We start from the raw sequence: 56,411 nt of genomic DNA, 5'->3' as shown, positions 1-56,411 counted from the left end.
GAAAAAGACAGCTGAAACGCCGGCCGCGATCCCGTTCTATCAGGGCTCATTACTGTCCCATTTGGGGAATCCCCTACGAGCCAACGTGCGGCTGACTTATTGTGCCGAATCTGCATATTGAGGTGGCCAAACCACCTTGAATCGTTCGAAGACGATCTCGTCGGTTTCTGCCCATTGACGCCCTTGGGCTGCTGATACGCGAGTCCAGTAGCGGCGGTGCTCACGCTGCCAACTGTCTAGGCTCAAATCGTCCTCGCCTTCGTCGCGGGCGAAAGCAGCATCAGCACTTTTGAAAGAACGAATGCGCCGTTCAATAGTGCGAATGATGATGCTCGGAGTGCCGTTCCCGTCACAGGCAATCCAGTGTGACCCCGATCCGGGGCACCTGGTCACCTCGCGCTATGAAGTCCGCAACGGGCTCCGCCGTCGCGCGTTTGTTTCCGCTGAGGACATGAGCGAGAAGTTCATCAGCTAACCGCTGCGTATCACCGAAGTGTTCAATTGTGTATTCCGGGGCCGCAGCTAGGATCTGGGTTCAGGCGAGTTTGGTTACCTGGTAAGTGTGGCCGGCCGCACGGAGTCGCTGCATGAGCACGTTGCCGAGTGCAGTGGCCGGTGTTAGCGACCCTTTCGCAGTCGGCAGCCGGTCACCGTCGAGGGCAAGAGCGAGTGCAGTCTCCCCTGCCATCACGGCCGTGGCGGCATAGCCGGGATCGCCGGGGCCAGCGGCAATCGCCTGGTATCGGTGCCCGTTCTCGGTGCGGGCGGTTACCTGGGAGTGGAACCAGCCCGCGCGCTGCGTGCGGGTGCTCGGACCCGAACCTGGTGCCGGAAGACAGCGGTCGAGCACTCCCCGGGTCGGCGGAAACGCCATCGCGCCCGTGAATGCCCGGAGCCCGAGTGCCATTGCCCTGACGATGACCGCTCCTGCCGGTCCGCGGGCTACCCCCATCACCTCGCCGTACTGAAGGGAGCGGCCGTAGGCCCAACCCTGCAATGCGTTGCTGCGGCGCACTATCCGAGTGTTGACCGCGGCCATGATGAAAGGCGCGGTCCAGGTGCCGTCATCGGAACGGCGAACAGGACCGGCGTCAGGAGGCTGTTGTGTCGTCGGCTCCCCTGTGCGGTCGGGGCTCAGAGCGTAGGGGTCCGCGGCTAATGACCGCAGGGCGGTGCTCGATCGCATCGTGTCGAGCTGCCCGCGCATCGACTCGAGCGTGCCTCCGCTGATGCCACCCTTGGCCGTAGCGACGAGTTGAACCTCGACCAAACCGCCAGCGCCATCGGCTTCTGCTGCCTGATGAAGCAGCAATACAGCGAGGTCGGACGGCACGGAGTCGTAGCCGCAGGAGTGCACGATCCGGGCCCCGCTCGTCATGGCCAGAGCGTCGTAGCGATCGATCGCCTCCCGGACGAAGGACACCTCACCCGCGAGGTCGGCGTAGTGGGTACCGGCCCCTGCGCAGGCGTCGACGACAGGTAATCCGTGTTTCGTGTATGGACCGACGGTTGTGAGGAGCACGCGCGTGCCCGCGGCCAGGGCAGCGATCGAGTCCGCGTCCTCCGAGTCGGCTTCGATGAGGGCCCATCCGTGCGCCGCGACCGGCAACTGCGACCGAACCGCCTCGAGTTTGGACCTCGACCGGCCCGCGAGTCCGACTCGCATGCCGGCCGGTGCATGCTCCGCGACGTAGCCGGCGATCAGTCGGCCAACGAAACCCGTCGCTCCGTAGAGAACGAGGTCATGTTCCCGGGATGAGTTGTCCATAACTGCAGCCTTTCACAGCGGCAACTCCAAGCTGACACACGGCTCCTTGCTTTGGTCCTCGGGTATCGTGAGTGGTCCTGATTGGGAGACTGGCTCGCGTTCCGCGTGTTTGCCAGTTAGGGTACACCCAACCTGACGTCAGGTGAGTGCCGGTGGCGACGTCGATTTTACGCAACGGCGTGCGGCGGGGCCGGCCGGAGCCGTACGGTAGCCGGATGGAACGCTTTACAGGGTTCATCGCGGGTCTGGGCACCAGCGCGGGACGCCGGCTGGTGGTCGGGCACTGGATGGACTCGCCGCTCGGCGCCTTCACGGACGTCATGACCGAGGACCGCGACGGGCTGCGGACGCTGCTGGCCCCCAACCGGGCGGTCGCCGACTATGTGTCCGCGACCTACCGCTTCGATGAGGTGGTGGTGGCGCCGCTGGACGCCAGCCTGAGCCCCGCCGGGGAGCGGAGCGCGGAACCGGGGAACGAACCCGGGACCGCCGTACTGGTCCTCCGCGTTTCCGGCGGCCCGCTGGAACTGCGCGCCGACCTGGGCCCCGTGACAGCGCTGGGCTGGATGCTGCAACTGGTCCCCGTCCGAATCGCCGTCCACCCGGCGTGGCTGACAGCCGTGAACCGCGCCGCGGGGATCCTGCTCCCGGGGGTGGCCACCGCCGGCTCCGCCGGAGGCGGACGTCGGGAGTACTATGGCGTGCGCTCCATCCGTAGCGTTGAGCGCGCCGTGGCGAGCTGGAACGGGGCCGGCCTCGGGCCCCTCGCGCCGGTGGATCCGCCCGTGCGCTTCGGATTCAGTCCCTTCCCCCGCACCCCGCAGGCCGTGGCCGTCACGACGACGGTCCTCCCCACCCGCCGCTGAGGCGGGGCCGTTGGCTTAACGGGGTTAGTGGCGTTCGTTCCGGAGGCAACAAGACCTTCGCTTCTCAAGGTCGGGAGTTGCCCGCCCGCCAGTCGCATCAGCCGGTCACCCATTGCAACAAAAATGAGCTAGAGCTTATGCACGCGCGTGGTGAGTCAGAAGCGATTATTTAGGCTCCACTCGGAGTAACGGGGGCCTCGTGGCTGAGTTCGGCTAGCGGTCTTTCCCCAGTGACTTCGTCCGCGCCCTCAGCATCAACCAAATTGCAGCACTCATGGCAAGAAAGAAAACGGCAAGCGGAACCACAACTACCGTCACGTAGAAACCGCCGAGCAGTGCGGAGATGACAGCTTGCAGGCTGAAAAGCGCGGCTCCTATTGCCGAAGCGATCATGATCCGTTTCCATTTTCCGGCATCGCGGTTGCTGAGCTGGGAAGCCTTGAAATCTTGGCTTGCCGCAGACTCGAATAACTGCGCTATTGACAGGCCCGGCACGCCGTCGTTTGAAGGTTTTCAGAGGCTTCCTGCATCTTGACTCCCTATGTCGCCGCCCAAAGTTGGCGGAGTCAAGATCGCAGTGCTTCATTCCAGCGACTTGGAGTTCACCGGTGGCTATAGTCTCTGTTTGGCCGGAAGGGGCTGCCTCGCGGAATCAGACCTCAAGGATCCGTAGCACCCCGGGGGTGAGCCATTCAAGGCGGTCAGTCAGGCCTGCTTCCGCAAATGAAGCCGCGATCTCATCTTCCGTTTCAGTAAAGTGTTCCCAAGAGGAGAAATGGATCGGCACTACGGCGTCGGCGGCGAGGACGGCAGTAAACTTGGCTGCGCTCGAACTGTCCATACTGACCATCTGGTCCCCAAGTATGGCGAACTTCGCCGCGCCAAGGTGCAGCACTGCTACTCCGATCGAGAATAGGTCGCCGATTTGGTCAAGGTCGCTTTCATAGGTGGTATCGCCGGAGATGTAAAGGACCTTTTCTTCCCCCGGAACCCGGAGGATGAATCCAATGACGTCACCAACGGGGCCATGATGGGCAGGCGTCGCTGTAATGATCACGGATTTCTCTCCCACGGCGACCGTGTGACTGGCCCAAGGCGCCACACCAACTGCTTGGCCACCCAGCCGTCCCGCCCCGCTCTGGGTGGTCAAGACGGGTTTCCCCTCCAGCAACCTCCTGCCGGCGTCATCTAGATTGTCCGGGTGTTCGTCGTGACTGAGCAGCACGGCATCAATTGGTGGAAGTTCGCTAGCGGACATGGCCGGTTTGTTAGTGCTCCGCAGGATTAGGGGCCCGAACTTGTACTCAGTAGGGGCGGGGTTGAACACCGGATCTGTGAGGAACGTGAGGCCGCCGAATTCGACAAGCATCGTTGCGGTGCCGATATGCGTCAGGGTTGTCTGCATGGGGTCGTCCTTCGAATCTTGAGTATCAACGGGCCGACTTTTGGCAGCCCCGCGCAGGTCTACCAATGGCGGAAATCCGGGGGGCTATACGCGAGCCGGTAACAATACGAACGATCGTACACTATGATTTTCTTGGGAGAAGAGAGGTAAATATGGATGGCAGAGCGGCCAGAGGTCTGAAATCGCGACAAACTGTTTTAGAGGAAGCTGTGAACATGGCCTCGGTTGAGGGGCTTGCGGGCCTTTCGATCGGCGGCCTGGCATCTCGTTCGACTCTGAGCAAGAGTGGAGTAGCTGCCCTCTTCGGTTCTAAAGAGCAGCTGCAAATCGCGACGGTTGAGGCAGCGAGACAAGTTTTCATCGCGGCGGTCGTAGCTCCCTCCCTCAACGCCGCACCCGGGCTCGAAAGACTTCGCGCGCTTCTTGACGCTTGGCTTTCCTACAGCCGCAATAGGGTCTTTGTCGGCGGATGTTTCTTTGCGGCCGCCAGCACGGAGTTCGATTCCAAATCTGGTCCGGTGAGGGAAGCGGTGGCGGAGGCGGTTCGTGAATGGCGCTCCTTGCTGGCCTCGGAAATCCAGGCTGCGGCCGACATCGGGGAACTCCTTGAAGTAGACGTGAATCAACTGGTGTTCGAGACGACGGCATTTCTTGAGGCGGCCAATGCGCGTTCGCTCCTCACCGGTTCGGCTGAGCCGTACACCGCGGCAAAACGTGCGCTGATCCGGATCTATGGGGAATGGTAATCACCGCCGCGACCCGTCCGCCCCAGCCCGAGGATGGCCGGCGGCGTGCCCTTGGGCACGAAGACATTGAGAACCCCGGAAGCCATTTCGGAAGTTTGGCGAACTGCACTGGGCTACAAGATGCAGGAAGACGGAACCCTGACCGATCCCTATGGCAGGGGCCCGGCCATCTGGTTTCAGGAGTCCCAGAGCCCGAATGTGAATCGTTTTCACCTGGACATCACTGTCCCCTTCAGCGAAAGCGCCTCGAATCTGGATGCTCTGGTATCCGTTGGTGCAACACTCGATGATGAACATGCGCCCGTGTGGGTAGTGGCCACTGATGCCCAAGGGAACCGGCTGTGCATCAGTACCGAAGAGGGACGCGGAGACTAGCCGGGACAAAATTTCGCTCGACGCCACTCTGGTTGCGGCTCGGTCGGAGTGGCCGCACCGCTGAGCATAAAACAGGGTTGAGCGCGGGTTCCGGCGGCATCCTTCACGTTCACGGTTCGACAAATAGGGCTGCCCGATCAGGGGGCAAAGGGCCTCCGGTCATAAAACCTAAGAGGGGCGGACGGTCTCGAGACGGCACAGCCGTTTCAAGGGGGCGCCCCTGGTTCAAAGCGGTAGCCCATCCCTGCTTCGGTGAGGAGATAGCGCGGTCTGGACGCGTCAGGTTCAAGCTTGCGTCTGAGCTGAGCGATGTAGACGCGCAGATACTGGGTTTCCTTTAGATAAGCGGGCCCCCACACGTGGGTCAGGATCTGCTGCTGCGATACGAGCCGGCCGGGGTTTCTGGCCAAAATTTCCAGGATGTTCCACTCGTTCGGGGTCAGCCGGACCGCCTGTCCGTCCCGAACAACCCGCTTGTCGCTAAGGTTGATCTCAAAGTCAGCGGTGCCAATCGACGCGCCTTGGAGACTGCTGTCGTTCCGCCGGTCTGCGGCACGAAGCCGGGCTAAGAGTTCATTCAGGTCGAAGGGCTTGGTGACGTAGTCGTCAGCACCCGCATCCAGGGCCTCAACCTTGTCGTCTGAGGCATGCCGGGCGGACAGCACGATGATGGGTATATCCGTCCACCCGCGTAGGCCGCGGATCACGTCCACCCCATCCATGTCAGGCAACCCCAGATCCAGGATCACCAAGTCGATAGGCTCTTTGGCTGCTTCCGTCAGCGCTTCGCTTCCGGTAGCTGCAATGTAGGTACGGTAGCCTCTCGCCCGGAGGTTAATCTGCATCGCACGCAGGATCTGTGGCTCGTCGTCGACGATCAAGACGTTGGTCATGCCTGTCCCGTCTCCTCCTCGCACGCCACCGGAAGCCGACCGTCGCCCGTCGGTTGAGCTCTATTGTGTCTCCTGGGTCCGCGGACAGGCACCTCCTCACCACCAATTGCTGCCCTTCTTCATGCGCACCAGAGAACGGATCAGCAGCACCAGCACGGTGCCGCCGGCGGCCAGAACCGGCAGAATCTCCCACCAAAGGTCCACGTCCATGCGTATTCCAACTTTCGGTGTAGAAGGCCCGGCTGGCCCTCCCAACGCCCAGCAAAACCCAAGACCGGACCCCGGGCGCCGTTCTTAACGGTTTCTTCACGCGGACGGCCCAAATCTTAACGCGTCTCCTACGCCGGACAGCGGCCTTCCGCGAATGTACTTCAGGCCCGCGCTGAGAGCGGCATCGTGATGACGATGGTTAGCCCTCCACCTGGGGTTTCCTCGGCGTCCAGATGCCCGTCCATAACTTCGGTAAAGCCCTTCGCGACAGCCAGTCCCAAGCCGACCCCGGTCCCCGCCGGCGTGTCGTCGAGGCGCTGGAATGGCTGGAACATATTGATCAGCTCAGTGGCCGGGATGCCGCGGCCATGGTCGATGATGCGCAGTTGGCCGGCAGGTTTCCCGTTCACCGAGGTTTTGCCCGTACCGGTGACCGCAGTGATGAAGATATCGGACCCGCCGGCGTACTTCACGGCGTTTTCAACGACATTGGCAATCACGCGTTCCAGCATGCCCGGATCAGCGTTAACCGGGGGCAGGCTGTCCGGCAAGTCCACCCGCACGGCTTCCTCGGGAATTCCGCGTAGGGCGTCTGCGACGGCGTCGGCCCAGTAGACGGGCCGGATCAAAGGCGTGACCGAGTCCGCCGTCAGTCTCGACATGTCCAATAAATTTCCTACCAGCAGGCCCAGGCGGTCGGCGTAGTCCTCGATGGTAGCCAGTAGCTCGGCCTCGTCCTCCGGGTCGAATTCCACGGCGTCTTGGCGCAAGCTGCTGACGGCCAGTTTGATCCCTGCCAGCGGCGTGCGCAGGTCGTGCGAGACCGCACGCAGGATCGAGGTGCGCATCTGGTTGCCTTCGGATAGCCGCAGGATGTCGCGGCGGCTGGCCCGGAGCTGGTCCCGTTGCAGGAGGGCCATGAGGTGGGCGCCGAAGGCAGTGAGCAGGTGCCGTTCCTGCTGGCTGAGGGGGCGGCCGGAGAGCGCCAGGGCATGCGATGGGTCAAGTTGCTCGACGTTCTCATTGCCGTTCAGGTCTTCATCGACTCTGCCGGTGCTGGCCACCAGCTGCCATGCCCGGATTTTGCCTTGGCGTTCATCCCGCGCATACAACGCGGCACCGCTGCTGCGGAAGTGTTCGCGGATCCGGTCCAAAAATTCGCCGATGGTGTAGTGGACGGCAAGGGTGCTGCGGCTCAGCTCCGCCAGAGCCGCAGCTTCGGCCCCGGCTGCGGCTGCCGCCCGGCTGCGTTTTGCCGAGAGCCCAACGACGAGCGAAACCGCGATCGCGACGGCCAGGAAGATCAGCAGGGCCAGAACATTCTCAGGATCGCTGATGCCCATGGTGCCGATGGGGTGCAGAGCGGAAAAATTCACGATCGCACTGCTGAGCACTGCCGCCGCCACGGCCGGCCAGAGCCCGCCGACCAGCGCTACGGCGATGGTCCCGGTCAGCTGCACGAGCATATCGGTGGCGAAGTGGCTGTGCGGCCAGAGACTAAGTCCCGCCTGGAGGATGAACGGCAGCAGCAACGCCATAGCGGCGCCGGCCATCATCCGGCCTCTGCCCAGCGATGACGGGCCCGTCCTGACGGAACTGGCCGCACCTTTGCGTCCGTGACCGACCAGATGAACGTCGACGTCCCCTGCAAGGCGCAGAAGGCGCTGGCCGACGCTGCGGCGCAACCGCAGCTTCCGTCCGGGGGCGCCGACGACGATCTGTGTTGCATCGGTCCTGCGCGCGAAAGCAACGAGCGCCTGGGCAGGATCATCGCCTCCGATCGAGTGGTACGTTCCCCCCAGCCCCAACACAAGAACACGCTGGGCGTCCAGTTCCCCCGGTGATTCCCGGGAGCTTACCGAGGAGCGCACATGCACGGCGTGCAACTCGGCGCCAAGCTTGCCGGCGAGCATTCGGAACGCCCGTCGCACGAGCAACTGCCCTCCCGGCCCGCCGGAAAGGCCGACGACGATCCGCTCCCGAGTGTTCCAGACCGCCTCGATCCCCTTGCGCGCCCGGTAATCACTCAGGCCCTCCTCCACGCGGTCCGCCAGCCACAGCAGGGCCAGCTCCCGCAATGCCGTCAGGTTCCCCAAGCGGAAATATCCCGCCAGGGCCGCATCCACGTTTTCCGCCGGAACCACCTTGCCTGCTGCCACCCGTTCAAGGAGCAGTCCGGGATCCACATCCACAAGTTCAATCTGTCCGGCACCACGGACAAAGGCGTCCGGCACCGTCTCGTCAGGCCGGACGCCGGTAATGGCTTCAACCACGTCACCCAACGACTCCAGTCGCGCAATCTCAAGGGTCGCCATGACATTGATTCCTGCGTCGAGCAGGCCATCGACGTCCTCCCATACCAGCCTGCGCCCACCGTTCACTCCGTGGGCCTGAGCCAGGTCATCCACAAGCACCGTTTCCGGAGCACGGGACAAAACGGCCTGCAGGTCCAGCTCCTGAACGCCCTCCGGGCCGGCATCCGAAACTGCTTCCATGTCCGCGAACAGGGCAGCCGTTTCCGGCCGGCCCCGGTGCAGGGCCGCGCCGATGACCACATCGGCGCCATCTCCGGTCAGCCGCAGCCCTTCGGTCAGCATCGCGTAAGTGGTCCCGGCGCCCGGCGCCGCGCCAAGAAAAATCCGCAGTATTCCTCTGCCCATAAAGACCATTCTCACCGCCACTGCAAGCCGAGGGCCCTCCCCGCCCCGCTCACCTGCCCCGCCCAGCTACCCGGACATTTTGATGATTTCTTAACGCCGTCGGCTGCTGTTTTTCGCTCTCTGGCCGCCTCTGCCGGAGTAGTGTGATCAATCGCGTCAGGAACCGTATAAGAGAGAAGACGACTGTGGGTGCGTCTACCCAGTACTTCATTCCGGAGAGCGTGCCCCGCCCTACCGGCCGTCAAAAGCCGTCCCATGGCGTGGCCCGTTGGCTTACCGCCCACGTTGTTCAACCCGTCGGACCGGCAAGCCCGGGAACCAATGACATTCAGCAGCCCTGGTGGAAGGTCATGTGCCTGACGGGTGTGGACTACTTCTCCACCCTGTCATACCTGCCGGCCATCGCGGCGCTGGCCGCCGGCGCCTTCTCGCCGCTCGCGACACTGCTGATCGTCATTCTGACCTTGGGCGGAATGCTGCCCATGTACCGCCGGGTGGCGCAGACCAGCCCGCATGGCCAGGGGTCGGTGGCCATGCTGGAGCATCTGCTGCCCTTCTGGCGTGGGAAAGTTTTTGTCCTCATCCTTTTGGGCTTCGTGGCAACCTCCTGGATCATCACGATCACGCTCTCCTCGGCGGACGCCACGGTACATCTGCTGGAGAACCCCCACACTCCCGCGTTCCTCCACGGCCACGCCGTACCGGTGACCATCGTGCTGCTGCTCATCCTCGGCGGAGTCTTCCTGCTCGGCTTCACCGAGGCGGTCGCAGTCGCGGTCCCGCTGGTGGCAATCTTCCTCGTCCTCAATGCAGTCGTCATCGGCACCAGTCTGCTCGACATCCTAAGCAGGCCAGGCATCGTCGCGGACTGGACAGATCTCCTCACCACCACGTCGGGGGGCTTAGGCGGGATGGTTCTTCCGGCACTGCTGGCCTTTCCGCTGCTTGTCTTAGGGCTCTCCGGTTTTGAAACCGGCGTCAGCATGATGCCTCTCGTCGCAGCGCAAGGCCGGACTCCCAAGGAGCGGCTCGCGTGCCGGATCCGCAATACCCGCAAGCTGCTCACCGCCGCGGCCGTGATCATGAGCGTGTATTTGCTGGGCAGCAGTTTCGTCACGACCTTGCTGATCCCTGCCGATGCCTTCGCCGAGGGCGGCGAGGCCAACGGCCGTGCGCTGGCCTACCTTGCGCACGAGCGCTTCGGCGAAGGATTCGGCACCGCCTACGACCTGGCCAGCATCCTCATCCTGTGGTTCGCCGGCGCCTCGGCCATGGCCGGGCTGATCAACATCGTGCCCCGCTACCTGCCCTCGTACGGTATGGCTCCGGAATGGAGCCGCGCTGTCCGCCCGGTGGTCCTGGTCTACACCGGCGTAAGTATCATGATCACCATCGCGTTCAGGGCCGATGTCAACGCCCAGGCCGGGGCCTATGCCACCGGCATCCTGGCCATGATGGTCTCTGCCTCGGTGGCCGTCGCAATTGCCACGTACCGGAATCGGCGCCGGTCCGCTGCCGCCGCGTTCACCGGGCTGACGCTGGTGCTGGTCTACGCCCTGACAGCCAACATCCTCGCAAAACCCGAAGGGTTGGCAATTTCGCTCTTGTTCATCGCCGGCATCGTGGTCATCTCCCTGGTTTCCCGGGTCTCCCGAACCACCGAGTTGCGCGCAGACCGCATAGTGTTCGACGACGAAGCCCGCCGCTTCATCCGCGAGTCCCTGGAATTCGATGGACGGCTGGACCTGATTGCGCACAAACCCCCGGCCACCGGTATCGCGGAATACTCCAGCAAGGAAGTCCTTCAACGCGGCATAAACCCAGTCCCCGGCAGCGCCGACGTCATCTTCCTCGAAGTAGAAATCAAAGACCCCTCCGGCTTCAGCGACACCCTCCACGTCCACGGAGTTGAGATCGGCGGGTACAGGATTCTGCGCGCTCAGAGCCCCGCCGCGCCCAACGCGCTGGCCGCCGTCCTGCTGGCACTACGCGATGCGACCGGTGTCATGCCGCAGGCCTACTTTGAATGGTCCGAGGGCAATCCGCTGACCCATCTGATGCGCTACCTGCTCCTCGGCCAAGGTGACACTGCCCCCGTGGTCCGGGAAATCATCCGCCAGAACGAACCCGACCCGCAGCGCCGTCCCCGGATTCACGTTGGCTGAACCGCGACGTCCCTGGCCCGAGAAGGCATCCTCCGCCCGTCGCATCGGCGCAGCCTTCCGCCGGACCAGCGACCTACGAAAGTTTCAGGCTCCCACGGGTGCCGTCCTCCTGCAACGAGTACGCCCGCGGCATCCGTCCCAGGTGATAGTCCTTGGCTTTATCGCAGCGATCTTGGCCGGCACGGCCATTCTGATGCTGCCGATGTCGAAGCAGGGCCCTGGCGGTGCCACCTTCCTGGAGGCGCTGTTCACGGCGACGTCCTCGGTGTGCGTGACCGGGCTGATCATCGTTGATACTTCCGTCTACTGGAGCCCATTCGGGCAAGCGGTGATCATGGTCCTCATCCAGCTCGGCGGGTTCGGCGTAATGTCCTTCGGAGCTCTGCTGGGTGTGCTGTTGGCAGGACGGCTTGGACTTCGCTCCCGCATCTCCGCGGCCGCCGAAACCAAAAGCACCGGGTTTGGCGACGTGCGGCGCGTGCTGTTCGGCGTCCTGAGGATCAGCCTCATTACCGAAGCCGTGCTGGCGTTGGCCCTTACGGCACGCTTCATGACCGGATACGGACACTCTGCCGGGGAAGCCCTCTGGCTGGGAGTCTTCCACTCCGTTTCCTCCTTCAACAACGCCGGCTTCGCCCTGTTCTCAGACAACCTGATGGGCTTCGTCGCGGACCCATGGATCTGCCTGCCGATCGCCAGCGCGGTGATCATCGGCGGGCTTGGCTTCCCGGTGCTGTTCGAGCTCGGCCGGCACTACCGGCGTCCGATCCACTGGTCCATGAACACCAAACTCGTGCTGGCCGGCACGGCCGTGCTGCTGGGGGCAGGTACCGTCTTCATCACCGCGGTGGAGTGGACCAACCGGGCGACGCTCGGCTCGCTGGACCCCGCCGCACGGGTGCTGGCCGGGTTCTTCCAGTCCGTCATCACCCGCACCGCTGGATTCAACAGTATCGACATCGGCCAGATGAACCCGGTGTCTTGGCTAGGCATGGACATACTGATGTTCATCGGCGGCGGCCCTGCAGGCACCGCCGGTGGCCTGAAGATCACTACTTTCGCAGTGCTCTACTTCATCCTCTACACAGAAATCCGCGGCGGCGCCGCCGTAAACATCTTCGGCAAGCGACTGTCCCGTTCTGTACACCGCCAAGCCATGACCGTTGTGCTGCTGGCCATCGCCTTGGTAGTCACAGCCACCATGGCCCTGATGTTCCTCTCCGACGCGGGCATGGAAAAACTGCTCTTCGAAGCTATCTCCGCCTTCGCCACCGTCGGCCTTTCCACCGGCATCACTGCCTCGCTGCCACCTGCCGGACAGTCGATTTTGATCATCCTCATGTTCGTCGGCCGTCTGGGACCGGTCACGCTGGCCTCCGCGCTGGCGCTTCGCGCGCGACCGATCCTGTACGAGTTCCCGAAAGAAAGGCCGCTCATTGGCTAGAATCCCCTTCCCCTCACGCTCCTTCGACCGGATCGCCGAGGCGGGGTCCGTCGTTGTTATCGGCCTCGGCCGTTTTGGCGGAGCATTGGCGCTGGAGCTCGAGTCCCTGGGCACCCAGGTCCTGGGCATCGACGCCGACGAAGAGACCGTTCAGTCCTTCAACGGGCTGCTGACCCACGTAGTCCGTGCCGACTCCACCAAAGACGAGGTGCTGCGACAGCTCTCTGTACACGAGTTCGACCGCGCTGTGGTGGGCATCGGAACAGACGTGGAAGCTAGCATTCTCACCACCTCGCGGCTCCTCAAGTTCGCCAGGCCCGCGATTTGGGCCAAAGCCATCAGTGAGCCGCACGCCGAGATCCTCGAACAGTTGGGCGTGCACCACGTGATCCGGCCCGAGCACGACATGGGCCGCCGGGTGGCGCACTTGGTCCGCGGGGCAATGCTGGACTACGTCGAATTCGAAGATAACTTCGTCATGATCCGAACCATCCCGCCCGGGCTAGCCCAGGACCGTCCGCTGGGCCTGCTGCAGCTGCGCTCAAAGTTCGACATCACAGTAGTCGCTGTCAAGCGCAAGGGTGGGCAGTGGGAGCACACCACCCAACAAACTGTGCTCTACGACGACGATCAAATAATAGTCCAAGGGACAAAAGACAAGGCTGAGGCCTTCAGCACCTTGGTTTGATCAGCGCTCAGGGCAGTACAGAGCTTCATTCCAGAAGCGGGGATACGAGCGGTTCAGCATTAAAGGGGTGGCCGAGGCCGCCGGCGTTAACAAGACGACGATCTACCGGTGGTGGAAGTCCAAGGCAGAACTCCTGGGCGCCGCCTTCATTGATGCCCCCGATGCTGACCCTCGCCGTCCCTGAAACCGGGACCCTCCGAGTCGACCTGCAGGTTTTGGCCGACCGGATTGCGGCACTGCTGACCGTGCCTCCCGCCTCCAACGTCGTGGTCGCCGTCCTGTCCGCGGCCGTCGTGAACGAGGACCTGGCCGCCCGGATTTAGGGCTTCTTCACGGATCGGCTGGTTAACGAGGCACAGGTCTTCGACAAGGCAAAGGCCCGCGGAGAGCTCAATCCCGAGGCCGATCTCCATGCTGCTCATGGACATGATCGCGGGCGGCCTCTGGACCGGGGCCGTACTGCGCCAGTTTCCGCTGAATGCAGGGTTACGCACCAAGTAGTCAACGCCGCACTTCAGGGCGTGCACCCGGCCAATGAACCCCGTCAGGCATGCAGGGACGGAGCGCAAGCAATTCCCGCGAAGTGATCGAAAGAGGCGCTGAGTTCAATCAGCTGGACTACATTCAGCTGTCGGGCCTCCACCCGTTGAGCCGATAACAGCGCTTACGTCTGAGGTTTATCAGGGAAAGGCATCCATGTTCAACGTCCAGCGACGTTCCAAAGGTCGTCAAAGACGGCTCGGAACAGTGCAACGACAAGCCCGGCAGCGCCGATCCAAGACTCCGGCGACCTGCAGTCGGTATGACTTGTTGCGGCGGTCTTGGTCCAAGGACATGAACGTCTCCTCTCGTTGGGGAAGACCAATCCAAGGCTTGCCAAGGCGAGGGGCGCCGCGGATGCTCCCGCACTTCGCCACCCCTCCACAGGGAGTCCACACCGACTGCCTGGTATAGATGCAACGGCACGCCTGAGAGTGAACAACTCGTCCACAGAAAGCGCCCCCGCGAGTCCTACCCTCCGGGAAGTCGTTCTGAAGTCGCTTTACCAATCCCCTGTCTGTAGCGTTAAGAACCATGTTTAGCTTAGGATTCCGCGGCAGCGGCGATCATGGTCAAGACAACGAGGCACGATGAGTGGTGTTGCTCGAAGCGCTGAGCCTTGGTCCTCGATCCCGAGCGGGTTTCACGACGTGCGTCTGGTGGTCTCCGATATGGATGGCACCCTGCTGGACGGGGACGGTAACGTTCCTGCCGGGTTCTGGCCGTTGCTGGAGCGGATGCGTGCCCGTGGCATCACATTTGTACCCGCCAGCGGCAGGCAATACGCCACTTTGGCCCGCATGTTCCCCAGTGCACCAGCAGGTGCCACCTTCATCGCCGAGAACGGCTCCCTTGTTGTCCGTGACGGCGCAGTACTCTGCGCCACCTACATGGACGAGCCCACTGTCACGCACGTCATTCACGCGGTTCGCCACGCAACGGAAACCGCGAACAGCCTCGGCCTGGTCGTATGCGGCCGCCGCAGTGCCTACATCGAGCGACGCGATGCTGGATTCATCCGGGAGGCGGAAACCTACTACGCCGAACTCACCACGGTCGAGGATCTCACCACTGTCACCGATGACATCCTCAAGCTCGCGATCTACGACTCCACCGACGTTGAGTCCAGCGCGAGAAGCATCGTCGCTCCACTGGCATCCAGCCACCAGATGGCCGTCTCCGGTAAGCAGTGGATCGACATCATGGCCCCGGGCACCAATAAAGGACGAGCCGTGCAGGAACTGCAACGGACCTTGGGCGTGAATGCCGCTCAAACCGTCGTGTTCGGCGACTTCCTGAACGACCTCGAAATGTTCGACCGCGCCGACCTGTCGTTCGCCATGGACAACGCCCACCCGATCCTGCGTTCCCGCGCCCGTTACACCGCGCCAACGAATGAGGAACATGGCGTCGTAACCGCCCTATCCCACTTGCTCAGCTAGGGGCCTTGCCGCGCGAAAATCAGTGGAAGCGGCGAAACCGGGTCACCACTGCCTAAGGGCGCGGACACCACCGCGTCCCCTGCGCCGACGTGCGGTTCCATGGAACCGCTCTGGATCACGCTGGTATGCCAGCCGAACAGCGCAGGCAGCAGGCCGATCAGCACCAGGCTCAGGGCGATGCCCAGATACAACCGCGAGAGCGTGGACGCGATGTACAGCAGCCAGCCGTCGCGGGAGAAGAGAGGACGCAAGGCGCTGCCGGGCAGCCGGCGGGTCACGGAACTGACGGAACCGGCTTACGGCTGCGTGGGCGATTCATCCGACTGCAGCTCCCAGACCAGGTCGACATGGACCCGGGCGCCCTGCAGGGCGTTGATCTCGACCTGCGACATGCCGGTGGTATCGAAGCGCCAGGTTCCGCGGTAGGTGCGGTTTTCGCCCGGCTCGCCAGCGGTCTGCCAGGGGGAACCGCCGGTGGGGAAGTCACGGTTGGTGGCCGCGAGCGAGGCCAGCGACCGTTCCGGAATATCGTTCGCGCTGGGCGTGAACCGGGCGCAGTTGTTGAACGAGCCGCCGGTGCCCATCTCCAGATCGAACAAACCTTGCGGACTAACTCGGAACCCCAGATAACGGCGCGGGTCGATGCGGGGGCACGGAGGGTCGTTAGCGGCGCCGGATCTCACGCGAGGGACAGCAGGAACGAGAGCACGAACCCGGCCGCGGTGCTCAGGGCGACCGCCGGTCCGCCGTGTTCGTATGCCTCCGGCATCAGGGTGTCGGCCAGTGCGGCGATCACCGCGCCGGCCGCGAAGGCCAATGGCAGCGAGATCGTCTCGGGGTCGGTACCGGACAGCGGCCCGGCACCGACCACGACGGCGATGACCAGCAGCACTGAGCACACACCCCACAGTCCGATGATGGCGGGCCTGGACATGCCCTGGCTGCGCATCGAGGCTGCCCCGACCAGGGCCTCGGGCAGGTTGGAGACGAAGATCGCGGCCAGGAGCGCCAGCCCGCCGGTCCCCTCCCCCAGGGAGACGCCCAGCGCCAGGTTCTCCGGTATGCCGTCGAGCGTGGCGGCGGCCAGCAGGGCCAGACCGGCCGCACCCCGGGTGGATGCCGGCCCCGGCGCACGCCCGGTGGCGGCGGCGTCGGTATCGAGCTTGGGGCTGCCCCGGTACTCGTCCGCCGCAACCGGGTTCGACCCGGCCTGCGCCCAGCGGTCGAGCAGCGCGCTCAAGGTCGTGAACACCACCGCGCCGACAAACAGGCCGACCGCTGCGCGCCAGATGCCGCCGCGCTGGTAGGCGTCCTCGAAGAGTTCGAAAGTCAGGGCGGTGACCAGGGCGCCCGCTGCGAAGGACAGGATGATCGCCAGGACGCGTTTCGGCAGTTCGAAACGCACACCGATAAATCCACCCAGCATCAGGGCGCTGGAAGTCACGACGCCGAACAGCAGCGACATAGCCACACCGTCATTATGGGTGGTTGCCGGAATGGGGACAACCGCAGAATGAAGCCCTGCACCCCTCGCGGTTCGTTCCGACGTCAAGGAATCCCAGCAGAACCCTTTGCAGGCTTCAGCGACGCCCGCTGAACGCGTTCGCTTTCCTGAATCGACAAGACTCCACCATCCCTCCACACGCTCATCCGATCCTCCTGTTCCGTCCTAGGACAAACGCCGGACACAGCCAACCGGATTGCATCCGGCCAGGCTTTGGCAACGGTGGCCATTTACTGCAGGTTCCTGCGCGAAAACCCTTTCACGAGCCGGCTGAACCAACCCATGGGCCCGGACGTCTACCTTTGCGAAGCACCCATACTGCCCACGGGGAAGGTCAGCGGATGAATCCCGATGCCGGTCCCTCGCGACGCTCGGTCATGGCCGCCTCCGCAACGGCCTGCTCGGCGTGTGTACTGGCCGCCTGTGCGCCGGCGGGGAACGGCGGCGGCGAGGCCGGCGGAAAACCTGCCCCGGCCACCTCCGGAGGCGCTGCCGCACAGGTCCTGAAGCTCGCCGACGTGCCGGTGGGCGGCAGCGCCACCGGCGAAGCCGGCGGGCAGGAAATCCTCCTCCACCGCGCCGACGAGACTACGGTCCGGGCCTACAGCGCAGTTTGCACGCACCAGGGATGCACCGTGGCGCCGGCGGGCGCGGAGTTCCGTTGCCCGTGCCACGGCTCCGTCTTCAGCGCTGCAGACGGCTCGGTGCTCGACGGGCCGGCGTTGGAACCGCTGCAGCGCTTTGCCGCGGTCATTGACGGCGAATGGATCACCGTAGTGGCTTGATCGCTGACACGCTGGGCGATGAGCGATCGCCGCTCCGTTTGGAAATTAACCGGCACCGTCCGGGAGAATAGCGGACATGAGTTCGTCTCTGCCTTCGCGCCGCGCCATCCTGACCGCCACCACCGCCGTCGGTTCGATGGGCGCGCTCACCGCATGTTCCCCGCTGCAGGACTACACAGGAGCACAAGGTGCCTCCGCTTCCCCGATTGCCAGCGACGGCACGCCGGTCCGGGTCGGGAAGCTCAGCGACGTGCCGGTTGGTGGCAGCGCTAGCGGCGAGGCAGGCGGGGAGAAGATTCTCATCCACCGCCCCGACGAAACCACCGTCTTGGCCTACAGCGCCGTTTGTACGCACCAAGGGTGTGGGGTGACCCCGACGAAGGCCGAATTCGTGTGCCCTTGCCACAATTCGACCTTCGCGCTCGCCGACGGCACGGTGACCGGGGGTCCGGCGCCCGCCCCGCTTCCGCGTTTCGCGGCGGCTATCGACGGCGAGTGGATCACCGTCACCGTCTGAATTGGACCGATCCTGCCATCCACCCAGGCAGCCCGCTAAAAAGCTTTTCCGTGGTTTGAACTCACAGCACCTATATCCCTCACAAACCCCCCGCCTTGGACGATAGTTAACAATGTCAGTACCGTCCTCTAGGTTTAGCGAAACGGTCCGAATCGAGCAGGGGGAAGCATTGCAGTTTGCAGAAAGACTGGCCGCACTGGCCGCAAAAATACAGCAGCAGCGCGAGATCATCGAGACGGAAGAAGCCACTAAAAACGCGTTCGTCATGCCGTTCATATCAACGATCCTCGGATATGACGTTTTCAACCCGTTGGAAGTGGTCCCCGAGTTTACTGCCGATGTCGGCATCAAGAAGGGCGAGAAAATCGACTACGCCATCGTTCGTGATGGCGAAGTGCAAATGCTGATCGAATGCAAGAAGTCGCTCGGCGACCTCCGCGTCGAACATGCCTCGCAGCTTTACCGCTACTTTGCCGTTACTAATGCGCGGATCGCGATTTTGACGAATGGCGAGGTCTACCAGTTCTACACGGACCTTGATGCTCCGAACCGCATGGACGCCAAGCCGTTCCTTATTCTTGACATGAACGACATCGACGAGACCTTAATCCCGGAACTCGTAAAGCTTTCCAAGGATGTCTTCGATCTGGATTCGATCATCAGTGCAGCTGAAGAGCTCAAGTACATCGGGCAAATCAAACGCACTATTTCCACTCTCTTCCAGTCCCCTGAAGATGACTGGGTAAAGTTTTTGACGGCTAAGGTCTACGACGGCGCATTCACGCAGAAGGTCCGCGAGCAGTTTACGGGTCTGGTAGCCAAAGCAACCCGGCAATTCCTCAACGACCAAGTCAACGAGAGACTGAAGGCTGCCTTGGGCGAGTCACCTGTCATTCAGGCTGCCCAGGCGTCCTTGGCCGACTCCGTCACCAGCGAAGAGATCGTCGAGCAAGATCTGAACCGGGATGACGGCATCGAAACAACTCTTGAGGAAGTGGAGGGCTTCCAGATCGTTCGGGCGATTGTGTGCAGCGAGGTCAAACCGACACGCGTTACCCACCGGGACGCAAAGTCCTACTTCGCCGTACTCCTGGATGACAACAACAGGAAGCCGATTGCCAGACTCCATTTCAACAGGTCGCAAAAATACCTGGGGGTCTTCGACGACGGAAAGCAGGAGACTCGGCACCCCATCGATTCACTGGATGAGATCTACGACTACGCAGACACGCTGCGCCGGACGGTGAAGAACTACGAGTAGAGCGCGGGGCTTCCCGTTCCCGGCGGCGGGAAGCCCTCGGGGCAGGCGTCCTAATCGGCCCCAGCCGGCCGGTCACCATATCCGGTGTCCAGGAAGTCAATCAGTGCCCGGTCGAGGCCCGCGGTTGCCGTTGCACGATCCGGAGCGAGGAAGGACTCGGCTCCTCGCCAGTCGCTCTTGACCACACGGCCGCCCGACGCCCAGTGAACGCCGACCAGTTCGGCCCCGGCGTCCAATGCATAGTCCTTCCGGCCGGGGAGGCCGGCGACTGTTTCCCTCATTCGCGCACTCTGCACCACTTCATAGCGGTCGCACAGCGTCCGGCGGCCGTCCGTCAGCAGGACGTCCTCGGCGCCGGACAGCGACATCTTCGTCCATGCGCCGCTGTCGGGTTCGGCCGGCGCGGCGTCGTCCAGCCGGAAAAACTCCACGGCCTGGGCGCCGGAGTCGAGCATGTCCACCAACAGCAGGTACTCCCCGTAGCTGGGCAGGCTCGTCCCGGGCAGCCCGAAGTCTTCCCGACGGGCCAATGCCTCGGTGCGGCCCGGCCCCTGCCGGTAAGAAGAGGACTCCCACCGCCGCGTCCCGGGCTCGAACCGGATGACGGATTCCGCGCGGTACCCGTCCGGCCCGCTCCGGAAGGCCATTCGCGTGGTGAGGACGTGATCCGCCCACCGGCGGTAGAGGCAGCCTTGCTTGGCGCCCTCAACGTAAAAGGCTTCCCAACGTTCCATCGGCTCCCGCCGCGGCCCCCTCGGAGGTCTCAGAACAGGGCCACTTTCGGCACCGCGGGGAAGATGCCTTCCAGCTCGGCCAGGTCCTCGGCAGTCGGGTGCCAGCCCGCTGACTGGGCGTTCTGCCGGATCTGTTCCGGCTTCGTGGCACCGGCGATGACCGACGCGACTGCGGGACGGGTGGCAAGCCAGGAAAAGGCCACCTCGATTTCCGTTAGTCCGCGGTCGGCGGCGAAGCGGGAGAAGGCGCCCAACTGCTCCCAGTCGGCGTCCTTGAGCAAGTTGGTGCGCGAGTGTGTCAGCCGGCTGCCTTCCGGCGCCTTGCCGTTCTTGTACTTGCCCGTGAGCAGGCCGTTGGCCAGCGGGAAGTACGGCAGCAGGCCCAGCCCGTAGGCCTCGGCAGCAGGGGCGACTTCCAGCTCCGCCCGGCGGTCCAGCAGGTTGTAGTGGTTCTGGCTGGAAATGAACGGGGTGTAGCCGCCCATCCGCGCCGTGAATTCCGCCTCGGCAATCTGCCAGCCGGCCCGGTTGGAGTGGCCGATGTAGCGGACCTTGCCGGCGCGGACCAGGTCGTCCAGCGCGGACAGGGTTTCCTCGACCGGAGTCAGCGGGTCGGGCGTGTGGAACTGGTAGAGGTCAATCCAATCGGTGCCCAGCCGCCGCAACGACGCCTCGGCCGCCCTGACAATGTACCGCCGCGAGCCGCGGGCGCCGAAGTCTTCGCCGTTGGCGCCCCGCATGTCCATGCCGAACTTCGTAGCCACCACCACGTCGTCGCGCCGCGATCCCAGCGCCCTGCCCAGGAACTCCTCGCTCAGCCCCGGAGTCTTCCCGTAGCTGTCGGCGACGTCGAAAAAGGTCACGCCGGCGTCGAGTGCGGCCTTGACCACCGCGTCCGTGCCTTCCTGCGTTTCCGTCGGGGTGTTGGACCGGCCAAGATTGTTGCAGCCGAGTCCCACCGTCGAGACGGTGAGGCCGGATTTGCCGAGACGCCGGTATTCCATCGCTACATCCTTGTCACTGGGGGTTTTGCCGTTCGCCTCGCATCCTATCCCGGCTCCGGCCCCCGTCCCGGACGCGCAAGTGAGTTCGGACACGTCACGCAGGCGGCCGCGGCGTTGCCGCTTCTGTCTTTGGGTGCCGCTGCACATATGATCGAAACCATGGCCAAAGTTCTGACTTCCCTTCCCGTCGGCGAACGCGTCGGCATCGCCTTCTCCGGTGGACTCGATACGTCCGTTGCCGTTGCATGGATGCGCGACGGCGGAGCCGTGCCCTGCACCTACACCGCCGACCTCGGCCAGTACGACGAGCCGGACATCGACGCGGTGCCCGGCCGCGCCACCGAGTACGGCGCGGATATCTCCCGCCTGGTGGACTGCAAGCCCGCGCTCGTGGAGGAAGGCCTGGCCGCGCTGGCCTGCGGCGCCTTCCATATCCGCAGCGGCGGCCGTTCCTACTACAACACAACCCCGTTGGGCCGCGCCGTGACCGGCACCTTGCTGGTGCGCGCCATGCGGGAAGACGGCGTGGACATCTGGGGCGACGGTTCCACCTACAAGGGCAACGACATCGAGCGGTTCTACCGCTACGGGCTGCTGGCCCACCCCCGGCTGCGCATCTACAAGCCGTGGCTCGACCCGCGCTTCGTCTCCGAGCTCGGCGGCCGCCAGGAGATGTCCGAATGGCTGACCGCGCACAACTTCCCCTACCGCGACTCCGCGGAGAAGGCGTACAGCACCGACGCCAACATCTGGGGCGCCACGCATGAGGCCAAGACGCTGGAGCATTTGGGCACCAGCCTGGAGGCCGTCGAGCCGATCATGGGCGTGGCCTTCTGGCGCGAGGACGTGGACATTCCCACCGAGGACGTGTCGGTGCGCTTCGAGGCGGGCCGCCCGGTGGCGATCAACGGCACGGAGTTTGCCGACGCCGTCGCTTTGGTGCAGGAGGCCAATGCCATTGGCGGCCGCCACGGGCTGGGCATGTCCGACCAGATCGAGAACCGCATCATCGAGGCCAAGTCGCGCGGGATCTACGAGGCCCCGGGCATGGCCCTGCTGCACATCGCCTACGAGCGGCTGCTCAACGCGATCCATAATGAAGACACCGTGGCCAGCTACCACGCCGAGGGCCGCCGCCTGGGCCGCCTGATGTACGAAGGCCGCTGGCTGGACCCGCAGGCGCTCATGCTGCGCGAATCGCTGCAGAAGTGGGTTGGCTCCGCTGTCACCGGCGAGGTCACCCTGCGGCTGCGCCGCGGCGAGGACTACACCATCCTGGACACCACCGGCCCGTCGCTCAGCTACCACCCGGACAAGTTGTCCATGGAGCGCGTGGGCGATGCTGCCTTCGGTCCGCTGGACCGCATCGGCCAGCTGACCATGCGCAACCTGGACATCGCCGACTCCCGCGCCCGCTTGGAGCAGTACGCGGCCCAGGGCCTGGTGGGCGGTCCCACCGCCGAGCTCGTGGGCGCGCTGGAAGCCGGCGGCGCGAGCGAAATCGCCGACACCGCCCAGCTCGACCCGGCCGACCGCGCGGCCGACGAGGCGCTGGACCGCGCGGCGTTCGACGCCGGCACCGACTGATTCGCCGGCCCGCCTTGGCGGGCCGCTGCACGGGCACGGCGCCCCTTCGGGGGCGCCGTGCCTTCTTCTGTCCGGAGCTGGGGCCGTGAGGCTGAGCATGCGGCCGGTTTCGCGGCCGGGACGGCACGCCGTGTGAAAGAGTGGTTTTGTGGCCTTTACCCGTGCTGAACTGCTCGCCTACCGGGACGCGCTGGTCCCCGATCTGCTGGGCCCGGGCCTGCGCCTCCTGTTCGTCGGCATCAATCCCGGCCTCTGGTCGGCTGCCACCGGCTCGCACTTCGCCCGGCCCGGCAACCGGTTCTATCCGGCCCTGGCGGCGGCCGGCATCACCGACCATCAGATCTACGCCGGGAACGGCATGGCGGCTGCCGACCGCAACCACCTGATCGACCGCGGCGTGGGCATCACCAACATTGTCCCGCGGGCTACCGCCAGGGCGGACGAGCTGGGTGCCGAGGAACTGCGGACCGGTGCCCGGCGCCTGGCGGCCCGGGTCGAGACCCTGGGGGCCCGGGTGGTGGCGGTCGCGGGAGTGACCGCCTACCGGGTGGGTTTTGAGCGGCCGAAGGCGCAGCTGGGCCGGCAACCGGAGACGCTCGGCGGCGCCGAGGTCTGGGTGGTGCCGAATCCCAGCGGCCTCAACGCCCACCACAGCGTTGCCACGCTGGCGGCCGCCTACCGGGAGGCGGCGCGCGCCGCGGGCCTGGACGTGCCCGAGGGCGGCTAGCGCCGTCCCCGACGGCCGCCGGGCCTACAGGCTGAACGCCGTCTTGGCCGGCAGCGGATGCTTTTGCTTGACCGCGGCGAGGTCCCCGTGCGGCGCGACGCCGATGCTCAGCTTGGTGAAGTCGAGTTTGGCTTCGCGGAGGCAGACCTTCAGGCCGGCCACCGCCCTGGCCGCATCCGGCGCCAGAACATAGATGTTGAGCTTGTGCGGGACGAATTCGGTCTTCTCCACGGTCCCGAGCCCGCGCCAGGCGAAGTACTCGGTGATGGTGCGTTTGGCTTTGTCCTCGAGGTAACGGTCCCGGTCGCTGCCGTCCGCCGTCTTCAGCGCATACTGGGCAATCACCCAGTGCTGCTCCCCCGGCGCGAGCTCCGCGTAGCCGTCTTCGGCGCACTGGGCAGCGAACGCGTCCATCAGCGACTCGGCGGCCTCGGCGTTGACGTCCCGGCTCTCCTGCGTGGTGCTCTGGTGGCCCACCGTTCCGTGGTTGACCACGAACTGGCCGTAGTCTTCGTCGAACCACGCCTCGCGGAACACCAGCCCGCCGTCGTCGTTCTTCTTGTACACCCGAAGGAAACTCATGTCCGTCCTTTGTTCAACCATGTCAGGGCCGTTCCGTCGAACGGCGCGGCCTCAGCCGCCACCTGCCCGTAGAGCGCCCGGCAGCTGGCCTGGATCCGTTCGGCCAGCGCCGGCGGATAGTCCATGGTGACCCGGTGTTCGGCGAATTCGTCCTCGTCGTCGATGTACACGCCGCCGCTGACGGAGCGGACCACGTCCAGGTCCATGTCCGTGAGCTGGACTTCCCAGCCGGCCGGAAGCAGCGGGTCCACCCGGATGCCGGTGGCCAGGTCGATGTAGATGCGAAAGTCGCCCGGGTAGGTGTCGTCGTAGAACGTCGCCACGTAGTCGCCTTCCCGTGGCAGTAACTGCACCGCGTCGGAGGCCGCGAAGAAGGCGATGCCGGGCCGGGCGACCAGCGAGCCGGCCGGCTGGAAGATCCAGTCGCCGAAACCGTCGGAGCCGAGGTAGGTGCCGGGCACCAGCCAGTGGGCAGCGCCGTCGTACTTCCAGTTGCGGAACACCACCATCTCGCCGGGCCGGGCCTCGGCGGGGATGCGGCCGGTCACTGGATCTTGGGAATCTGGCCGGTCGGCAGTTCCTGGCCGGGCAGCGGGCGCGCGAACGGGACCTTGGTGCCCAGCACCTGCGCGACGGTGTCCTGGGCCACCTGCTGCGCGGTGAGGCCCACGCGCTCCAGGACCTCGGCGCGGGTGCCGTGGACCAGGAACTCGACCGGGAGGCCGACCTCGTTCAGCGCCGTGTCCACACCGGCGGCACGCATCTCCTGGCGGATCCGGGATCCGACGCCGCCGGCGCGCACGCCGTCTTCGATCACGACGACGATCCGGTGCCGGGCCGCAAGGCCGATGATCGAGCGGGGCACCGGCAGCACCCAGCGCGGGTCGACAACGGTGGAGCTGATGCCCTGGGCGCCGAGCCGGTTCGAGACATCCAGCGCCAGTTCGCTCATGGCGCCGATGCTGACGATCAGCACGTCGTTTTCGGTGGAGCCGGACGGCCGGCGCGCCAGCACGTCGACGCCGTCCTTAAGCCGTTCCAGGGCCTCAACCTCTGGCCCCACCGAGCCCTTCGAGAAACGGACCACGGTGGGGGCATCGTCGACGGACACCGCCTCGCGCAGCTCTTCCCTCAACCGGGTGGCGTCGCGGGGGGCGGCCAGGTGTAGCCCCGGCACGATCTGCAGCAGCGACATGTCCCACATGCCGTGGTGGCTGGGCCCGTCCGGGCCGGTCACCCCCGCCCGGTCGAGTACAACGGTGACGCCGGCCTTGTGCAGCGCGACGTCCATCAGGAGCTGGTCGAACGCGCGGTTCAGGAACGTTGCGTAGAGGGCCACCACCGGGTGGAGTCCGCCGTAGGCCATGCCGGCGGCGCTGGCCAGCGCGTGCTGCTCCGCAATGCCGACGTCGAAGACACGGTCCGGATGCTTACTGGCGAATTTTTGCAGGCCCACCGGGATCAGCATGGCGCCGGTGATACCGACGATGTCCTGGCGCTCGTCGGCGATCTCGGCGATCTCGTCGGCGAACACGGAGGTCCAGGACTGCCGGCCGCCGGACTCTACGGGTTCGCCGGTCTCCGGGTCGATGACGCCCACGGCGTGGAACTGGTCCGCCTCGTGGGCGCGGGCGGGCGCGTAGCCGCGGCCCTTTTCGGTCATGGTGTGGACAATGACCGGGCCCCGGTAGTTCTTGGCCTGCGTCAGCGCGGCCTCGACGGCCTCCAGGTCGTGCCCGTCGATCGGGCCGATGTACTTCATGCCCAGGTCCTCGAACAGGCCCTGCGGCGCCCACCAGTCCTTGATGCCCTTCTTGGTCGCGTGCAGGCTCCGGTAGGCGAACTGGCCCAGCGACCCGCCCGACTGCAGCTTCCTTTTCCACCAGTCCAGGGTGCCTTCGTAGGCCTGGTGGGTGCGGACCTTGTCGATGGTGGTCCGGCGCAGCGCGGCCAGCTGGTCGGCCAGCCCGCCGATCGTCGGGGCGTAGGAGCGCCCGTTGTCGTTGACCACGATCACCACGCGCCGTGCTCGGTCCGCGGCGATGTTGTTCACGGCTTCCCATGCCATGCCGCCGGTGAGGGCGCCGTCGCCCACCACCGCGACGACGTAGCGGTCGCCTTCGCCGGTCAGCCGGCGGGCGCGGGAGATGCCGTCGGCCCAGGACAACGACGACGACGCGTGCGAGCTTTCGACGATGTCGTGCACCGATTCGGCGCGGTCCGGATAGCCGGCCAGCCCGCCCTGCTGCCGCAGCGTGCCGAAGTCCTGCCGCCCGGTGACCAGTTTGTGCACGTAGGACTGGTGGCCGGTGTCAAAGACGATGCTGTCGTGCGGGGAGTCGAACACGCGGTGGATGCCGAGGGTCAGCTCGACGACCCCAAGGTTCGGGCCGAGATGTCCGCCGGTCTGTGCGACGTTCGTGATCAGGAACTGGCGGATTTCCCGGGCCAGGTCCTGCAACTGGACCATGTCGATCCGGCGCAGGTCGCGCGGCTCGCGGATGGTCTCGAGCAATCCCACAGAGCAGGTCCTTTCCTTCACAAAGCGTCGGTTAATCCTACCGCCATCCCTCCGCCACTCTGCGTTCCCCTGGTGCGAGGGTGCACACAACGCGGCCGACGCGTGGCCGGGGACCGAGCCCTACAGCACGCTGGTGCCCTGGCCAGACGCCGCAGGGCGGACGTCCATCGGACGCCCGCCCTGCGTTGGGCCGCTGTGCGGTGTGTGCCGGACCGGGGGCTAGTTCGCCGAGATCTGGCGCAGCACGTACTGCAGGATGCCGCCGTTGCGGTAGTAGTCGGCTTCACCCGGGGTGTCGATCCGCACCACCGCGTCGAAGCTCTTGGTGCCGCCGTCCTCGCCGGTGGCGGTGACCTTCAGCGTCTTCGGGGTGGTGCCCTCGTTCAGCGCGGTCACGCCCTCGATGGAGAAGGTCTCCGTGCCGGACAGGCCCAGCGACGCAGCGGACTCGCCGGCCGGGAACTGCAGCGGCAGCACACCCATGCCGATCAGGTTCGAACGGTGGATCCGCTCGAAGCTTTCGGCGATGACGGCCTTGACACCCAGCAGCGCGGTGCCCTTGGCAGCCCAGTCGCGGGACGAGCCGGAGCCGTACTCCTTGCCGGCCAGCACCACCAGCGGGGTGCCGGCGGCCTGGTAGTTCATGGCGGCGTCGTAGATGTAGGCCTGCGGACCGCCGGGCTGGGTGAAGTCGCGGGTGAAGCCGCCCTCCACGTTGTCCAGCAGCTGGTTGCGCAGCCGGATGTTGGCGAAGGTGCCGCGGATCATCACCTCATGGTTGCCGCGGCGGGAACCGTAGGAGTTGAAGTCCTTGCGCTCCACGCCGTTTTCCAGCAGGTAACGGCCGGCGGGGCTGTCGGACTTGAACGAACCGGCCGGGGAGATGTGGTCGGTGGTGACCGAGTCGCCCAGCTTGGCGAGCACCCGCGCGCCGCTGATGTCCTGCACCGGCTCCGGCGTGGCGCTCATGCCTTCGAAGTACGGTGGCTTCCGCACGTACGTGGAGTTCGGATCCCAGGCGAAGGTATCGCCTGCCGGGGTCTCGAGCGCCTTCCAACGGTCGTCGCCCTCGAACACGCCCTCGTAGCCCTTGGCGAACATCTCCTTGTTGATCGAGGAGTCGATCACCTGCTGGACCTCGACCGGGTTCGGCCAGATGTCCTTCAGGAACACGTCGTTGCCCTCCGGGTCCTGGCCCAGCGGCTGCTTCTCGAAGTCGAAGTCCATGGTGCCGGCCAGGGCGTAGGCGACGACCAGCGGCGGGGACGCCAGGTAGTTCATCTTGACGTCCGGGTTGATGCGGCCTTCGAAGTTGCGGTTACCCGACAGCACCGACGTGATCGACAGGTCGTTGTCCTGGACCGCCTGCGAGATTTCGGGCTCCAGCGGGCCGGAGTTTCCGATGCAGGTGGCACAGCCATAACCGACCACGAAGAAGCCGAGCTTCTCCAGGTACGGGATCAGGCCGGACTCTTCGTAGTAATCGGTGACGACCTTGGAGCCCGGGGCGATGGAGGTCTTGACCCACGGCTTGGACGCCAGGCCCTTCTCCACCGCATTGCGGGCCAGCACGGCCGCGGCCAGCATGACCGACGGGTTCGACGTGTTGGTGCAGGAGGTGATCGAGGCGATGGACACCGCACCGTGGTCCAGTTCGAACTCGCGCCCGTCTTCCATGGTGACGTGGACGCGCTTGGAGGCGCGGCCGTCGCCGGGCAGGGCGACGTGGCGTCCCTGGGCGGCCGAACCGCCGGAGGGACGATCGTCGGCCTGCGCGGTGCCGGACTTCACGCCGCCGGCCTCCGCAGCGGCAGCGTGACGGACCGTGGAGGTCATGGCCGGGGCATCCGACGCCGGGAAGGACTCTTCCAGGGCCTCGTCCAGGGCGTCCTCGTTGCCGGTGCCGACGTAGCTCTGCAGGTCCTTGCGGAACTGGTTCTTGGCGGACGTCAGGGCGATGCGGTCCTGCGGCCGCTTGGGACCGGCGATGGACGGAACAACGGTGGACAGGTCCAGCTCAAGGTATTCGGAGAACTTCAGTTCGTGCGACGGATCGTGCCAGAGGCCCTGTTCCTTGGTGTACGCCTCGACCAGGGCGATGTTCTCCTCGGAGCGGCCGGTCAGGCGCAGGTAGTCCAGGGTGACGTCGTCGATCGGGAACATGGCGGCGGTCGAGCCGAACTCCGGGCTCATGTTGCCGATGGTGGCGCGGTTGGCCAGCGGCACCGCTGCCACGCCTTCGCCGTAGAACTCCACGAACTTGCCCACCACGCCGTGCTTGCGCAGCATCTCGGTGATCGTCAGCACGACGTCGGTGGCGGTGGCGCCGGCGGGGATGGAGCCGGTGAGCTTGAAGCCGACGACGCGCGGAATCAGCATCGAGACGGGCTGGCCGAGCATGGCGGCCTCGGCCTCGATGCCGCCGACGCCCCAGCCGAGCACGCCCAGGCCGTTGACCATGGTGGTGTGCGAGTCGGTGCCGACCAGGGTGTCCGGGTAGGCGCGCAGCTTGCCGTCGACCTCGCGGGTCATCACGGTGCGGGCCAGGTATTCGATGTTGACCTGGTGCACGATGCCGGTTCCCGGCGGGACCACCTTGAAGTCTTCGAAGGCGGTCTGTCCCCAGCGCAGGAACTGGTAGCGTTCGCCGTTGCGCTGGTACTCGATCTCCATGTTGCGCTCGAGCGCGCCGGCGTTGCCGAAGACATCGATCTGGACCGAGTGGTCGATCACCAGTTCGGCCGGGGCCAGCGGGTTCACGCGCTTCGGGTCGCCGCCGAGCTCCTTGACGGCCTCGCGCATGGTGGCCAGGTCGACGACACACGGAACACCGGTGAAGTCCTGCATGATGACGCGGGCGGGGGTGAACTGGATCTCGGTGTCCGGCTGCGCGTCGGGGTTCCAGCCGGCCAGGGCGCGGACGTGGTCCGCCGTGATGTTCGCACCATCTTCGGTGCGAAGCAGGTTCTCCAGCAGGACCTTGAGGCTGAACGGAAGGCTCTCGGCACCTTCAACGGCACTCAGCCGGAATATCTCATACTCGGTCCCGGCGACGTTCAAGACGCCTTTGGAACCGAAGCTGTCCACATTACTCATGACAGGACTCCTCTCGCCACACTTTATCTTTGTCCGGGCGGCAACCACCCGCTAGTTAGGCATCCCTAAGTGTGAAGGGACAGCTGTGGGCTCGGCCTCTGGCCTTTTTGACGCGCCGCAGCCCGCAGAATTTACAAGCCAGAGACAATATGCTTCGTCCGGAACCGCTGCCCCCATCCTATCGGGTAGCCGGTTGGCAGGAACCGGAGCGGCGCCCGTGGCCTGCCTCACAGCCGGGATTCGCGCACTCCCGCTCAGCGGCGCCCCGGTGTGAGCACGGCAAAGGACTCCATGTGGTGGGTATGCGGGTACAGGTCGAACACGTGCAGCGAGTCGAGGTTCCAGCCCAGCTGCAGGAAGTAGCCCAGGTCCCGGGCGAAGGACGCCGGGTCACAGGACACGTAGCCGACCGCCCGCGGGTTTCGGGCGGCCACCGCCTGCACCACGGCTTTTCCGGCGCCCGCGCGGGGCGGGTCAAGGACGACGGCGTCCATCTCTTCGGGCTGCGAGCGCAGCACCCGCTCGACCTTGCCCTGGAGGATCTCGACCTGCCCGAAACCGTGCAGGTTCTTGCGGGCGTCTTTGCTGGCGGCCGGCGAGCCCTCGACGGAGAGAACGTTGCCGGTCACCCCGACGGCATCCGCCAAGGGCGCCGTGAAAAGTCCGGCACCCGCATAGAGGTCGGCCACCCTCTCCCCCGCCCGGGGCGCAACACCGTCCAGGACGGCGGCAGTCAACGTGGCCGGCGCCAGCCGGTGAATCTGCCAGAAGCCGTCTCCCGTCACGCGGTACTGGTGCCGCCCGTTGGTTTCGGAAACCCAAATGCGTCCCCGCAACCGGGTGAGCCGCCCGGGCACGGGCTCCCACGCGGCAACCGACACGCCGGGTTCGATCCGGTCGGCGATCTTCGCCAACCGTTTGGGCGTTGTCCCCGCGCCGGGCACCAACAGCACCAGCGGCGTGCTCCCGTCGGCGGGCGCGGCCACCTCCACCCGCTCCAGCCCCGAAAGATCCAACTCCCACAACCGCAGGTCGTTGACCCCGTCCGCGGCCAGCGGCATCGCCTCGACGGGTATCAGCTCATCGGACCGGTGCGCGTGCATGGCGAGGCGCCCGTCGGACCCCACGCCGAACGCGGCGCGCGTGCGCCAGCCGAGCCCGTCGTCGTACTCCCCCGCGGGGGCTTCCACGGTGACCTGCCGTTCCAGCTTGGCCAGACGTTGCAGCTGTTCGGCGAAGATCAGGCCCTTCAGCCGGCGCTGGGCGTCCAGCCCGATGTGGCCGAACTCGGCGCCGCCCACGGCCGGCCGGCCGGCTTCGGCCGCGGCCAACGCGTCCGCCGGCGCCCAGGGATGCTCCACCCGGTCCGGAGACGCTTCCAGCACCTGGACGGTGTCCGCCCGCCAGAATCCCGCGTCCGGTCCGCCCTCGGTGACGCGTGCCAGGACCCGCTCCCCGGGCAGAGCGTGCCGGACGAACACCACCCGGCCGTCGTGCCGCGCGACGAAGTGGCCTCCGTGCGCCGGAGCGCCGACGGTCAGCTCGATCAGTTGCGGTGCGGGGTCGGTCATGAAAGCTCCTGGTAGCGGCGGACGGAATCGGAGGAGGCCAGTTGCCACGGCACGCTGGCCACCATGACGCCGGGCTCGAAGTGCAGGCGGGTCTTGATGCGCAGCGCGGTCTGGTTGTGCACCAGCTGCTCCCACCAGCGTCCCACCACGTATTCGGGGATGTAGACCACCACCAGTTCGCGGGGCGAGTCCCGGCGGATGCTCTTGATGTAGTCGATGATCGGCGTGGTGGTCTCGCGGTACGGGGAAGCGAGCACCGTGATCGGAACCGGGATGTTGAGCTTCTCCCAGTCGCGCAGGGTCTGCTCGGTCTGTTCCCGGTCCAGGTCCACCACCACGGCGTCGAGCCGGGACGGCCGCGAGGCCCGGGCGAAGGCAAGCGCCCGGAGCGTCGGTTTGCGTACGTGCGAGACCAGGATGACTGCGTGTACCCGGGACGGCAGCGCGGTGGTCGGTTGGTCCGGGTCGATCGCGAGCTCGCGGGCGACCTGGACGTAATGGCGGTTGATGCTGTGCATGACCAGCCCGAGCAGGATGATGCCGAGCACGGCCAGCCAGGCTCCGAAAACGAACTTGCTGACCAGTACCACCACCAGCACGGTCACGGTCAGGATGAAACCGACCATGTTAATGAACCGCGAGCGCAGCATCCGGCGCCGCACCGGGCGGTGCGGCGTGGCCCGTATTTCGCGGGACCAGTGCCGGATCATGCCCAGCTGGCTGCAGGTGAAGGAAACGATCACGCCGATGACGTAGAGCGGGATCAGCCGGGTGACGTCCGCGTTGAACATCAGCACCAGCACCACGGCCGCGGCCGCCAGTGCGAGCACACCGTTGCTGTAGCTGAGCCGGTCCCCGCGGGTTCGCAGCTGGCGGGGCAGGAAGCCGTCGGTGGCGAGGATCGATGCCAGCTGCGGGAAGGCGTTGAACGCCGAATGGCTGGCCAGCACCAGGATTGCTGCGGTGGCCGCGACCGTCAGGTAGAAGAGCGGGGCGCCGCCGCCGAAAACCGTCTCCGCCAGCTGGCTGAGCACCGGGGACTGGAAATAGCCCGCCGGCAGCGGCCCTCCGTCCAGCCGCAGCTGGTCGGCCGGGACCTGCACCACCCGCACCTCCGTGGCCCGGGCCAGGTACATCACCGCCATGGTGATCACGGTTGCGGAGATGCCCAGCATCAGCAGCGCAAAGCCGGCGTTCCTGGCGCGCGGCTTCTCGAAGGCCGGCACATTGCTGGCCGGTGTCTCCAAGCCGGTGAGTGCCGCGGCGCCCGTGGAGAAGGCCCGCAGTACCAGCAGTGCGCCGGCCAGCCCGGTCAGGCCCGCCTCCAGGCCGGGTTCCGGCACGACGTCGAACGCAGCGCTGGGTGCCTCGCCCAGGTTTCCGGTGAGGTCAAGGACAAATCCGGCCAGGCACATCAGCAGCACGGTGCCCACAAAGACATAGGTGGCGATCGCCACGGTCAGGCGCCCGCGTCCCAGCCCGCGCAGATGGAGCAGGGCGAGGATCGCGATGCCGGCGACGGCCGCTCCGGGCTGCCAGCCCTTGAGCGCCGGAACGGCGGACACGAGGTAGTGGGCCGCCGAAGACATGGACACCGCGACGGTGAGCACGTAGTCCAACATCAGCGCGGAGCCCACCGTGATGCCCGCCGGCTTGCCCAGGTTCCTGGTGGCGATCGCGTAGTCGCCGCCGGATGGATACGCGTGGATGCTTTGCCGGTAGGAAGCCACCAGGACCAGCAGCACCACCATGACCGCCAGTCCGACCCAGGGCGACAGGGCGATCGCCGCGACGCCCGCCAGTGCCAGCGTGAGCAGGATCTCGTCCGGGGCGTAGGCCACCGAGGAGAGCGCGTTCGCTGAGAAGACCGGAACCGCCAGGCGCCGCGGCAGCGCATCCTGCTTCAGCCGCTCGCTGCGGAACGGCTTGCCCACCAGGACCCGCTTGAGGGCATCGAGGAATGTCAGCACGTTTCCCTCGGTGGCACATGCAGCCAGTGGGTCCGGATCTTCACGGCTTAGAGTCTAGACTGCCGGCCGGAATTTACGGGGCCAGGGGGCCTCCGACCCGCACTTTCATAGCGGCGGCACGTCCGCCGGGGTTAGCATATGCGTATGAATGTGCGTTGTATCACATTCGGGGGTCCGGGGCCGTTTGACCCAGTGACTGCTCGCTAAGGAGTCTTAGATGGGCAATGCCGCCGCCGTGATGACCGGCCTGAGCAGCATCGAGATGCAGGAGCGCCCGATGCCCGAGCCGGGCCGGGGCCAGGCCGTGATCCGGGTGGAAGCCGTGGGGGTCTGCGGCTCCGACGTCGCCTATTACCGCTACGGGAAGATCGGCCCCTTCGTCGTTGACGGCCCGTTCATCCTGGGGCACGAGGTCTCCGGCGAGGTGGTCGCCGTCGGCGAAGGCGTCGGCAACGTGCGCGTCGGCGACCGGGTGGCCGTCGAGCCGGGCACGCCGGACCGCAGCTGCGAAGAGTGCCGGGCGGGGCGCTACCACCTCTGCCCGAACCTCGAATTTTTGGCCACCCCGCCCTACGACGGCGCACTGCTGCAGTACCTGGCCATGGACGCCCGCTGCTACTTCCCGATCCCGGATTCGATGAGCTACGAAGACGGCGCGCTGCTCGAGCCGCTGTCCGTGGGGTTGTGGGGCTGCCGGCGGGCGAACCTCCAGGCCGGCGACGACGTGCTGATCACCGGCGCCGGACCGGTGGGCCTGCTTGCCGCCGAGGCGGCGCGGGCCCTCGGCGCGGGAAGCGTCACGGTCACGGACATCTCCGAGTACCGGCTCGGCGTGGCCCGCGACCACGGCTTCGCGGTGGAGAAGAGCGACGCGCCCGCGGCGCAAACCTTTGACGTGCTGCTGGAATGCTCGGGCGCCGGCGGCGTCCTCGCCTCCGGGCTCGGCCGGTTGCGCGAGGCCGGGCGGGCAGCCGTCATCGGCCTGGCCAAGGCCGACGAGGTGCCGCTGCCCCTGTCCACGCTCAATTGGAAGGAGATCACCATCTCGATGGTGAACCGGTACAACAACACCTGGCCGCTGGGCATTGACCTGGTGTCCTCCGGCCGGATCAACCTGGAGGGACTGGTAACACACAGCTTTGCCCTGCCGCAGACCGCGGCCGCCCTGGAAAACACCTCCACCGAACCCGAATCGCTCAAGGCGATGATCTACCCCCAGCGGCTCTGACCGCGGACGCCGGAACGCACGAACGGCAACGCGGCACGCCCCCAGTAAGAGGAGTTCCGATGAACAAGAAGAACACACGGGGAATCATGGGCCTCACCACGGCCCTCGTTCTTGCAGCCGGCATGACTGCTTGCGGTGGTGGCGGCGGCGGTGAAGGCGGCGGTGCCGGAGGCGGCGGCGGCGGGACAGCAGGCGGTGGCGGCGGCCAGGCCGAGGGCAAGATCGCGTTCCTGATGCCGGACCGTGCTTCGACCCGCTACGAGCAGCAGGACAGCCCGCTGTTCAAGGCCAAGGTCGAAGAACTGTGCGGCGGCTGCGAGGTGCTGTACCAGAACGCCGACGGCGACGCGAACAAGCAGCAGCAGCAGGCCAACGCCATGATCACCCAGGGCGTCGAGGTCCTGGTCCTGGACCCGGTGGACAGCACCGCTGCCGCCTCGCTGGTCAACACCGCGAAGGGCCAGGGCATCAAGGTTGTCACCTACGACCGGCCGGTCCCGGACACGCCGGCGGACTTCTACGTCTCCTTCGACAACAAGAAGATCGGCAGCCTCATCGCCGAGGACCTGGTCAAGAAGCTGGACGCCGACGGCGAAGAGACCGGAGGGGTGCTGATGGTCAACGGCTCCCCCACGGACCGGGCCGCGCAGCTGATCAAGGAGGGCGCGACGGAAGCGGTCGAGGCCAGCGAGCATAAAATCCTGGCCTCGTATGACACCCCGGAGTGGCAGCCGTCGAAGGCCCAGGACTGGGTGGCCGGCCAGATCACCCAGTTCGGTGAAGACATCACCGGCATCGTGGCCGCCAACGACGGCACGGCCGGCGGCTCCATCGCCGCCCTGAAGGCCGCCGGTGTCTCGCCCTTCCCGCCGGTCACCGGCAACGACGCGGAGGTCGCCGCGATCCAGCGGATCATCAAGGGCGACCAGTACAACACGATCTCCAAGCCCATCAAGATAGTCGCCGAAAAGTCGGCAGAGGTGGCGGTCCAGCTGCTCAACGGCGAGACCCCCGAACCCGACGCGACGCTCTTTAACACCCCGTCAGCGCTGTTCGTGCCGACGGTGGTCACCAAGGAGAACGTCAAGGAAGTGATTTTCGACGGCGGCATCTACAAGCCTGAAGAAATCTGCACCGGCGAGTACAAGGCGGGCTGCGACGAACTCGGCATCAAGTAGCGCAGCCGCGAACGGCGGTGCCGCGCCCACCGCGGCACTGCCGTCGTAAGGGAAGGGGAAGCAGTGTCCACTGTGTCAGCGGAACGGCCGGAGGCTACCGCCCCGGTACTGTCCATGCGGGGCGTGAGCAAGCACTTCGGTGCCGTGGCCGCCTTGACCGACATCGACCTGGACGTCCACGCCGGCGAAGTGGTCGCCCTCGTCGGCGACAACGGCGCCGGGAAGTCGACGCTGGTCAAGATCCTCGCGGGCGTGCATCCCCAGGACGCCGGTACCGTGAACTTCGACGGCCAGGACGTGACGATCCACACGCCGGTGGATTCCATTCAGCTGGGCATCGCCACGGTATTCCAGGACCTCGCCCTCTGCGACAACCTCAGCGTGGTAGACAACCTCTTCCTCGGCCGGGAGCTGGGCGCCTGGCGGCTGAACGAAGTGGAGATGGAGGTCCAGTCGTGGAAGCTGCTGCGCCAGCTCTCGGCGAAGATCCCCTCGGTCCGCATCGCGGTTGCCTCCCTCTCCGGCGGCCAGCGCCAGACCGTCGCCATCGCCCGGTCGCTGCTCGGCAGCCCCAAGCTCATCATCCTCGACGAGCCCACCGCAGCCCTCGGCGTGGCGCAGACGGCCGAGGTGCTGAACCTGGTGGAGCGGCTGCGCGAAAACGGCCTCGCGGTGATCATGATCAGCCACAGCATGCAGGACGTCAAAGCCGTCTCCGACCGTGTCGCGGTGCTGCGGCTGGGGAAGAACAACGGCACGTTCCGGATGAAGGACGTCTCGACCGACGACCTGATCGCCGCCATCACCGGAGCCACGGACAACGTCGTGACCCAGCGCGCCGCCCAGACCGGGGCAGCGGCGGCGGGCGGCGCGGCAGGAACGAACGGCGGGGCCGAGGGGGCCGGGCTGGGCGGACCGGGCGGAGGCTCGCTCCCGCCCGGCCAGGCCGCCGGAAGCGCGGGCCGACAGGGGTCGGGGGCAGGAGCACCGGAAGAAGGGACCGTACCATGACAACGAATCCAGCCGCCCCGGTCATCCCGGTGGCCACCGACCTGCAGGACGAACGGCTGATCCGGACCGAGGGCTTCAAGGGCGCCGTCAAGGTCGGGATCAACCGGGTCCGCGGCGGCGACCTGGGCGTGCTGCCCATCGTCGTCGGGCTGCTGGTCATCTGGTCCATCTTCCAGGTGCTCAACCCGTTCTTCCTCTCCAGCGCCAACCTGGTCAACCTGCTGCTGGAAAGCGCCGCCGTCGGGGTCATCGCGCTGGGCATCGTCTGCGTCCTGCTGGTCGGCGAAATCGATTTGTCCGTCGGCTCCGTCAGCGGCCTGTCGGCCGCGATCGTGGGAGTCACCTTCATCAAGCAGGACTGGCCCATCGGGCTGGCGATCCTGACCGCGATGGCGGCCGGCGCCGTGATCGGGCTGGTCTATTCGCTGGTCTACACCAGGTTCGGGGTCCCGTCCTTCGTGATCACGCTGGCCGGCCTGCTCGGTTTCCTCGGACTGCAACTGTTCGTGCTCGGGGTCGAGGGCACCATCAACCTGCCGTTCGATTCCTTCCTCGTCTGGTTCGGCCAGCAGGCCTTCGTGCCGGGCTGGCTGTCGTACGTGCTGGCGGTCGTCGGCGTGGCCGGCTTCTTCCTCAGCCAGCTCACGCTCTCCCGCCAGCGGGTCAAGGCGGGCCTGTCCGGGCGCCCGATGCGGCTGGTCGTGATGCAGACCATCCTGCTGGCCGTGATCCTGCTGTTCGCGGTCTGGTACCTGAACCAGGCCCGCGGCGTCGGCTGGATGTTCGTCTTCTTCGCCGCCCTGGTGCTGGTGATGCACTACGCCTTCACCCGGACCCAGTGGGGCCGCTCCGTCTACGCCGTCGGCGGCAACCGGGAAGCGGCGCGGCGGGCCGGCATCGCCGTCAACCGCGTCTACGTGTCCATCTTCGTCCTGTGCTCGACGTTCGCGGCCGTCGGCGGCATGCTGGCGGCCGGCCGGTTGGCCGCCTCGGCGCAGAGCAGCGGCACCGGGGACGTGAACCTGAACGCCATCGCCGCCGCGGTGATCGGCGGGACCAGCCTGTTCGGCGGCCGCGGCTCGGCCTTCTCGGCCCTCCTGGGCATCCTGGTCATCCAGTCCATCTCCAGCGGCCTCACCCTGCTGAACCTTGAGTCCTCTTTCCGGTACATGATCACCGGCCTGGTGCTGCTGCTGGCCGTGATCCTCGACGCCGTCTCCCGCAAGTCCCGCACCTCGCACGGCCGCGCCTAGTGGCCGGCCGCCGGAGCGACATGTTCCTGGGCATCGACATCGGCACGGGCAGCAGCAAGGCCGTGCTGGCGGACGCCGGGGGCGGGGTGCTGGACAGCGCCGCGGTCGCGCACGAGGTCAGCTACCCGCGGCCCGGCTGGGCCGAGTTCGACGCCGAGGGCGGGGCGTGGGCGGAAGTGGTCCGGCTGTGCCGGGAGCTCTTGTCGCGGAACGACGCCGGGGCCGTCGCCGGCGTGTGTGTCAGCGCGATGGGTCCGTCCCTGGTGGTCACGGACGAGAACCTGGTCCCGTTGCGGCCGGCGATCCTGTACGGAATCGACGCGCGCGCCGTCGTCGAAATCCGCGAATTGACGGAGGAGTTCGGTGCCGAGGAAATCTTTCGCGAGGCGGGCAAGGTCCTGTCCTCCCAGGCCGTGGGACCGAAGCTCCGCTGGCTCCGCAACCGGGAGCCGGAGGTCTTCGCCCGCGCCCGGAACTGGCACAGCCTGAACTCCTTCATCCTGGCCAAGCTGACCGGCGAGCTGGTGTTGGACCACCACACCGCCAGCCAATGCGATCCGCTCTACGACCTTCGCGGCAACCGGTGGCATCCGGACCGGTACGGCGCCGTCGCCGGCCACCTGCCGGAGCCCCGGCTGGCGTGGCCGTCGGACGTCGGCGGCCGGGTCCACCGCCGGGCGGCCGATGCCACGGGGCTGCCGGAGGGCGTGCCGGTCTGCGCGGGCACCGTCGACGCCTGGGCCGAGGCGTTCAGCGCGGGCGTGCGGCAGCCGGGCGACCTCATGCTGATGTACGGCTCCACGATGTTCTTCGTCCAGGTCCTCGGGGAGTTCCGGTCCGAACCCAAGCTCTGGACGACGGCCGGCGTGGAGCCGGGGTCGCTGACCTTGGCCGCGGGGATGTCCACGTCCGGGAGCCTGACCACGTGGTTGCAGCGGCTGTTCGGCGACGTCCCGTTCGAGCAGCTCGTCACTGAGGCCGCCGCGGTGCCGCCGGGATCCGACGGTCTGCTGCTGCTGCCCTACTTCGCCGGCGAACGGACCCCTGTCTTCGACCCGGACGCCCGCGGGCTGATCACCGGCCTGTCGCTGCGCCACGGGCGCGGCCATCTGTTTCGTGCCGCCTATGAGGGCATCGGCTTCGGCATCCGGCAGATCCTGGAGTACCTCGAGCACGCGGGCGAACCGATCCGGCGCGTCGTGGCCGTCGGCGGCGGCACCAAGGCCAGGCTCTGGACGGAAATCGTCAGCAACATCAGCGGGCGCGAACAGCTGGTCCCGGAACAGGCCATCGGCGCCAGCTACGGGGACGCGCTGCTCGCCGCCATCGGCACCGGGGCCGTGCCCGCCGGGACGAACTGGGCGCGCACGGCGGCGACCGTGAGTCCCGATTTAGCGACGGCTCCGCTGTATGAAAAGCTCTACGCCACCTACAGCCACCTGTACCCGTCGAACCGGGAGCACATGCACGTGCTCGCCGCCCTGCAGGAGCCCGCGGCCGGGTAGGCGGTCCCGACCGGCGCGCTGGCGCCGGCGCCGTTTCGAACCCCGGGCTCATGGCATCGATGGACCGGTTCAGCGTTATGGTTGCAGTACATTTGATTCCCGCGTTGCAGCGGGTGCCGGAAGGACGTGGATGGCGCACTTTGTGATCATGGGCTGCGGGCGCGTAGGCGTGACGCTGGCCCACACCCTGGAGGACTCGGGGCACAGCGTGGCCATTATCGACCAGGACGACCGGGCATTCCGCCGGCTGCGCTCGGGGTTCACCGGCCGCAAGGTCACCGGCGTCGGATTCGACCGCGACACCCTGCGGCACGCAGACATCGAGAACGCCTACGCCTTCGCTGCCGTTTCCAGCGGCGATAACTCCAACATCCTCGCCACCCGGGTGGCCCGCGAAACCTTCCACGTGCCGCATGTGGTGGCCCGCATCTACGATCCCGGCCGCGCCGAGATCTACCAGCGGCTCGGCATCCCCACGGTGGCCGCGGTGCGCTGGAGCGCCGATCAGGTGCTGCGGCGGATCCTGCCCGAACAGGGCATCAAGGGCGACTTCCGTGAGGCCTCCGGCCGCCTGATCCTGGGTGAGGTGCAACTGGACGACGGCTGGGTGGGCCGGGAACTGGCCGAGATTGAAGCCGCCTCCGGCGCCCGGGTGGCCTACCTGACCCGTTTCGGCGAGGGAATCCTGCCCGCCCGCGGCACCCGCTACCAAAAGGGCGACATCGTCCACGCCATGATGGCGGTGGATTCGACCTTCGAAATCGACAGGATCCTGTCCAAGCCCCCCGTGGAGGAGTCCGAATGAGGGTGGTCATTGCCGGCGCCGGCAGCGTCGGATCGTCGATTGCTCGGGAGTTGCTCTCGAACAACCACGACATCCTGCTGATCGATCCGAAGCCCGAGGTGATCGGCCGCAGCGGGCTGAAGGGCGCGCGCTGGCTGATCGGCGACGCCTGCGAGATCACCACCCTGCGTGAAGCCCGGCTGGAAGAAGCCGACGTGGTGGTCTCGGCCACCGGCGACGACAAGGTCAACCTGGTGGTCTCGCTGCTGGCCAAGAGCGAGTTCGGCGTCGGCCGCACGGTGGGACGCGTGAACAACCCCAAGAACGACTGGATGTTCGACGACTCCTGGGGCGTGGATGTTGCCGTGAACACCCCGCGCCTGATGACCGCCCTGGTGGAGGAAGCCGTGGAGATCGGGGACCTGGTCCGGCTGCTGACCTTGCAGAGCGGCGTCGCGTCCATGGTCGAGTTCACGGTTCCCGCGGACTCGGCGCTGATCGGTCAGCGGCTCGGCTCCATCGCCTGGCCGCAGGATGCCACGGTGGTGGCCATCCTGCGCGACGACGCGCCGATCACGCCGAGCCCTGACGACGTGGTGGAAGGCAGCGACGAGCTCTTCTTCATCACGACCATCGCCGCCGAGGACGAACTGCGTGCGGTCCTGACCGGCCGGCCCGCCGCCGCGGCGGCGGCCGACTAGGTCACGCGGCCCGGCCGGCAGCGGCGGCGGCGGGCCAGCTCACTCGGCCCGGCCGGCCGCGGCGGCGGCGGGCCGGCTCACTCGGCCCGGGCGGCCTCGACGGACGCCGGGCGAGAGACCAGCCACGCCAGCCACAGCCCCAGCGCGTACAGCGGCACGCCCATGAGCAAGCGGGTGGTGCCCAGCGCCACCAGGCCGTCCTCGCCCATCAGGTAGAGGGGAAGCTGCACCACAAGCCGCAGCAGGAGCACCGCCATCACGATCCAGGTGGCCATGGTGTACGCCTTCAGCCGTTGCGGCTGCTGCCGCCATGCCGTTCCCTCGCTGCGGATCAGCCCGAAGATCAGGCCCAGCACCGGCCACTTGACGGCCACCGAAACCAGCATGACCAGAATGTAGGCGGCATTCGTGATGAAGCCCCAGACATAGAAGTCCTCGGCCCGGCCCGTGCTGTTGGCGACGAAGGCGCAGATGGCGACCCCCACGAGGCCGGAGAAGGCCTGCGTCACGGTGCCCCGCTGCACCAGGCGCAGCACGGTGAAGACGGCGGCGGCCGCCAGCGCTCCGATCAGCGCCGGGCCGAGCTCCCGGCCGATGGTGAACACCACCAGGAAGATCACGCCCGGCAGGATGCTCTCGGCCAGCCCGCGGACGCCGCCCACGGTCTTCAGCACGTCGATCTGTCCGTCGTCGGTGCGGTGGACCGCGGCGCTCGCCGCGTAGGCGCCGGCAAGCGCCTCGGCCGCGTCCGGGCGCCTGTTGCCCGGTTCTCCCGCGGGTTCCGGACGCGCGCCGGAGGGCTGCCCGTCCCCGGCCGGCGGCACGCTGTGCGGACCGGAGTCCGGCTGCTGATCTGTCATGGGTTAATTCTCCAACGGGCTGAGGATCTCGTAGCGCGGATTGTAGATGGTGGCGGTTCCTTCCACCCTGAACAGCATTCCCTCGAAGGCCAACCGGATGCCCGCCGCGATGCCGGGCACGCGGCGCTGCCCCAGCCAGACCAGCCGGACCCGCGGGTGCCCGCCGTCACGGGACTTGCCCGGCTCCTGCTGGCCCGCGTCGGTGACGACGGCGGCAAACCGCGGCGGCTGCCCCGGCGGCGCGATGGTGATCGCCTCAACCAACCCGGTTCCGGCGACGTGGCCGCGCTCTGGCAGCCGGGCGATGGGGCTGTCCGCAGGGCCGCGATGGACGCGGGAGCGGTCAGCCAATCTCGGTGATCTCCGGGCCCCGCTCGGGCGCGGTCAGTCCGGGGTTGCGCGGCGCCTCGGGTTGCGGCGGGCCCGGGACGCCCTTGGGCATCTTGAGCTGCAGCAGGTCCTTGGGCGGCAGCGGCTGCGAGCCCCGGACCACCACGGTGGAACGGAAGAGTTCCTCGAGGTCCGCGGCCTTGGCCCGGTCCAGCGCGGCGGGTCCCCCGATCACGCCGCGCAGGAACCAGCGCGGCCCGTCGACGCCGAGGAAGCGGGCCACCCGGAAGCCCTGCTTCCCGTCGGCGGTCTGTGCCGGCAGCTTGGCCACCACCTCGGTGCCCATCGGTCCGTCGATCTCTTGGACCGTGCCGCCCTGTGACCCCACGGAACTCGCGATCTGGGTGCGGATTTCCTTCCACAGCCCCTCGGATTTCGGCGCGGCAAATGCCTGGAGCTGCAAGTTGGAACCGGCCAGGTCCAGGGTCACCGCAACGACCCGCTTGGACTTTTCCTCGACCTCCAGCCGCAGCTGCAGGCCCTCCCGGGGACGGACCTTCAGCGCGCCCAAATCCAGGTAGCCGTTACCGGTGTCCTGCTCGGAGTCGTCGTAGGGGCCGTTCCGGCGGGGACCGCTGTCCGGCGCCGGCCGCGTGGCATCCTCGCCAGGTGCGGCCGCGGCGGCTTCCGGCCCTTCGCCGTCGTTCTGGTTCCTCTTCTTGGAACGCCCAAATGCCATAACGTGAGATTCCTCTTCCTCCGGTCCTGCACCGGGTTGCTCAATGTCTGCGCCGAGGGGATGCCGCCTGCGGCGGGCAGGCGCGCAGGTGCGTGCCCGCCGCACCGCGCGTGCGGAACTAACCGGCGCCGAACCCTCCGGTGGATCCGAATCCGCCGGCCCCCCGCGTCGAATCCGGGAGCTCGGCGACGCGTTCGAACGCGGCCGTCTCCACCTTCTGGATGACCAGCTGCGCGATCCGGTCCCCCCGCTTGAATGTGAGCGTTTCACTGGCATCGGTATTCAGCAAGGTGACCGCTATCTCGCCCCGGTAACCGGCGTCCACGGTGCCGGGGGCGTTGACGATGGTCAGTCCGTGCTTGGCGGCCAGCCCGGAGCGTGGGTGGACCAGGGCAACATACCCGTGCGGCAGCGCCAGCGCCACGCCCGTCGGCACCAGGACACGCTCCCCCGGGGCGATCCGGAAATCGATTCGGCTCCGCAGGTCGGCCCCGGCGTCCCCCGGGTGGGCGTAGGCGGGCGGTTCCAGTCCGTCGTCGAGCATTTTCAGCTGGACCGTCAGCGTTTCAGTTGTCTGCTGCACTCGTGATCGTTTGTCCTTGCGATTGCGGATGTGGCGGCGGGAAGACTGCGGCCGCCAAGGGCCGGGCCCGCTGAGATATTCCGCACATCACTCTAGCGCGTTTTCAACCGTGGCGCCCGCGGGCGGGCGGGCATCCGGGGGCCCGCCGGGAGCAAGGTGAAATGCCTGTCAAAAGGTGAAAAGCTGAGTCCATGACACAACCCGCGACCCCTGCAGGCGGCTCCGGTCCCGCCGGCGGTCCTTCCTCCGTGACCCACTTCGATGAGCGGCTGTGGCCCAATTTCTGGGTTTGGCTCATCGCCGCCGGCACCGCCGCGGCGGTCATCGTCATGCTGGCACCGATCAGCATGACCGCGGGCATCATCGGCGCCGTCGTCGCGGCCATCCTGCTGGCCGTCCTGCTGATCGCTTCCACGCCGCGGATCCTGGTCACCGACACCATGCTGCAGGTGGGCCGCGCCCAGATCGAGCGGCGCTACGTGGGGCGGGTGGAAGCGTTCACCGGCGAGGCCGCCACCGAGCAGCGCGGCCCCAAGCTGAACGGCACCGCGTACATGTGCATGCGCGGCTGGATCGATCCGGTGGTCACCATCGAAATCACCGACGAGACGGATCTGACCCCTTACTGGATCGCCTCCACGCGCCGGCCGCAGCAGCTCGCCGCGGCCCTGAACCGCCCCGCCGCGGACGCGTCCTAGCGGCCCCGGGGGGCGGGCCCCCGGCGGGGCCGGTCCCGTGGTTGCCGGCGGCTACCCCTCGCAGTCCCGGCAGTAGAGCAGCCCGTCTTTCTCCTTGGCCACCTGCGACCGGTGGCGGACCAGGAAGCAGGAAGCACAGGTGAACTCGTCCTGCTGGGCCGGGAGTACGCGGACCAGCAGTTCCTCGCCGGAGAGGTCGGCGCCGGGCAACTCGAACCCCTCGGCGGCCTCGGCCTCGTCCTCGTCGACGACGGCCGACTGCGTGTCGGTCCGCCGGTGCGACTTCAGCTCTTCAATGGACTCCTCGTGGGTCTCTTCGTCAGGCTTCCGCGGGGCGTCGTAGTCAGTGGCCATTGTTGTTTTGCTCCCACTCCGGTGGTCCGGTCCAGTTTCACGTCAGGCCCCCGGTTCCGGGACACGTGCCCGTGCCTGACGATCTGTGCACAGGCTCAACGCGTTCGCCGTCGATTTTGTGCCCGTGACGCGAAGATTCTTGCCGATTTCGGTGCGCCTGCCAAACCCGGGGGCCGCAGGGCGTTCACGGCCGCCTTCGGACGCGGCGCCCGGCCGGGGCGACCTTGGCCACAAACTCCGCGCCACACCCGCGAAAACAATAGGAAAAGCCCGGTATGGGTGGCAGAGTTTCAGGCATAAAGTGTCGTCTGGTGGAGGGTTTTCATGCAGGATCTACGGCTGGTGGGTGTCCATGAGGATGGCGAACATCTGCTGTTGAGCGCAGGTGGGGACGACTACCGTCTGGCCATAGACGAAGCCCTGCGCACAGCGGTCTTCCGACCGACAACAACGCGCGCTCCCGGTGCCGGCGAACCGTCGGACGCCGGTATGTCCCCCCGCGAAATCCAGGCGCGCATCCGAGCGGGCGCCACGGCCGAGGAGGTCGCAGCCGAATCCGGCCTCGACCTGCAGCGGATCCGGCGCTATGAAAGCCCGGTCCTCGCCGAGCGCCACTACATCGTCGAGCAGGCCCGCAAGGTGGAAGTCGCCGGCCCGCTGCCCGGCCACGACGGCTACCGGTCGGCCTTCGGCGACGAGCCCGCCACCCTGGGAGAAATGGTGGACCACCGGATCCACGCCTTCGGCATCGACCCGGAGTCGATGAACTGGGATTCCTGGCGGCGCAGCGACGGCACGTGGGAAGTTGTGGCGTCCTTCACCGCGCCGGCGGCTCCCGCCACCGACTCCATCGGGGAAGAACCGCCCGCCCGCTGGGTCTTCCATGCGGCCCGCCGCACCATCCAGAACGCCAACCGGTGGGCGCAGCAGCTGAGCGAGCTCGAAACCGTGGACGGCCCGGTCCCCGGGCGCCGGCTGAAGGCCGTCACCGACCATGTCTTCGACTTCGAAGCCGACACCGGCGCGGACCCGGACCTCGAGCCGGCAGGGCACGAGGACGGCGGGCAGGACGACGGGCAGGACGACGGGCAGTCCGCCGAGTCGGAAGAGCTGCTGGACGTGCTGCGCTCCCGGCGGGGGCAGCGGCTGGGCGTCGACGAAGATGCCGACGACGCGCTGGCCTTGATGCTCACCCACGGTCCGATTCCGGCGGCCCACCCGCGCGACTCGTTCGAGGACGCGGATGATTCCGGCGACGATCCCGGCGCGCGGCCGCGCGCCGGCTTCCCGCTGACGCTGGCCCCGGCCTACGACGACGGCGCGGTCTCTTCACTGGAATTGGGGCACGGGATCAGCACCCACACGCACGAAATCACGCTCTCCGGCGCGCCCGGTTTCCTGCGGGACGAGCCGGCCGCGGCAACCGGCAGCGGCGTGCGCGACCAGGACGGCGAGCTCACCGGGGAAGAGGCCGACGCAGAGCCGGCGACCGGCGGCGGCGCGCAGGAAACGGGCGCCCCGTCGTACGACCGGATTGAGTTTGTCAGTCCTTCCACCGCAGCGCTGAAAACCGTGGAAAACAGCAGCGGAGCGGCCGCGGAAAAGGCCCGGACGGCGCAGGCCGGCGCGGAGACCGCCGCCGATCCCGAACCCGGGGCCAAAGACACGGTGCGGGAGGATCCGGCCCCGGAACCGCCCAAGCGCTCCATCAAGCCGAAGCGCTCCAGCGTGCCCAGTTGGGACGAGATCGTCTTCGGCACCAAGCACGACTGACCTGCCGCCGGCGGCAGCCAAGACCCGGGCTGGGCGTCCGGCCTGCCAGGCTGCCTGGCCCGTCAACCTCTCGCTGCCTGCGGGCGCGGACTAGCGCCGTTTGCCCGGAGCCACCAGGGTCAGCAGGGGCACTTCCCGCTCCGCCTTCGTCAGCGAGCCGTGCTGGCCGACCACGGACATCGCGGTCTCCGGCACGCGCCGGGTGTCGTAGAACGCCACGGGTTCCCGGGCAGCCACCATCAGGTCTCCGATGCGCGGCAACACCCGCGGGTCCACCCGACCGAAGAACCCGCGGCTGACCGCCTCTTCCCGGGTGAACACCCAGGCCTGCTTCCCATACCGCTCCAGCCAGGCACGGGCCACCTGCTCGCGCTGCCCGGCCGTGGCGTCCGGTTCGAAATAGAGGTGGACCAGCCGCGGTTCGCCGCCGGTGTGCCGCACCCCGGCCACCAGGGCCGGGTCCGCCGAGTAGTCGAAACGGAACTCCTCGGCCACATCGAGCATGCCGTGGTCCGCGGTCAGCAGCAGCAGCGTATCGGCCGGAAGCTGCCGGGCCAGGCGGCGCATGTCCGAGTCAAGTTCCTCCAGTGCATGCCCCCACTGGGCCGAGGCCGCGCCGAACCGGTGGCCCGCCTTGTCCAGTTCGTTGAAATAGAGGTACACCAACGCCCGGTCCGTAGCCGCCAAGGCTTCCGCGGTGGCCTGGGTCCGGGCATGGCCGGTGGCGCCGGGCACGAACCTGCTGCCGCGCAGCGCCGCCCGGGTCATGCCCGACTCCGCGAACCGGGGCAGGCTGACGGTGGTCACCGGCAGCTGCCCGGCTACACGTTCGAACACCGTGGCATGCGGCTGCCACACCTGCGGGTCCACCCCGGGGTCCCAGCCTCCGAGTTGGTTGACCACCTTGTCCTGCCCAGGGTCCAGGACGTCATAGCCGACCATGCCGTGCAGGCCGGGCGCCAGCCCGGTCCCCAGGCTGGCAAGGGACGCCGCCGTCGTCGAGGGAAGGGCGCTGCCGAGGGTCCGCGAGTTGTCCATCGCCTGGCGCAGGAAGGGGGCATGTCCGCCGCGCTGCTTCAGCAGCGCCTTGCCCAGTCCGTCCACCATGACCACGCACACACGCCGCGCCTGCGGCAACTGCAGCTCATTATCGAAGCCCTCGGCGCCCAGCGCGGCCGCGGCACTGGTCATGACCTCCGCGAGCGAGTTGCGGCCGTAGCCGGGGGCAGCCGGAAGCGGTTCCTGTATCAGCGTCACGCAGCGTCGATCCCGCAGATCAGCGGCCGTGGTGGCCGCGGACCAGGCGGTTACCGATGCGCGGGCGCTGCTGCACCGGGCCCGGCGCGGCGGCGGGCTCCGGGTGGCTGGTGCTGACCTTGCGCAGCGCGCGGGCAAAGTCCTTGGCGTTCTGGACCGCCTGCAGCCCGTCGGCCTCCGCGCTGACCCGCAGCACGATGTCTTCCTGGACGATATTGCCCGTGTAGCCGTGGTCGGCGTCGCACTGCGGATCGCCGCAACCGGCCGGGCCCATGTCCAGCCGCTGGCCGCCGGACCAGGCGATGGCCAAAGTCAGTTCGCGGGCCTGGTCGGCGGAGGTGTAGTTCTGCGGCTGGGCGTAGACGTAGCTGAGCACCACGGAGCGGATCTGGCTGACCGGGACCGACTCGGTGGAAATCTGCGCCACCATCTGCTCGCCCTCGTCGTCCAGCTGCTGGTCGTCCACGTGCGTGATCACCAGCATGTCCTCGGTGAGCACCAGCACGGTGATGTGCCGGTGCACCTCGTTGCGGTCGAAGTGTGTCTCCAGGTGCACCAGGTGGGACAGCGGCTCGCGCTCGTCCAGGGCGTCGTGGACCACGTCGGAAACCAGCAGCGGATAAAAGCCGGCCCGGTTGAGGGCGTCGTCGAGACTGCGGCGTTCGGCCGTCGATAGGGGGCTCATGGTTCCATAATCCCCTACCCTGCCGCCGGATGGCCAACCCGGCAGGTTCAGTCCCGCATGGCGCGCCGCGCACTGTCCGTGCGGTGCGCGTGGTTTCCGAGCCGGACTTCGGCGTTCAGCACGGCCAGGCCGCGGTCCGAGAGCTGGACCGGGTTGAGCTCCAGCAGGGCCACTTCGGGATGTTCGTCCTTGAGCTGCGCCACGCGGGCGATCAGGTCTTCGAGCGCCGGAACGTCCACGGCCGGCAGGCCTTGGTAGCCGAAGAGCTTCTCCGCCGCGCGGGGCCCGCGGACCAGGTCCGCCACATCCACGGTGCTCAGCGGGGGGATCCGGTGGGACCAGTCCCCCAGCAGGTTGACGGCGTCGCCGGCCAGCCCGAAGGAGACCACCGGGCCCAGGAGCGGATCCTCGATGGAGCGGATGGTGCAGGCCTGGCCGGCGGGCACCATCGACTGGACTTCCAACGGGATGTCGCCGAACGGGGCCAGGCTGGCCCGCATGTGCGCGATGTTGGCGCGCAGGGTCGCCTCGTCCGTGATGTTCAGCCGGACCCCGCCGAGGTCCAGCCGTTGCCGCAGCCGCGCGTCGGTGGTTTTGACGGCCACGGGCCAGCCGAGCCGTTCGGCGGCGGCCACGGCCTCGTCGTCGTGCGTGAAGCCGGCGGACTCCTGAACCGTGATGCCGTAGCAGCCCAGCAGCCGGGCGGTCTGCGCAGGGGTCGGCGTCAGCAGCTCGGTCCCGGTGACCCCGCCGAGCAGGGCGTCGATCTGCCGTTGCGCCTCGGCGGGATCCGTTCCCGCCGGCTCGGGGAACTCGCCCTGGTCGCGGGCCTTCCATTCGGCGTAGCGGACCGCGGCCGCCAGCGCGTTCACGGCGCTGGCGGGGCTGGCAAAAGCGGGCAGGCCGCGCTGCAGGCCGCCGCCGGAATCCGGGCCTCCGGCGGCGAGCAGGCCGTCGGTCCGTTCGGCCAGGTCGAGCACGCCGGTGAAGGAGGCGACCACCGGCTTGCCCGCCTCTTCGGCGCAGTCCCGCAGCACTTCCGCCAGCCGGGAGGTCGGGATACCGGTGGCGGGAAGGAGGGTGACGACGGCGGCGTGCACCTCGGGTGCGGACAGTGCCTGCCGCACCTGCCGGCGAAGCATCGGGAGCGCGGTGGACTGCCCGGTATCCAGGTCCAGCGCCACCTCCCGCCGGACCACGTCCAGCTGGTGGGCCCTGGCGGCGTCGGCCACCACGTTGCCCAGCGCCAGGGAGTTGCTGAACACGGCCAGGTTGGCGCCGGCCGGAAGCGGCTGGCTGACCAGGACCTGCGCCACGTCCATCAGCTCTTCATTGGTCTCCACGCGGATCACCCCGGATTGGCGGAACATGGCGTCGAGGGCGCCCGGCGGCGCCTGGGTGGTGCGTACCGCATGGCCGGGCGGCAACTGCAGCCCCATCACATCGGACTTGGCGACGATCACCGGCTTGCTGCGCGAGAGCCGGCGCGCGATGCGGGAAAATTTCCGGGGGTTGCCGATGGACTCCAGGTAGAGCCCCACCGCCAGGGTGGCCGGGTCGTCTTCCCAGTACTGCATGACATCGTTGCCGGAGACGTCGGCCCGGTTCCCCGCCGACACCGTGGAGGACAGGCCCAGCCCGCGCCGGCTGGCGGCGGTGTAGAGCAGGACGCCGATGGCCGCGGACTGGCTGAACAGCCCGAGCGCTCCGCGCGGGGGCATAGCGGGCGCCATGGAGGCGTTCAGCGACACCGCCGGGTCGGTGTTCAGGAGTCCGAGCGAGCCCGGGCCGATCACCCGCATCCCGTGGGCGCGGGCCTGGCGCACCAGCTCGCGCTGCCGCTGCAACCCTTCGGTCCCGGCCTGGGAGAAACCGTCGCTGGCCACCAGGATGCCCTTGACGCCGGCGGCGGCGCATTCGCGGGCCACCTTGGGTACTTCCCCGTAAGGGACGGCGACGACGGCGAGTTCCACGGGGTCCGGGACGTCGGCGATGGCGGCATGGGAGATCATGCCGTTCAGTTCGAAGGCCTGCGGGTTGATGGCGTAGACGGGACCGGTAAAGCCGGCTTCGATGATGTTCTCCAGCAGCGAGTAGCCCACGCTGCCCCAGTCCCGGCTGGCGCCGATCACGGCCACGGATCCTGGGGCCAGCAGGGCGGCCACGCTCTTGGCCTCGGCCCGGTGTTCCCGGGAGGCCATGACGGCGCGGGAGCGCTCGGTCGGGTCGATGTCGAACTCGAGGGCGACCACCCCGTCGTCGAAATGGCGCCGCACCTCGTACCCCGCGTCGTTGAAGACGGTGATCATTTTCCGGTTCTCCGGCAGCACCTCGGCGGAGAACTTGCTGATGCCGTTCTCCCGGGCGGCCGCCGCCAGATGCTCCAGCAGGATGGAGCCCAGCCCCCGGCCCTGGTGGGCATCGGCGATATTGAAGGCGACCTCGGCTTCGGCGGGATCGTCCAGCCGGTCGTAGCGGCCGATCCCGATGATTTCATCGCCGATGGTGATGACGAAGGCAACCCGGCTGACATAGTCGACCTTGGTGAAGCGGGCCAGTTCGCGCGGGCTGAGCTTGGACTTGAAGGTGAAGAAGCGAAGGTAGATGGAGCTTTCCGATTGCCCCACGTGGAAGGCCTGCAGGGCCTCGGCATCGGCCGGGACGATGGGGCGCAGGTGCGCCGTCCCGCCGTCGCGCAGCACGACATCCGCCTCCCAATAATCCGGATAATCCGGGGAATCAGCCTCTTGCGCCATAAACTCACTGTATCCGCAACTTTTAGCTAAGGACCGAAGCTCTACCCATGCCCCGCCGCCAGACTCCCGCCCCCGAAGAGGACTACACGGAGAACATCGTCGATATCGACGTGACCTCCGAGATGGAAGGCTCCTTCCTCGAATACGCCTATTCGGTCATCTACTCGCGCGCACTGCCCGATGCCCGCGACGGGTTGAAGCCGGTGCAGCGCCGCATCCTCTACATGATGTCCCAGATGGGGCTGCGGCCGGACAAGGGGCACGTGAAGTCCGCCCGCGTGGTCGGCGAGGTGATGGGCAAGCTGCACCCGCACGGCGACGCCGCCATCTACGACGCGATGGTGCGGATGGCGCAGTCCTTCTCGCTGCGCATGCCGCTGATTGACGGCCACGGCAACTTCGGATCGCTCGACGACGGTCCCGCGGCACCGCGCTACACCGAGGCCCGCCTCGCACCGCCGGCCCTGGCGCTGACCGACCACCTGGACGAAGACGTTGTGGACTTCGTGCCCAACTACGACAACCAGCTGATGCAGCCGGCGGTACTCCCGGCCGCTTTCCCCAACCTGCTGGTCAACGGGTCTTCCGGCATCGCGGTGGGCATGGCCACGAACATGGCGCCGCACAACCTCGGCGAGGTGATCGCCGCGGCCCAGCACCTGATCGCCAACCCGGACGCCACGCTCGAGGACATCATGCGGTTCGTCCCCGGACCGGACCTGCCGTCCGGCGGCAAGATCGTGGGCCTGGACGGCATCCGCGACGCGTACGCCACCGGCCGCGGCTCCTTCAAGACCCGCGCCAAGGTGGAGGTGGAGAAGCTCACCGCCCGCCGCACCGGTTTGGTGGTCACCGAGCTGCCCTACGGCGTGGGCCCGGAGAAGGTGATCGAGAAGATCAAGGACGCGGTGACGTCCAAGAAGCTGCAGGGCATCAGCGACATCGTGGACCTGACCGACCGGCAGCACGGCCTGCGCCTGGTCATCGAGCTGAAGAACGGCTTCAATCCGAACGCCGTGCTGGCGCAGCTGTACCGCTATTCGCCGATGGAGGATTCCTTCGGCATCAACAACGTGACGCTGGTCGACGGGCAGCCGCGCACGCTGGGCCTGATGGAACTGCTGCAGGTCTACATCAGCCACCGCATCGGCGTCGTCCGGCGGCGCACCGCGTTCCGGTTGGGCAAGAAGAAGGACCGGCTGCATCTGGTCGAAGGTCTGCTGATCGCCATCGTGGACATTGACGAGGTCATCCAGATCATCCGTTCCTCGGACGAGGCCGCGGCCGCCCGCGAGCGGCTGATGGCCATCTACGACCTGTCCGAAATCCAGGCCAATCACATCCTCGAACTGCGGCTGCGCCAGCTGACCAAATACTCGCGGATTGAGCTCGAGAAGGAACAGGACGAGCTGCGCCGCGAGATCGCGGCACTGGAGGAAATCCTGGCCAACGAGGCCATGCTGCGCCAGCTGGTGTCCGACGAGCTGGGCGAGGTTTCCGCGCTCTACGCCACGCCGCGGCGGACCGTGCTGCTCGAATCGGAGGCCGCCGCCCCGCTCCGCGGCACCGCCCTGCCGGCTCCCGCCGTCGGCAAGAACGCCAAGGCCGCCCTGCCGCTGCAGATCGCGGACGACCCGTGCTGGGTCCTGCTCTCGGCCTCCGGCCAGCTCGCCCGCACGGTGGACCAGGAGCCCCTGTCGGACGGCCAGCGGATCCGGCACGATGTCCTGGCGTCCGTCGTCAGGACCACGGCACGGGCCGAGATCGGAGCGGTGACCTCGCTGGGCCGGATGCTGCGGCTCCCGGTCCTGGACATGCCGGTGCTCGCCGCCGCTGCCGGGTCGCCCAACCTGGCCGGGGGCGTCCCGGTCAAGGAGTTCGTGACCCTGGCGAAAGGCGAATCGCTGGTGGCCTTGGCGCCGCTGGACAAGGTCCTCGCCCTCGGCACGGCGCAGGGCATCGTCAAGCGCGTGACCCCGGACTACCCGCTCAACCGGGAGGACTGGGAGATCATCGCGCTCAAGCCCAAGGACTACATCGTGGGCCTGAGCGTCCCGGCCGACGACGATGAACTGGTCTTCATCACCCGCCAGGCGCAACTGCTTCACTACCCGGCCTCGACGGTGCGCGCCCAGGGCCGCACGGCCGGCGGCGTCACGGGCATCAAACTGGGCGCGGAAGACACCGTGACGTTCTTTGGTGCGGTCGCCGCGGGGGATGCGGACGCCGTCGTCGTCACCGTCGCCTCCTCGCAGGAGGCCCTGCCGGGCACCTCCCCCGGCTCGGTCAAGGTCACCCCGTTCACGGAGTACCCGGCCAAGGGCCGCGCCACCGGCGGAGTGCGCGCCCACCGCTTCCTGAAGGGCGAGGACATGCTCTCGCTGGCGTGGGCCGGGCACGGGCCGGCGAAGGCCAGCTCGTCCAACGGCGCCTCCCGGGCGCTGCCTACCGAACACGGCCGCCGCGACGGTTCCGGCATACCGTTGTCCCAGCCCGTGGACGCCGTCGGCCCCGCCCTATCGCAGCAGGGGTCACAAGACTCCTAAGCTGGGCGCATGGCGATCATCCCCGATACCAAGGACTGGACGTGGGTCACCGGGCGGCCCTGCCCCGAATGCGGCTTCGACCCGGCCGGCGTCACGCCGGACCGGATCGGCCCTGAGGTGCTGGCCACGGTGCCCCGCTGGCAGGCGGCCCTGGCGGAGCCCGGCGCCCACGTCCGCCCCGACGACTCGACGTGGTCGGTGCTGGAGTACGCCGCCCACGTCCGGGATGTCTGCCGCGTGTTCGATGCCCGGCTGCAGCTGATGCTCGGCCAGGACAACCCGGAGTTTGCCGACTGGGACCAGAACGCCGCGGCCGTTGAGGGACGTTACGCCGGCCAGGACCCGCGCGCCGTCGCCGAGGAGCTGGCGGCAGCAGCCGCGGAGGTCGCGGCCGGCTTCAATGCGGTGACCCCGGCAGAGTGGGACCGGCGCGGCAGGCGCAGCAACGGTTCGGCTTTCACGGTCGTCACGCTCGGCAGCTACTTCCTGCACGACGTCACGCATCACCTGCACGACGTCGGGGCGTAGCCGCCGCCCGGCCGCGGTGCACGACGTCGTAGGTGCACGACGTCGGGGCTGCCTTGCCCGCTCAGGTCAGGGGCAGTTCATAGTCCAGGTAGCGCTTGGTCGGCACGTAGCCCATCCGGGTGTAGAGGGCCAGCGCCCCGCTGGGGTTCTCGGTGTCAACGCCCAGCCCGGCGTGTGCCATCCCGTCGGCCCGGAACCGGCGCATCGCTTCGGCCAGCAGCGACTGGGCAAGCCCGCGGCCGCGCCACGGCCTGCGGACGCCGAGGAGGTTCGTGAACCCTTCGTCATACCCTGACTGCAGCTTGTACTGAGGATCAAAGCTGGCCACCTGGTACGCCACCGTCTCGCCGGAGGCGGCCTCCACCAGCGACATGCTCCACTCCGGCCTGGTCTCAGGGTGCTGCACCAGGTTCTTCCACCGGCGCTCGTCCCTCGGCTCGCTGCCCCAGTGGTCCGCGAACGCCTCGTTGTGGGCGAGCCGCACGGCGTCGCTGTCGCCCGGGTCCAGGTCCACAAAGACGAAGCCCTGCGGCAGCGGCGCGTCCGGAATCTCCACCAGCGGCCGGGTCATTTCGGTGAAGTAGCGGACCACCCTGGCGCCCACCGCTTCCATCAGCGCGTTGTGCGCCGGATCTTGTTCCTCGGTGCTGCTCCGCAGGACGCCGCCGCTGATGCCGGCCGCGCAGAACCGGCGCCGCTGGCGGTCGGCCTGCCACTCGTAGAGCGCCCTGCCGATGCCGCGGCGGCGCCAGTCCGGATCCACCCCGCCCCAAGTGTGGGCGACCGGTGAGCCGGCGTTCGCGTAGACCCGGCCCACGGCACGCACCGTCCCGCCGGCATCCAGCCCGAGGGCGGTGCACTCAGCGGGGTCGTTGGCAGGGTCGTCGAACGCCTCCGCCAGGTCCGCCGTCGTCTCGGTCCAGACCGGTTTGTCCACCGCGGCCATCCGCTGGATCAACCGGTGCCAGCCCTCGATGTCCGAGGCGGACATGGGACGCCAGCGCAGGGCTCCGCCGGGAACGACCGGCAGGTCGGAATTGGTCATTGCCTCAGCTTAGGGCAGCGGCATACGTGCCGGTAGGCAGCTGCAGCCGAAGCCCGCACCATGCGGCTTGCCGTTCGTCGTGCGTCACCATGACCACTGCCTTGCCGGCGAGCCCGCGGCGCAGGTCGGCCAGCAACGCGTCCCCGGCGTCGCGGTCCAGGTGCGCGGCAGGTTCGTCGAGCAGCACCACATCGGAGTCGGCCAGCAGCGCCCGGGCCACGGCGAGCCGCTGCCGCTGGCCGCCGGAGAGGAAGTGCCCGCCCGGGCCGATCCGGGTGCCCAGCCCGTGCGGCAGTTCGGCCAGGAATCCGCCCAACCCCACGGCGGCGAGCGCCGAGCGCATCTCCTCTTCGGCCGGCGGGTCCGTGGCAGGCCGGGCCAGCAGCAGATTGGCGCGGAGCGTCGAGTTGAACAGGTGCGCTTCCTGGGGCATCCAAGCGATGGCCGACCGCGGAGCCCCGCCGGACCTCCCGTTGACCAGGTAGCGGCCGGAGGCCAGTGGCAGGAACCCCAGCAGTACGCCGAGCAGCGTGGACTTCCCGCTCCCCGACGGGCCGGTGACCGCCAGCCATTGACCGCGCTCCACCCGCAGGTCCACGCCGGTGAAGGCGTCGTGGTCCGCGCCCGGGTACCGGTAGGACGCGTTGCGCAGTTCCAGCGCCTCGACCGGAGCTTCCCGCCGTGCTTGGCGGGCCGGGGCCGCGCCGCCGCTGCCCAGCTCCGGAATGACGCGTGCCCCGGCGGCGCGCCAGGCGCCCCATTGCTGCACCGCGGTGTTCACCGCCATGAAAGGTTCGGCCAGCGCCAACTGCATCAGGACGACGACGGCCACCACCCCCGGCACCGTGCCTCCCGCCGAGCCGAGCATCACGACGGCTGAGAGGGAACAGGCCAGCACCGTCAGCGCGTGTCCCAGGCCCTGCGCCCAGGCGCTGCGCTGCACGGCGGCGGTCGCTTCCCGGTCAAGGCGGCGGGCACGCAGCAGCAGCGGCCCGGCAGCCGTGTTTGCGGCCAGGTCCCGCGCGGCCGCCAGCAGCCGCGTGAACGCGTTCAGCGACCTGCCCTTGAGCCGCACGGTGGTTGCCTGGGCGTGGCGGTCCGCCCAGCGCGTCAGCGCGGGGGCTCCCACTATGCAGATCCCGGAGAGCAGCAGCTGCCAGCCAAGGGCCGCGGGCATCAGCAGCGCGGTGGCCACGCAGGACGCGGCGGCCACCAGCAGGCCGACCAGCGGGGCGAAGACCGCCCGAGGGGCGATGTCCCGCAGTTCGTCCACGTCTCCGACCAGCCGCTCCAGGGCGCCGCCGCCGCGTGCCAGCCGCCGCCACGCTGCCGGCCGCTGCAGCAGCCCGTTCCACAACCTGATCCGCAGCCGGTCGGTGCTTTCGAAGACGGCGTCGTGCAGCTTCAGCCGCTCCTGGTAACGCAGGACCGAACGCCCGATCCCGAAGAACCGGACACCGACGATGGAGGTCATCAGGTACAGGATCGGCGGCTGTTCGCTGGCATAGACGATCAGCCAGCCCGACAGGCCCGCCA

51 protein-coding genes and 1 pseudogene (1 of these 52 cut by a window edge) are annotated in these 56,411 nt (G+C 67.4%); 25 read left to right on the top strand and 27 right to left on the bottom strand.

All coding sequences use genetic code 11. The annotated features are described in order from the left end of the window. Positions 1–96 precede the first annotated feature (96 nt). Both AC5RVV_RS00745 and AC5RVV_RS00740 read right to left on the bottom strand, forming a co-directional pair. Positions 97–529, bottom strand: a pseudogene (locus tag AC5RVV_RS00745) (ASCH domain-containing protein). Between the two features lie 6 nt (positions 530–535). Continuing rightward, positions 536–1,768, bottom strand: a complete 1,233-nt coding sequence (locus AC5RVV_RS00740; protein WP_493999550.1) for a saccharopine dehydrogenase family protein — start codon at positions 1,766–1,768, stop codon at positions 536–538. 215 nt (positions 1,769–1,983) lie between these two features. Between AC5RVV_RS00740 and AC5RVV_RS00735 the strand changes: the two genes are divergently transcribed. Continuing rightward, the gene (locus AC5RVV_RS00735) at positions 1,984–2,634 is read left to right on the top strand and encodes a hypothetical protein (RefSeq protein ID WP_493999549.1); all 651 of its coding nucleotides are present in this window, start codon (positions 1,984–1,986) and stop codon (positions 2,632–2,634) included. A gap of 213 nt (positions 2,635–2,847) precedes the next feature. On the opposite strand, the gene AC5RVV_RS00730 is transcribed toward AC5RVV_RS00735, so the two are convergent. Both AC5RVV_RS00730 and AC5RVV_RS00725 read right to left on the bottom strand, forming a co-directional pair. Further along, a complete protein-coding gene (locus AC5RVV_RS00730; protein ID WP_493999548.1) occupies positions 2,848–3,129 on the bottom strand; it encodes a hypothetical protein in 282 nt (93 codons plus the stop codon). 157 nt (positions 3,130–3,286) lie between these two features. Beyond that, positions 3,287–4,039 (bottom strand): MBL fold metallo-hydrolase, encoded by a 753-nt coding sequence (locus tag AC5RVV_RS00725; protein WP_493999547.1) that lies wholly within the window; start codon positions 4,037–4,039, stop codon positions 3,287–3,289. 215 nt (positions 4,040–4,254) lie between these two features. Here AC5RVV_RS00725 and AC5RVV_RS00720 point away from each other — a divergent pair, with 215 nt between their 5' ends. After that, positions 4,255–4,785, top strand: a complete 531-nt coding sequence (locus tag AC5RVV_RS00720; RefSeq protein WP_493999546.1) for a TetR/AcrR family transcriptional regulator — start codon at positions 4,255–4,257, stop codon at positions 4,783–4,785. Positions 4,786–4,818: 33 nt separating this feature from the next. Beyond that, complete coding sequence (locus tag AC5RVV_RS00715) at positions 4,819–5,160, top strand: VOC family protein (RefSeq protein ID WP_493999545.1); 342 nt, start codon at positions 4,819–4,821, stop codon at positions 5,158–5,160. Positions 5,161–5,366: 206 nt separating this feature from the next. Here AC5RVV_RS00715 and AC5RVV_RS00710 read toward each other — a convergent pair whose 3' ends face one another. Both AC5RVV_RS00710 and AC5RVV_RS00705 read right to left on the bottom strand, forming a co-directional pair. Beyond that, complete coding sequence (locus AC5RVV_RS00710) at positions 5,367–6,053, bottom strand: response regulator (protein WP_493999544.1); 687 nt, start codon at positions 6,051–6,053, stop codon at positions 5,367–5,369. 371 nt (positions 6,054–6,424) lie between these two features. Then, a complete protein-coding gene (locus tag AC5RVV_RS00705) occupies positions 6,425–8,923 on the bottom strand; it encodes an ATP-binding protein (RefSeq protein ID WP_493999543.1) in 2,499 nt (832 codons plus the stop codon). Between the two features lie 350 nt (positions 8,924–9,273). Here AC5RVV_RS00705 and AC5RVV_RS00700 point away from each other — a divergent pair, with 350 nt between their 5' ends. The 6 genes from AC5RVV_RS00700 to AC5RVV_RS00675 all read left to right on the top strand — a co-directional run bounded on the left by AC5RVV_RS00700 (position 9,274) and on the right by AC5RVV_RS00675 (position 15,202). Beyond that, positions 9,274–11,088, top strand: a complete 1,815-nt coding sequence (locus AC5RVV_RS00700; protein WP_493999542.1) for an APC family permease — start codon at positions 9,274–9,276, stop codon at positions 11,086–11,088. A 109-nt stretch (positions 11,089–11,197) separates the two neighbouring features. Further along, positions 11,198–12,532 carry a TrkH family potassium uptake protein gene (locus AC5RVV_RS00695; RefSeq protein ID WP_494001246.1) on the top strand — a complete coding sequence of 445 codons (1,335 nt, stop codon included), beginning with the start codon at positions 11,198–11,200 and terminating at the stop codon, positions 12,530–12,532. Then, positions 12,525–13,220, top strand: a complete 696-nt coding sequence (locus tag AC5RVV_RS00690) for a potassium channel family protein (protein WP_493999541.1) — start codon at positions 12,525–12,527, stop codon at positions 13,218–13,220. The genes AC5RVV_RS00695 and AC5RVV_RS00690 overlap by 8 nt, the downstream gene beginning before the upstream one ends. Further along, the gene (locus tag AC5RVV_RS00685; RefSeq protein ID WP_494001245.1) at positions 13,195–13,404 is read left to right on the top strand and encodes a helix-turn-helix domain-containing protein; all 210 of its coding nucleotides are present in this window, start codon (positions 13,195–13,197) and stop codon (positions 13,402–13,404) included. Before AC5RVV_RS00690 ends, AC5RVV_RS00685 begins: the two co-directional genes overlap by 26 nt. Continuing rightward, complete coding sequence (locus tag AC5RVV_RS00680) at positions 13,373–13,543, top strand: hypothetical protein (RefSeq protein WP_493999540.1); 171 nt, start codon at positions 13,373–13,375, stop codon at positions 13,541–13,543. Before AC5RVV_RS00685 ends, AC5RVV_RS00680 begins: the two co-directional genes overlap by 32 nt. Positions 13,544–14,350: 807 nt before the next feature. Next, complete coding sequence (locus AC5RVV_RS00675; RefSeq protein ID WP_493999539.1) at positions 14,351–15,202, top strand: HAD family hydrolase; 852 nt, start codon at positions 14,351–14,353, stop codon at positions 15,200–15,202. Here the strand turns inward: AC5RVV_RS00675 and AC5RVV_RS00670 are convergent. The 3 genes from AC5RVV_RS00670 to AC5RVV_RS00660 all read right to left on the bottom strand — a co-directional run bounded on the left by AC5RVV_RS00670 (position 15,199) and on the right by AC5RVV_RS00660 (position 16,673). Further along, a complete protein-coding gene (locus AC5RVV_RS00670) occupies positions 15,199–15,480 on the bottom strand; it encodes a hypothetical protein (RefSeq protein WP_493999538.1) in 282 nt (93 codons plus the stop codon). The genes AC5RVV_RS00675 and AC5RVV_RS00670 overlap by 4 nt on opposite strands. 18 nt (positions 15,481–15,498) lie before the next feature. Then, a complete protein-coding gene (locus AC5RVV_RS00665; protein WP_493999537.1) occupies positions 15,499–15,801 on the bottom strand; it encodes a hypothetical protein in 303 nt (100 codons plus the stop codon). An 80-nt stretch (positions 15,802–15,881) separates the two neighbouring features. Then, the gene (locus AC5RVV_RS00660) at positions 15,882–16,673 is read right to left on the bottom strand and encodes a ZIP family metal transporter (protein WP_493999536.1); all 792 of its coding nucleotides are present in this window, start codon (positions 16,671–16,673) and stop codon (positions 15,882–15,884) included. A gap of 374 nt (positions 16,674–17,047) precedes the next feature. Here AC5RVV_RS00660 and AC5RVV_RS00655 point away from each other — a divergent pair, with 374 nt between their 5' ends. From AC5RVV_RS00655 to AC5RVV_RS00645, 3 genes are all read left to right on the top strand, one after another. Further along, entirely contained in the window at positions 17,048–17,491 is a 444-nt protein-coding gene (locus tag AC5RVV_RS00655) for a Rieske (2Fe-2S) protein (protein ID WP_493999535.1), read from the top strand. A 76-nt stretch (positions 17,492–17,567) separates the two neighbouring features. Beyond that, positions 17,568–18,008 (top strand): Rieske (2Fe-2S) protein, encoded by a 441-nt coding sequence (locus AC5RVV_RS00650; RefSeq protein ID WP_493999534.1) that lies wholly within the window; start codon positions 17,568–17,570, stop codon positions 18,006–18,008. Positions 18,009–18,177: 169 nt separating this feature from the next. Continuing rightward, positions 18,178–19,269 carry a type I restriction endonuclease gene (locus AC5RVV_RS00645; RefSeq protein ID WP_493999533.1) on the top strand — a complete coding sequence of 364 codons (1,092 nt, stop codon included), beginning with the start codon at positions 18,178–18,180 and terminating at the stop codon, positions 19,267–19,269. A 50-nt stretch (positions 19,270–19,319) separates the two neighbouring features. On the opposite strand, the gene AC5RVV_RS00640 is transcribed toward AC5RVV_RS00645, so the two are convergent. Next, positions 19,320–20,003, bottom strand: a complete 684-nt coding sequence (locus tag AC5RVV_RS00640; protein ID WP_493999532.1) for a hypothetical protein — start codon at positions 20,001–20,003, stop codon at positions 19,320–19,322. A gap of 29 nt (positions 20,004–20,032) precedes the next feature. Further along, the gene (locus AC5RVV_RS00635; RefSeq protein ID WP_493999531.1) at positions 20,033–21,007 is read right to left on the bottom strand and encodes an aldo/keto reductase; all 975 of its coding nucleotides are present in this window, start codon (positions 21,005–21,007) and stop codon (positions 20,033–20,035) included. 159 nt (positions 21,008–21,166) lie between these two features. On the opposite strand from AC5RVV_RS00635, the gene argG reads away from it, so the two are divergent. Beyond that, entirely contained in the window at positions 21,167–22,594 is a 1,428-nt protein-coding gene (gene argG, locus AC5RVV_RS00630) for an argininosuccinate synthase (RefSeq protein ID WP_493999530.1), read from the top strand. Between the two features lie 148 nt (positions 22,595–22,742). Continuing rightward, positions 22,743–23,321: a G/U mismatch-specific DNA glycosylase gene (gene mug / locus AC5RVV_RS00625; protein ID WP_493999529.1), complete on the top strand. Its 579-nt coding sequence runs from the start codon at positions 22,743–22,745 to the stop codon at positions 23,319–23,321. Positions 23,322–23,345: 24 nt separating this feature from the next. Here the strand turns inward: mug and AC5RVV_RS00620 are convergent, their stop codons facing one another. From AC5RVV_RS00620 to AC5RVV_RS00595, 6 genes are all read right to left on the bottom strand, one after another. Next, positions 23,346–23,903, bottom strand: a complete 558-nt coding sequence (locus tag AC5RVV_RS00620; RefSeq protein ID WP_493999528.1) for a hypothetical protein — start codon at positions 23,901–23,903, stop codon at positions 23,346–23,348. Next, the gene (locus AC5RVV_RS00615) at positions 23,900–24,451 is read right to left on the bottom strand and encodes a DUF402 domain-containing protein (RefSeq protein ID WP_493999527.1); all 552 of its coding nucleotides are present in this window, start codon (positions 24,449–24,451) and stop codon (positions 23,900–23,902) included. Before AC5RVV_RS00615 ends, AC5RVV_RS00620 begins: the two co-directional genes overlap by 4 nt. Next, the gene (dxs, locus tag AC5RVV_RS00610; RefSeq protein ID WP_493999526.1) at positions 24,448–26,424 is read right to left on the bottom strand and encodes a 1-deoxy-D-xylulose-5-phosphate synthase; all 1,977 of its coding nucleotides are present in this window, start codon (positions 26,422–26,424) and stop codon (positions 24,448–24,450) included. The genes AC5RVV_RS00615 and dxs overlap by 4 nt, the downstream gene beginning before the upstream one ends. A gap of 219 nt (positions 26,425–26,643) precedes the next feature. After that, positions 26,644–29,520, bottom strand: a complete 2,877-nt coding sequence (locus AC5RVV_RS00605) for an aconitate hydratase (RefSeq protein WP_493999525.1) — start codon at positions 29,518–29,520, stop codon at positions 26,644–26,646. Positions 29,521–29,774: 254 nt separating this feature from the next. Beyond that, positions 29,775–31,091: a class I SAM-dependent RNA methyltransferase gene (locus AC5RVV_RS00600; protein WP_493999524.1), complete on the bottom strand. Its 1,317-nt coding sequence runs from the start codon at positions 31,089–31,091 to the stop codon at positions 29,775–29,777. Beyond that, on the bottom strand, positions 31,088–33,061 hold the full coding sequence (locus AC5RVV_RS00595) for an APC family permease (protein WP_493999523.1): 1,974 nt from the start codon (positions 33,059–33,061) through the stop codon (positions 31,088–31,090). The genes AC5RVV_RS00600 and AC5RVV_RS00595 overlap by 4 nt, the downstream gene beginning before the upstream one ends. 217 nt (positions 33,062–33,278) lie before the next feature. Here AC5RVV_RS00595 and AC5RVV_RS00590 point away from each other — a divergent pair, with 217 nt between their 5' ends. The 7 genes from AC5RVV_RS00590 (at position 33,279) to AC5RVV_RS00560 (ending at position 40,721) form a co-directional block, all read left to right on the top strand. After that, positions 33,279–34,289 carry an NAD(P)-dependent alcohol dehydrogenase gene (locus AC5RVV_RS00590; protein ID WP_493999522.1) on the top strand — a complete coding sequence of 337 codons (1,011 nt, stop codon included), beginning with the start codon at positions 33,279–33,281 and terminating at the stop codon, positions 34,287–34,289. Positions 34,290–34,348: 59 nt separating this feature from the next. Continuing rightward, entirely contained in the window at positions 34,349–35,467 is a 1,119-nt protein-coding gene (locus tag AC5RVV_RS00585; RefSeq protein ID WP_493999521.1) for an ABC transporter substrate-binding protein, read from the top strand. A 114-nt stretch (positions 35,468–35,581) separates the two neighbouring features. Next, positions 35,582–36,478 (top strand): ATP-binding cassette domain-containing protein, encoded by an 897-nt coding sequence (locus AC5RVV_RS00580; protein ID WP_494001244.1) that lies wholly within the window; start codon positions 35,582–35,584, stop codon positions 36,476–36,478. Then, a complete protein-coding gene (locus tag AC5RVV_RS00575) occupies positions 36,475–37,731 on the top strand; it encodes a sugar ABC transporter permease (protein ID WP_493999520.1) in 1,257 nt (418 codons plus the stop codon). The genes AC5RVV_RS00580 and AC5RVV_RS00575 overlap by 4 nt, the downstream gene beginning before the upstream one ends. Positions 37,732–37,751: 20 nt before the next feature. Further along, positions 37,752–39,236 (top strand): FGGY-family carbohydrate kinase, encoded by a 1,485-nt coding sequence (locus AC5RVV_RS00570; protein ID WP_493999519.1) that lies wholly within the window; start codon positions 37,752–37,754, stop codon positions 39,234–39,236. A 130-nt stretch (positions 39,237–39,366) separates the two neighbouring features. Then, on the top strand, positions 39,367–40,041 hold the full coding sequence (locus AC5RVV_RS00565; protein WP_493977903.1) for a potassium channel family protein: 675 nt from the start codon (positions 39,367–39,369) through the stop codon (positions 40,039–40,041). Beyond that, positions 40,038–40,721: a potassium channel family protein gene (locus tag AC5RVV_RS00560; protein WP_493999518.1), complete on the top strand. Its 684-nt coding sequence runs from the start codon at positions 40,038–40,040 to the stop codon at positions 40,719–40,721. Before AC5RVV_RS00565 ends, AC5RVV_RS00560 begins: the two co-directional genes overlap by 4 nt. A gap of 77 nt (positions 40,722–40,798) precedes the next feature. Here AC5RVV_RS00560 and AC5RVV_RS00555 read toward each other — a convergent pair whose 3' ends face one another. The 4 genes from AC5RVV_RS00555 to dut form a co-directional block, all read right to left on the bottom strand. Then, positions 40,799–41,581 carry a DUF3159 domain-containing protein gene (locus AC5RVV_RS00555; RefSeq protein ID WP_493999517.1) on the bottom strand — a complete coding sequence of 261 codons (783 nt, stop codon included), beginning with the start codon at positions 41,579–41,581 and terminating at the stop codon, positions 40,799–40,801. A gap of 3 nt (positions 41,582–41,584) precedes the next feature. Then, entirely contained in the window at positions 41,585–41,932 is a 348-nt protein-coding gene (locus tag AC5RVV_RS00550; protein WP_493999516.1) for a hypothetical protein, read from the bottom strand. Further along, positions 41,925–42,650, bottom strand: coding sequence for a DUF3710 domain-containing protein (locus tag AC5RVV_RS00545; protein ID WP_493999515.1), 726 nt, complete (start codon positions 42,648–42,650; stop codon positions 41,925–41,927). Before AC5RVV_RS00545 ends, AC5RVV_RS00550 begins: the two co-directional genes overlap by 8 nt. A 118-nt stretch (positions 42,651–42,768) precedes the next feature. Then, entirely contained in the window at positions 42,769–43,233 is a 465-nt protein-coding gene (dut, locus tag AC5RVV_RS00540; protein ID WP_493999514.1) for a dUTP diphosphatase, read from the bottom strand. Between the two features lie 191 nt (positions 43,234–43,424). On the opposite strand from dut, the gene AC5RVV_RS00535 reads away from it, so the two are divergent. Then, a complete protein-coding gene (locus AC5RVV_RS00535; protein ID WP_493999513.1) occupies positions 43,425–43,931 on the top strand; it encodes a DUF3093 domain-containing protein in 507 nt (168 codons plus the stop codon). Between the two features lie 51 nt (positions 43,932–43,982). On the opposite strand, the gene AC5RVV_RS00530 is transcribed toward AC5RVV_RS00535, so the two are convergent. Then, positions 43,983–44,285 (bottom strand): DUF4193 domain-containing protein, encoded by a 303-nt coding sequence (locus AC5RVV_RS00530; protein ID WP_493987423.1) that lies wholly within the window; start codon positions 44,283–44,285, stop codon positions 43,983–43,985. 324 nt (positions 44,286–44,609) lie between these two features. Here AC5RVV_RS00530 and sepH point away from each other — a divergent pair, with 324 nt between their 5' ends. Further along, positions 44,610–46,058 (top strand): septation protein SepH, encoded by a 1,449-nt coding sequence (sepH, locus tag AC5RVV_RS00525; RefSeq protein ID WP_493999512.1) that lies wholly within the window; start codon positions 44,610–44,612, stop codon positions 46,056–46,058. A gap of 90 nt (positions 46,059–46,148) precedes the next feature. On the opposite strand, the gene AC5RVV_RS00520 is transcribed toward sepH, so the two are convergent. The 3 genes from AC5RVV_RS00520 to AC5RVV_RS00510 all read right to left on the bottom strand — a co-directional run bounded on the left by AC5RVV_RS00520 (position 46,149) and on the right by AC5RVV_RS00510 (position 50,756). After that, complete coding sequence (locus AC5RVV_RS00520; RefSeq protein WP_494001243.1) at positions 46,149–47,249, bottom strand: alkaline phosphatase family protein; 1,101 nt, start codon at positions 47,247–47,249, stop codon at positions 46,149–46,151. Positions 47,250–47,334: 85 nt separating this feature from the next. Continuing rightward, positions 47,335–48,000 (bottom strand): DUF5998 family protein, encoded by a 666-nt coding sequence (locus tag AC5RVV_RS00515; RefSeq protein WP_493977911.1) that lies wholly within the window; start codon positions 47,998–48,000, stop codon positions 47,335–47,337. A gap of 47 nt (positions 48,001–48,047) precedes the next feature. After that, positions 48,048–50,756, bottom strand: coding sequence for a bifunctional acetate--CoA ligase family protein/GNAT family N-acetyltransferase (locus tag AC5RVV_RS00510; RefSeq protein ID WP_493999511.1), 2,709 nt, complete (start codon positions 50,754–50,756; stop codon positions 48,048–48,050). Positions 50,757–50,803: 47 nt separating this feature from the next. Here AC5RVV_RS00510 and AC5RVV_RS00505 point away from each other — a divergent pair, with 47 nt between their 5' ends. Then, complete coding sequence (locus tag AC5RVV_RS00505) at positions 50,804–53,302, top strand: DNA gyrase/topoisomerase IV subunit A (RefSeq protein ID WP_493999510.1); 2,499 nt, start codon at positions 50,804–50,806, stop codon at positions 53,300–53,302. A 9-nt stretch (positions 53,303–53,311) separates the two neighbouring features. Next, positions 53,312–53,830, top strand: a complete 519-nt coding sequence (locus tag AC5RVV_RS00500) for a DinB family protein (RefSeq protein ID WP_493999509.1) — start codon at positions 53,312–53,314, stop codon at positions 53,828–53,830. Between the two features lie 61 nt (positions 53,831–53,891). Here the strand turns inward: AC5RVV_RS00500 and AC5RVV_RS00495 are convergent, their stop codons facing one another. After that, positions 53,892–54,875: a GNAT family N-acetyltransferase gene (locus AC5RVV_RS00495; protein ID WP_493999508.1), complete on the bottom strand. Its 984-nt coding sequence runs from the start codon at positions 54,873–54,875 to the stop codon at positions 53,892–53,894. Positions 54,876–54,879: 4 nt separating this feature from the next. Next, a protein-coding gene (gene cydD, locus AC5RVV_RS00490; RefSeq protein WP_493999507.1) for a thiol reductant ABC exporter subunit CydD crosses the window boundary here: on the bottom strand, positions 54,880–56,411 show its final stretch. Its footprint extends 1,888 nt past the window's final position; 1,532 of the gene's 3,420 nt are visible here — the last part of the coding sequence; its start codon lies off the right edge, out of view; the stop codon is at positions 54,880–54,882.

The organism is Arthrobacter sp. MDT2-34-1, assembly GCF_059091365.1.
The sequence above is the reverse complement of the archived record's forward strand: the minus strand, read 5'-3'. Positions and strand labels throughout refer to the sequence as shown.

What these genes read in the sequence shown, in the direction of transcription:
- AC5RVV_RS00740 (WP_493999550.1), bottom strand. Translation starts at nt 1,768, where the DNA reads ATGGACAACTCATCCCGGGAACATGACCTCGTTCTCTACGGAGCGACG.
- AC5RVV_RS00735 (WP_493999549.1), top strand. Translation starts at nt 1,984, where the DNA reads ATGGAACGCTTTACAGGGTTCATCGCGGGTCTGGGCACCAGCGCGGGA.
- AC5RVV_RS00725 (WP_493999547.1), bottom strand. Translation starts at nt 4,039, where the DNA reads ATGCAGACAACCCTGACGCATATCGGCACCGCAACGATGCTTGTCGAA.
- AC5RVV_RS00720 (WP_493999546.1), top strand. Translation starts at nt 4,255, where the DNA reads ATGGCCTCGGTTGAGGGGCTTGCGGGCCTTTCGATCGGCGGCCTGGCA.
- AC5RVV_RS00715 (WP_493999545.1), top strand. Translation starts at nt 4,819, where the DNA reads ATGGCCGGCGGCGTGCCCTTGGGCACGAAGACATTGAGAACCCCGGAA.
- AC5RVV_RS00710 (WP_493999544.1), bottom strand. Translation starts at nt 6,053, where the DNA reads ATGACCAACGTCTTGATCGTCGACGACGAGCCACAGATCCTGCGTGCG.
- AC5RVV_RS00705 (WP_493999543.1), bottom strand. Translation starts at nt 8,923, where the DNA reads ATGGGCAGAGGAATACTGCGGATTTTTCTTGGCGCGGCGCCGGGCGCC.
- AC5RVV_RS00700 (WP_493999542.1), top strand. Translation starts at nt 9,274, where the DNA reads ATGTGCCTGACGGGTGTGGACTACTTCTCCACCCTGTCATACCTGCCG.
- AC5RVV_RS00680 (WP_493999540.1), top strand. Translation starts at nt 13,373, where the DNA reads ATGCCCCCGATGCTGACCCTCGCCGTCCCTGAAACCGGGACCCTCCGA.
- AC5RVV_RS00675 (WP_493999539.1), top strand. Translation starts at nt 14,351, where the DNA reads ATGAGTGGTGTTGCTCGAAGCGCTGAGCCTTGGTCCTCGATCCCGAGC.
- AC5RVV_RS00655 (WP_493999535.1), top strand. Translation starts at nt 17,048, where the DNA reads ATGAATCCCGATGCCGGTCCCTCGCGACGCTCGGTCATGGCCGCCTCC.
- AC5RVV_RS00650 (WP_493999534.1), top strand. Translation starts at nt 17,568, where the DNA reads ATGAGTTCGTCTCTGCCTTCGCGCCGCGCCATCCTGACCGCCACCACC.
- AC5RVV_RS00640 (WP_493999532.1), bottom strand. Translation starts at nt 20,003, where the DNA reads ATGGAACGTTGGGAAGCCTTTTACGTTGAGGGCGCCAAGCAAGGCTGC.
- AC5RVV_RS00635 (WP_493999531.1), bottom strand. Translation starts at nt 21,007, where the DNA reads ATGGAATACCGGCGTCTCGGCAAATCCGGCCTCACCGTCTCGACGGTG.
- argG (WP_493999530.1), top strand. Translation starts at nt 21,167, where the DNA reads ATGGCCAAAGTTCTGACTTCCCTTCCCGTCGGCGAACGCGTCGGCATC.
- AC5RVV_RS00620 (WP_493999528.1), bottom strand. Translation starts at nt 23,903, where the DNA reads ATGAGTTTCCTTCGGGTGTACAAGAAGAACGACGACGGCGGGCTGGTG.
- AC5RVV_RS00605 (WP_493999525.1), bottom strand. Translation starts at nt 29,520, where the DNA reads ATGAGTAATGTGGACAGCTTCGGTTCCAAAGGCGTCTTGAACGTCGCC.
- AC5RVV_RS00600 (WP_493999524.1), bottom strand. Translation starts at nt 31,091, where the DNA reads ATGACCGACCCCGCACCGCAACTGATCGAGCTGACCGTCGGCGCTCCG.
- AC5RVV_RS00590 (WP_493999522.1), top strand. Translation starts at nt 33,279, where the DNA reads ATGGGCAATGCCGCCGCCGTGATGACCGGCCTGAGCAGCATCGAGATG.
- AC5RVV_RS00585 (WP_493999521.1), top strand. Translation starts at nt 34,349, where the DNA reads ATGAACAAGAAGAACACACGGGGAATCATGGGCCTCACCACGGCCCTC.
- AC5RVV_RS00580 (WP_494001244.1), top strand. Translation starts at nt 35,582, where the DNA reads ATGCGGGGCGTGAGCAAGCACTTCGGTGCCGTGGCCGCCTTGACCGAC.
- AC5RVV_RS00575 (WP_493999520.1), top strand. Translation starts at nt 36,475, where the DNA reads ATGACAACGAATCCAGCCGCCCCGGTCATCCCGGTGGCCACCGACCTG.
- AC5RVV_RS00570 (WP_493999519.1), top strand. Translation starts at nt 37,752, where the DNA reads ATGTTCCTGGGCATCGACATCGGCACGGGCAGCAGCAAGGCCGTGCTG.
- AC5RVV_RS00565 (WP_493977903.1), top strand. Translation starts at nt 39,367, where the DNA reads ATGGCGCACTTTGTGATCATGGGCTGCGGGCGCGTAGGCGTGACGCTG.
- AC5RVV_RS00560 (WP_493999518.1), top strand. Translation starts at nt 40,038, where the DNA reads ATGAGGGTGGTCATTGCCGGCGCCGGCAGCGTCGGATCGTCGATTGCT.
- AC5RVV_RS00555 (WP_493999517.1), bottom strand. Translation starts at nt 41,581, where the DNA reads ATGACAGATCAGCAGCCGGACTCCGGTCCGCACAGCGTGCCGCCGGCC.
- AC5RVV_RS00545 (WP_493999515.1), bottom strand. Translation starts at nt 42,650, where the DNA reads ATGGCATTTGGGCGTTCCAAGAAGAGGAACCAGAACGACGGCGAAGGG.
- AC5RVV_RS00535 (WP_493999513.1), top strand. Translation starts at nt 43,425, where the DNA reads ATGACACAACCCGCGACCCCTGCAGGCGGCTCCGGTCCCGCCGGCGGT.
- AC5RVV_RS00530 (WP_493987423.1), bottom strand. Translation starts at nt 44,285, where the DNA reads ATGGCCACTGACTACGACGCCCCGCGGAAGCCTGACGAAGAGACCCAC.
- sepH (WP_493999512.1), top strand. Translation starts at nt 44,610, where the DNA reads ATGCAGGATCTACGGCTGGTGGGTGTCCATGAGGATGGCGAACATCTG.
- AC5RVV_RS00520 (WP_494001243.1), bottom strand. Translation starts at nt 47,249, where the DNA reads ATGACCAGTGCCGCGGCCGCGCTGGGCGCCGAGGGCTTCGATAATGAG.
- AC5RVV_RS00515 (WP_493977911.1), bottom strand. Translation starts at nt 48,000, where the DNA reads ATGAGCCCCCTATCGACGGCCGAACGCCGCAGTCTCGACGACGCCCTC.
- AC5RVV_RS00510 (WP_493999511.1), bottom strand. Translation starts at nt 50,756, where the DNA reads ATGGCGCAAGAGGCTGATTCCCCGGATTATCCGGATTATTGGGAGGCG.
- AC5RVV_RS00505 (WP_493999510.1), top strand. Translation starts at nt 50,804, where the DNA reads ATGCCCCGCCGCCAGACTCCCGCCCCCGAAGAGGACTACACGGAGAAC.
- AC5RVV_RS00500 (WP_493999509.1), top strand. Translation starts at nt 53,312, where the DNA reads ATGGCGATCATCCCCGATACCAAGGACTGGACGTGGGTCACCGGGCGG.
- AC5RVV_RS00495 (WP_493999508.1), bottom strand. Translation starts at nt 54,875, where the DNA reads ATGACCAATTCCGACCTGCCGGTCGTTCCCGGCGGAGCCCTGCGCTGG.